This window comes from Streptococcus henryi DSM 19005 (genome assembly GCF_000376985.1).
GTDB lineage: Bacteria > Bacillota > Bacilli > Lactobacillales > Streptococcaceae > Streptococcus > Streptococcus henryi.
Genome location: NZ_AQYA01000032.1, coordinates 1 through 57,671, shown reverse-complemented (window position 1 = coordinate 57,671; position 57,671 = coordinate 1). Strand labels below are relative to the sequence as shown.

Below are 57,671 nucleotides of genomic sequence, written 5' to 3'. Positions count from 1 at the left end.
AAAGTGAAAGGAAGGAACCGTAGCGATCATCCCAACCAACTAAGGCAGTAACTAAGGCCATCAGAGTCCATCCACCAAGGATGATTAAAGCTAGTGTTAATAGTTTAAAGTTTGCCTCGAAACCTAAAAATTGAATGGCAATATAGAGAACAAGAGAGCTGACTGTTGAAATGAGACCATTAATAAAGAGTTTTTGTTTTGCCCATTCCCAACGATTTGTGACAGCTTTTCCAGACAAGGAGTTAGCAAAGATGACGTTTGTTGACAAGGCAATGACCATAAGAGATACTGCAATCATATAAGGTGCCATACCGATACCATTTGTTTTGACACTGTCCTTGTCTTTCTGACTTGTTTTGACAGGACTTGCAACAGCTTTAGCATTAATATCTGATACTGAAACAAGAGATAATTGATCATTAGCTTTAGAAAGGGATGAGGTTAAAGTGGAAATTCCTTTTGACAAGGTTGTCAATCCATCTGTCAAACTTGAACTGCCATCGGCTAATTGACTTGAACCTGAGGCTATTTTCTTAGCACCTGTATCAAGTTGACTAGCACCATCAAGCAATTGACCTGAATTTGTATTGAGTTTTGTAGCTCCAGTTTGTAATTTTGAAACACCATCAGTTAACTGACTGTTATTGTTAGCTAATGTATTGGCTCCATTTGCAAGTTGTGCAACAGCACCAGTATAGGCAGTGACACCAGACAACAATTGCTCTGAGCCACTAGTCAATTTATCATTCAAGCTAGACACTCCCGCAGCCAATTGTGAACTGCCTGGGGCTAATTGACTTGATACTGCGCTGTTTACTTGACTAAGACCACTTGAGAGATCTGTCAAGGCTGTCGCTGAACCTAGCAAAGCGACATTAGACTGACCTGCAATTTGGTTCACGGCAGTTTGCAATTGAACTAATTGGTCACCAGACGCAGTTGATTGTAAACTTTGAAGGGCTGTCTGCATGGTCGCAACATTAGCAAGAATCGTTTGAGCATTTTCACTGACAGAATTTCCTACACTAGACACTGCAGAAGTAATTTCAGCTTGTTGAGTAGAGTCTAAACTTTGGTAAGCACTAGTTGCTTGGATAGCTGCCAATTCATTGGCTTTATCTGTCTGACTAGAAGCTAAAATAGCTTGCGCTTGACCAGCAATATTGGTCAAAGGAGTGGCAATAGAACTTGCATCAATACTTGGCATTGATAAATTTGACACTGACCTGTTAAGTTCTTGAATGGCATTATTAAGCTGAGGTAGACCAGAAATTAGATCTTTTATATTGGTAGACTCTTCCTTTGACAAAGCTGTCGCTGCTGACAGGCTTGCCAAACCTGATGACAAGCCATTGGCACCATCAACAAGTTTCTGTACCTGACTGCTACTTTCTTTAAGCTGAGCAATCCCTGATACCAATTCTTCTGACTTACTATTAAGCTGATTAGCACCATTTGATAAACTAGTAACACCATTTGTATAGGTTGTCAAGCCATTAGAAAAGGTATCTAAACCAGTTGCTAACTGACTGACACCGTCCGTATAGGTTCCAAGACCTGTTGATAATTTAGCTGACCCATCAGCAAGACTTTGGCTACCAGAAGAAAGCGTCCCTAAATTATCAGTAATGGTTTGACTGCCAGATTCCAAGGTCTGACTGCCGTCAAGTAATTGATTACCCCCATCCGTCGCTTGCTGTAAACCATCTTGTAAAGATGACATACTCTTAAATACGGCTTTAGTATAGGTTTGTGTAATGTTTTCAGAAACGGTCTCCTTAAGTTTTGACATGGCAGTATCAGACATTTTCGAAGCCACAACACTTCGACCTGCACTGGTTTGGTAATTGATTGTCAATTTCTTAGGGTTATCTGTCAACAAGCTTGTCGCCTTCTCAGATAAATCTTCTGGCAAAGTAATAACCATATAGTAGTCACCATCTTCCAAACCCTGCTGAGCTTTTTTCTCAGACACAAAATGATAGTCTAAGGCTTTGTTTTTAGACATAGTGTCTATCATATCGTCTCCGATTGAAAGTTCCTTATCGTTGAGACTAGCAGATTTGTCTTCATTGACAACAGCTACGGGCAAGTTATCAATATTACCATAGGGATCCCACATAGACCCTAGAAAAGACAAATTGTAAAGGGCAGGGATCAATGAAACCCCTATCATTGTGATTAGTAACTTTGGACTTTTAATAAGTGCTTTTAATTCATCTAACATATTTTCTCCTATTTGGACACAATGTTCAAAAATTATGATAGAATACATTATACAAGGATAAAATTTTATTGCAAGAAAAAATAAAGAGTTTTTAGACACTCTGTCCAAATTTGTACAAAAGGAGCTCCTAAATGACTACTGATAATCGTCGAAGCAAAACCAGAAAAGCGATTCAAAATGCCATGGTCAGCTTACTTTCTAAAGAGAGTTTTGATGATATTACTACAATCCAATTAGCTAAGACTGCTGGCATAAGTCGGTCAAGTTTTTATACGCATTTCAAAGATAAATATGAAATGATTGATTCCTATCAACAAGCTTTGTTCAATCAGCTCGAATATATTTTTGATAAGCATGAAAACAATAAAGCAGATGCTTTTTTAGAAATCTTTGAATTCTTGAAGCGTGAGCAACTACTTTCATCTCTCATATCAGCTAATGGTACAAAAGAAATCCAGAACTTCATTATTAATAAGGTTCGTATTTTAATCAACACAGATTTACAAGATAAATTTGGTCGAGAAAACCTTAGTCAAACTGAAAAGGAATATAGTAGCATCTATCTTTCCTATGCTTTTTTCGGTCTCTGCCAAGCCTGGATTGCTAAGGGAAAAAAGGAATCTCCTCAACAAATGACTGAATTCATCCTTAGACTCTTACCCGAGTAACAATTTCAATCTAACTCTAGCCAATCTTATTAAGTTTTCAAAAATTTTAAGCTAGTAACTCCTGTTTCACGTTTACAACATTGTCAACTTTTTTGTTTACACATTCAATTTTCTGTAATGATAGGATATATATTGTAAGTCCACAAACGAATGCGAAAAAGTTATCACATCACAAATCACAAAAGTAACTCAATCAGGCATAAAGAAACAAAAGAGGTAAGCCATGCAACGAAAGCAAGTATCTGCTCGAATGGTCAAATCAATAGGCTGGGAAGACGGAACTTTAGAAGTCGAATACATATCAGGTTTAATTCACCAATACCATGATGTAAGTGAAGATGAATTTATAAGAGCCTCTATAGGCTCTATTGATAAGAAAATCCGACTCATCGGAAAATCACATCGTTTCACAAAAACCAGTGATTAACCCCATAGCCTCCATATAAAAATTTATGTGAAATTTTTATAACTGACTTTCAAAGCTGAGTACTCCAAAGAAATCGGTCAAAAACTCTAGAATAAAGTAAAAGGCATAGAATGACGTTATCAAAAAACGTCAATTCTATGCCTTTTTGGAGTACTCAGTTTTCAAAAACATTTAGATTTGTATTTTTCCCTGGCCTCTTATATCTAACTATTCAAGTTTTTGAGCAAAAAAACCAGCTGAGAAGCTGGCTTTGTAAAATGTTAATCTTAAAATTAAAGCATTTTGTTGTAGAATTCAACGACAAGAGCTTCGTTGATTTCTGGGTTGATTTCATCACGTTCTGGAAGACGAGTCAATGAACCTTCAAGTTTTTCAGCATCAAATGATACGAAAGCTGGACGTCCGATTGTTGCTTCAACAGCTTCAAGGATAGCTGGAACTTTAAGTGATTTTTCACGAACTGAGATCACTTGACCTGGAGTTACGCGGTATGATGGGATATCAACGCGTTTTCCGTCAACAAGGATGTGACCGTGGTTTACGAATTGACGAGCTTGACGACGAGTAGTTGCCAAACCAAGACGGTAAACAACGTTGTCAAGACGACGTTCAAGAAGAACCATGAAGTTGAAACCAAGAGTTCCACCTTTGATTTTAGTAGCTTGTACGAACAAGTTACGGAATTGTTTTTCACCCAAACCGTATGAGAAACGAAGTTTTTGTTTCTCAGCCAATTGCAAACCGTACTCAGAAAGTTTTGAGCGGTTGTTTGGACCGTGTTGACCTGGTACGTAGTTACGACGTGCCAATTCTTTACCTGAGCCTGTAAGTGACAAACCAAGGCGACGTGATTGTTTCCATGATGGACCTGTATAACGTGACATGTATAATGTCCTCCTCTAATATTTTTTGGAAATAGCAGAGCTATCTCTCTTATTGAGGAAATAACGTTTTAAGAAACCCTGATTCGTGCAGGTGCCCTTCGCCTAAACAGCCAAGGTTACTTATACCAAGACATCTGTTGACGAGCTTCATGTTTCTCTGCTGTTATTTCACACAAAGGATAGTATAGCATAGTTTTTTAACTTTGTAAAGACATAATATCCAATTCATTCATACGGAGCACATCATTATCCCACAATACTAATTATGACTATAACCAGAATTTGATGCTGAAATTCTATAGATTTTTATAAAAATTTCAAAAAAACTATAGACAAAAGGGAGATATCTGGTATAATAATAAGAGTGTTAAGGAGGACTACTCCTAAAACTTCAGGTCCGTTGGTCAAGGGGTTAAGACACCGCCTTTTCACGGCGGTAACACGGGTTCGAATCCCGTACGGACTATCTATAAACTGCAAGGCAGTTTTTTTCTTTTCCGGCATAGCTCAGTTGGTAGTAGCGCATGACTGTTAATCATGATGTCGCAGGTTCGAGTCCTGCTGCCGGAGTGATAAGACACCATCCTAAGTTTTTCTTGGGATTTTTTAATACCCAAAAAGCCCCTGTTTCAAAAGAAATGGGGGCTGATCCTATTTTATATTATCTTTTAGACTAGGAATAGATGGGGGTCTCCAAGAGTCTGAGGATAGACTCTTGGATCTTGGTATTGAAGAAACTTCTTTCTCTCAACCGAGAGTATGGCAAGACGAAAGTAATGATATAGTAAAGCTAATCAAATGCCTACAGTTTTGATTTCTTTCTAAGATAGCTTATTCTTAAAGCATAACCGATAAAGAGTACTACACCGATTATTGATAGCTTCATTCCCAATGTCAAGCCTACAGGAAGATAGGTTAATATAACTTGACCTGAGCCAGCCTTAACATCTACTTTCATAAATCCCGACTGGGCCTTTGAAATCTTAAGAGCTTTGCCATTGCCCGAAGCAGACCAGCCTTCATCATATGGCAAGGTTAAAAAGAGAGAACTGTCATCATCAGTTTGATAATCTATCAAAACAGTATTCTTATTTGTTGTCACTTTAACATCTCTTTTAGCAATCTCCTTCATTGCTTTCTGATAACTTTCAGCATTTAGTTCATAGAAATTTGGTGAATCAAAACTGACCTGAGAATTATCAGGAAATGTAAGTACCACATTAAGCTTTTCACCTACTGTAAAATATCCTAGATTAAAAAAACTATAGGCGTTATCCGTTGTATAGCGAGCAGCATGTCCATTTACACTAATCTCTACTTCTTTAATTTTGTCGTTTGTAAAATTAATATTTGGTACACTGACATAAACCTGGCCATCATGTAGAAGTTCAACTTGATAACTGACACTTGTTTCAGATAGATCGTTACTATCGACTGTAACACGATTACCAAACTGATTTCCACCAGAAATTAATTTTGAAGCTAATCGATTAAAATAGTGTTCTGAAAGTCCAGTAATCTGGTTAATAAGCTTCGTTTGATTGTCAAGTGTGTTTACAGTAAAGTCAACATCTTTGTAAACACCTTTTGTTAATAGAGCAAGCTGTGCTGCAAATTGATTTTCATATAACTGTGTTTCTCCTGAAGTCTCGACTAATGAGAAACCATACTTATTTACCGGACCATCAGCAATGTTATATTTAATGGCAAAGAGACTGTCCATTAAAATAGTATTATTCTGATAACGAAGGTTGAGATTCGTTCCTGTTGATTTAAATCCTAAACGATCCAAAACACTACTTGAACTAGTATTTCTAATAGAAGAGAACTGAGAAATCCCATTATAATTGTATTTCATACTATCATTACCAGTTTGCGCTAATAATCGCTCTGTACGATAGAAAAAGCTATTTTGTGTCTTTGTATAATTGACAAGCTTGTCAATATCAACTAAGTCTTTCTCATAACCCTCTCGAGTAGGAAAGAACCATTCTCCATTTAATGAACTTATCTGATAATAGGTATTCAATGAAATTTCTGATAAGCTAAAAACTAGTGTAAATATCAGAACTAACTTTGATGGAAGATAGCCTTGCTTCTGACTGACTAGCAAAATAGCATAGGCAAGCAGAAAAATAAAGGTCAAAACAAACTGTGCATCACTCAAAAAGTCATATTTTTCTTTAAATAAGAAAGTTAAGACAAAACCTACTCCGATGAAGGTAAGGACAAAGCCCGCTGTAGTAAGTTTTATTTGCTTTATGTGTGACAATGTCTCGCCAGCCAATAAGATAATAACAGTTGAAAAGACCCAGGCATAGCGATGCAAAAACATGTTTGGGGCATGCATACCTTGCCATAGTAAATCCAGTGGTTGTAAATAGAAACTTGCTATAATAAAAAACAACAACAAAGCATGAGCTAATCTTATTTTCCAATCAATTGAAGCTATAGTGAAATAAAGTAAAGCTAGGATTAATGGTAGTAAGCCAACATAAATCATTGGTATAGAGCCGAATTTAGTTGTATCATATGAGCCTACAATATTCTTAGCAAAAATATCTAAATACCAAGTGTTTTCTGAAACTATTTTTGTAAAGCTGGTAAATTTTTCACCATGTGTTGAAAGGTCTAAATAGGTCGGAAGTAGCATGATGCTACTAGATAATGTGGCTAATATTGATACAATAGTAAAATCAAAAAACTTCCGTTTAACAACTTTCCACTGTAAATCTTGTGTCAACTTAACTAAAAAATAGAGACTGAGGAAAATAGCAGTCATAAAACCAAAATAATAGTTTTGGATAAAAAGGACAGTCAAAGTAACATAGTACAAGACCCCTCGACGGTCTAGCATCAGACAGTTTAACCCTAAAATAATTAAAGGAATCAAAATAAAAACATCTAGCCACATATTGATTTCAATTTGGCTGATTGAAAAACTCATCAGGGCATAGGAGGTTGACAAGACTAAAACAAGGAGCCGATTAACCTTAGGATAAAGCTTTCCTAAACTAAAATGCGTTGACAAACCAAACAAGCCAATTTTAATTAAGGTGAAAAGATAAAGTGCATCGGGCATACTTGTAAGATTGAAAAAGTAAACAAGCGGCGACAAGAAACTACCTAGATAATAACTGATAAGAGCATAAAAATTTAATCCTAAGCCGCTAGTAAAAGTGTAAAAGATGCTATCTGATCCATGCAATATATTTCGTAAAGTCTGAGCAAAAATAACATACTGGTGAAAGCCGTCACTAGCTAACACTGTTCTATCACTTCTCCAAAAAATATTATGTGACAAAAAAACTAAAAAAAGAATAACTACTGGTATCAAAAAACTTAGTAGGTTACATACGATTTTCAATCTTTTTTTCGTCAATTGAGCTGGCATATTTCTCCTCGCTGACTATTAGGTGTATCTAAAAATATAAGTCTGGAACTAATTTGTCCCAGACCTTATTTTTTATTTCCAAAGTTCTTTCACTTTAGCTTGAACTTCTTCATTTTCAAGGAATTCATCGTATGTTTCATCAATACGATCAATCACACCGTTCTTAGAAATAACAACAATGTGGTTAGCAATGGTTTGAATAAACTCATGGTCATGACTGGCAAAGATAACAGATTCTTTGAAATCTTTGATACCATCATTAAGACTTGAAATTGATTCCAAATCCAAGTGATTTGTTGGATCATCAAGGATAAGAACATTGGATTTCAAAAGCATAAGTTTAGAAAGCATCACGCGCACTTTTTCTCCCCCTGAAAGGACGTTGACAGATTTGTTAACCTCGTCACCAGAGAAGAGCATACGTCCCAAGAAACCACGAAGGAAAGTATCGTCATCTTCACCTTTTTCAGCAAATTGGCGCAGCCATTCCAAGATAGATTCACCTGAAGCAAAATCTTTGGTATTATCCTTAGGAAGGTATGAGCGGCTTGTTGTGACACCCCACTTGATTGTACCTTCATATTCAATATCATCCATCAAAGCACGCATAAGAGCAGTAGTTTGAATATCATTTTGACCGATAATGGCAGTCTTATCACCTGGACGAAGAATGAAACTGATGTTATCAATCACTTTTTCACCGTCGATAGCAACAGACAGATTTTCAACCGTTACAAAGTCATTACCCATTTCACGTTCAGCCTTGAAATTGATGAATGGATATTTACGGCTTGAAGGAACAATTTCTTCCAATTCAATCTTATCAAGCATTTTCTTACGTGAAGTGGCTTGTTTGGATTTAGATGCATTGGCAGAGAAGCGGGCAATAAAGTCTTGTAACTCTTTAATTTTTTCTTCTGCTTTAGCATTACGGTCTGATTGCAAGCGCGCAGCCAATTCTGATGACTGTTTCCAGAAATCATAGTTACCCACGTAAAGCTTGATTTTACCGAAATCAAGGTCAGCCATGTGCGTACACACCTTATTAAGGAAGTGACGGTCATGGGATACGACAATAACAGTATTTTCAAAATCAATCAAGAAGTCTTCCAACCATGAAATTGACTGGATATCAAGACCATTGGTCGGCTCGTCAAGAAGGAGCACATCTGGTTTACCAAAAAGCGCTTTGGCAAGGAGAACTTTCACCTTATCCCCATTAGCAAGCTCGCTCATATTTTGGTAGTGGAGCTCTTCAGGGATGTTAAGGTTTTGGAGCAATTGCGAAGCTTCACTCTCAGCTTCCCAGCCACCAAGCTCAGCGAATTCTCCTTCGAGTTCCGCAGCACGAACCCCATCCTCATCAGAAAAATCAGGCTTCATGTAGATAGCATCTTTTTCTTTCATGATATTGTAGAGGCGTTCATTCCCCATGATAACAACATCAATGGCACGCTCATCTTCATAGTCAAAGTGATTTTGACGAAGAACTGATAAACGTTCATCTGGACCAAGCGAAATATGTCCTGTTGATGGCTCAATATCACCTGCCAGGATTTTTAGGAAAGTTGATTTCCCAGCACCGTTGGCACCAATAAGACCATATGTGTTACCTGCTGTAAACTTAATGTTAACCTCATCAAATAATTTTCTGTCACTAAAACGTAGCGACACATCTGAAACTGTAAGCAATTCTAGTACCTCATCTTCTTTATCTATGATTCATTGTACCTAAAAACCCCCCTTTTTTCAATATAAAGAGGCTTATTTTACATAGGAAGAAGAAGATCTTTCTCATCAAGTTGATAATGTTTCGTCAAACTAAAACCTCTTCCCATAACCTGAGTTGCAGGCATGACAACAATGAAAGCTGTCTCATCAATTTTTAAAATATGTTTTTCCATTCTAGGGACTTCTTGAATCGAAACAGTTGTCATTAACATAATCTGTTTCTCACCTGTAAACCCGCCGACAACTGGAATTTCAGTCACTCCACGGTCTGCTTGAGTTGAAATATAAGCCTTAATTTCTTTTGCAGCACTTGAAATAATCATAATATTACGAGACGATGATAGTCCTAATTGCATACTGTTGACAACAGATGTAATCACGACAAGAGCGATAATCGAGTACATCACAGTGTCAACATCAAAAGCAACTAAGCCCATCGAAACACTGATACCATCCACAATTGTCATTGCTACTGCAAGAGGCAAAGGACTGTATTTATGAAGTACTTGGGTAATAATCCCTGTACCACCAGTCGAAGAATTTCCCCAAAAAACCAAACCTAATCCGAAGCCAACTATAATTCCACCAAAAACTGCGGCTAACAAAGGATTTTGTGTAAGTGTCGGTAAATGCTCCGTGAGTTTAATAAAAATAGAATATATCCAGGCTCCATAGACGGTCTTAACAAAAGTAGATCTTCCGAGAAAGACGAGACAAATCAACAATAGAGGAATATTGGAGAACATGACGAAATTTCCTGGATTCCAACCTAATAATTTTTGTAAACTGACAGCTAAACCAGCTACGCCACCTGAAGCGATATTATTACCTAAAAACATGCTGTTAAAACCAACAGCAGTGATAAAAGAGCCTAATGTCACTAGACTCAAATCAATGATTTTCTTTTTCATATTACCTTTCTTTCTAAGCCGCATTCTATTATGACAAAGGTATTTTGATAGGTCAAGATATTTGTTAGTGTTTTCATCTTGACTTGACAAACTTCCTAAAATTTCATAGAATGAAGACAGATTCAGAAGAGTAGTCTTAGGATGTGTCCAGAAATCTAGCGGTTGCTGCGAGCTAGAGACAACCTATCATGAAATGGACTGATGATCAGACACAATTATTATAGCTTTTGTGTCGTTTCACGTGAAACAAATACATAAGTTTCAGGTTTAGTACCCCTTACCGTGCTCCTTCTAAATGAAGATTGAGATGACATGAGTTTAATAACCTGTAAACTACTCTGTCAACTGAGGTGGTACCGCGTATTTTGATATAACGCCCTCACGTAGCTTGCTACGTGGGGGTTTTTATTTTTCGCTCTAAACAATAATCACACAATAAACAGGAGAAAAAAATGACTAAAAAACCTATTATCTTAACTGGAGATCGACCAACTGGAAAATTGCACCTAGGACACTATGTTGGAAGTCTTAAAAATCGTGTTCTTTTACAAAATGAAAACAAGTACGACATGTTCGTCTTCCTAGCTGACCAACAAGCCTTGACTGATCATGCCAAGGAATCAGCCATCATCAAAGAATCTATCGGTAATGTTGCTTTGGACTATTTGTCTGTTGGACTTGATCCAAGTAAATCAACGATTTTCATCCAAAGTCAAATTCCTGAATTGGCTGAACTGACAATGTACTATTTGAATTTGGTATCTGTTGCTCGACTAGAACGCAATCCTACGGTTAAAACTGAAATTGCTCAAAAAGGCTTCGGTGAGTCAATTCCATCAGGTTTCTTGGTTTATCCTGTTTCACAAGCTGCAGATATCACTGCCTTCAAGGCTAACTTTGTACCAGTCGGTAATGACCAAAAACCGATGATTGAGCAGACACGCGAAATCGTGCGCAGCTTTAACCATGCCTATAATTGCGATGTCTTGGTTGAACCTGAAGGCATTTATCCTGAAAATGAAGCTGCCGGTCGCTTGCCTGGTCTTGATGGGAATGCCAAAATGTCTAAATCTCTCGGCAATGGGATTTTCCTATCAGACGATGCCGATACTGTTCGTAAAAAAGTCATGAGCATGTATACTGACCCCAACCACATTCGTGTGGAAGATCCAGGTCAAATTGAAGGCAACATGGTCTTCCATTACCTGGATATCTTCGGTACAGAGGCTGATAAAGCTGAGATTGAAGCTATGAAAGAGCACTACCAACGAGGTGGTTTAGGTGATGTTAAGACTAAACGCTATCTCCTAGAAATTCTAGAACGTGAACTGGCTCCAATCCGTGAGCGTCGCCTAGAGTACGCTAAGGATATGGGTGAAGTCTTCAATATGCTCAAAAAAGGCAGCGAACAGGCTCGAGCTGTCGCAGGTCAAACCCTTGACGAGGTTAAAGTAGCGATGGGGATTAAATATTTTTAAACTTTTTTGAAGTGGGACAAAACTCGACAAGTGTAAAAGAGTTGCCCTCACGTCCTCATTTCTAGGCTTGCGGGGGTGGGAGATAAAGCTGACTTGCTCAGCATCAATATTCAGGCTTTGAAAAAGCGAAGGTTTATCCACTCGGCTGCTGCATCTTGGTCATATTCCGAACTTTATGACAGAGGCTTGGGCTCTTTGCCCAGCCTTTTTTTCGTTAAAAACGAACAAAAAAGACTAAGTTTTATGAATTGTCGGAATACTCTGACCAAAAACTGAACATATTTCTCTTTTTTCTACTATATAATTTTGAAAAAAATTACTTTTATTTGTTGACAAATCATTTTAGCATGATATTATAGTAACAATAAAAAAGCGACTAGTCTAAACTAGCCATTAAAACAATAGAAAAGAGGACTAACTAATGTCAAATTGGGACACTAAATTCTTGAAAAAAGGATACACTTTTGACGATGTACTACTTATTCCTGCTGAAAGCCATGTTCTTCCAAATGAAGTTAACATGCAAACAAAGCTCGCTAAAAATTTGACATTAAATATTCCTATTATTACAGCTGCTATGGATACTGTTACTGACAGTAAAATGGCAATTGCTATCGCACGTGCCGGTGGTCTTGGTGTTATTCATAAAAACATGTCAATCATCGAACAAGCTGAAGAAGTGCGTAAAGTTAAACGTTCAGAAAATGGTGTTATCATTGATCCATTCTTCTTGACTCCAGAACAATCAGTTTCAGAAGCTGAAGAATTGATGCAACGCTATCGTATCAGTGGTGTTCCAATCGTTGAAACTCTTGAAAATCGTAAATTAGTTGGTATTATCACAAACCGTGACATGCGTTTTATCTCTGACTACCACACTCCAATTTCAGAGCATATGACTAGTGAAGAATTGGTTACAGCTCCTGTTGGAACTGATTTGGAAACAGCTGAACGTATTCTTCATGAACACCGTATTGAAAAACTACCATTGGTAGATGAAAATGGTCGTTTGTCTGGTTTGATTACTATCAAAGATATTGAAAAAGTTATTGAATTTCCAAATGCAGCTAAAGATGAATTCGGGCGTCTTCTCGTAGCAGGTGCTGTAGGTGTTACTTCAGATACCTTTGACCGTGCTAAAGCTCTATTTGATGCTGGTGCTGATGCAATCGTTATTGACACTGCACACGGTCACTCTGCTGGTGTTCTTCGTAAAATTGCTGAAATCCGTGCAACTTTCCCTGATAAAACTTTGATTGCAGGAAATATTGCAACAGCTGAAGGTGCTCGTGCCCTTTACGATGCTGGTGTTGATGTTGTTAAAGTTGGTATCGGTCCAGGTTCAATCTGTACAACTCGTGTCGTTGCAGGTGTTGGGGTTCCTCAAATTACTGCTATCTATGACGCAGCTGCTGTAGCTCGAGAATATGGTAAAACAATCATTGCAGATGGTGGAATCAAGTACTCAGGTGATATCGTAAAAGCTCTTGCAGCTGGTGGTAATGCTGTCATGCTTGGTTCAATGTTTGCTGGAACTGATGAAGCTCCTGGTGAAACTGAAATCTACCAAGGTCGTAAATTCAAAACATACCGTGGTATGGGATCAATTGCAGCTATGAAGAAAGGGTCAAGTGATCGTTACTTCCAAGGATCAGTCAACGAAGCAAATAAACTTGTTCCAGAAGGAATTGAAGGTCGCGTAGCTTATAAAGGTGCTGCTGCTGATATCGTCTTCCAAATGCTTGGAGGAATCCGTTCTGGTATGGGTTATGTTGGTGCTGCAACTATCAAAGATTTGCATAACAATGCGCAATTCATCGAAATGTCTGGTGCTGGACTTATTGAAAGTCACCCACATGATGTTCAAATTACAAACGAAGCGCCAAACTACTCTGTGCACTAATTTTGTTTATTAACTTCAAAAAGGAACTGGTTGAAAATCGGCTCCTTTTTTATTCGCAATAATCTGATTTAAAAGACCCTAATTGATTTTGCAGAGCAATAATTTTCTATCTTTACAAGCGCTTTATCATATGTTAAAATATGTACTTGTGTTAAAAATAAGTTTCACACACCTGTCAAATATATTGACAGGCGTGTAAATGTTGTGTAAAGGAGCTATATGCAAGGAATATTGTACGCCTTAGTCCCTATGTTTGCTTGGGGAAGTATAGGTTTTGTAAGTAATAAAATCGGTGGCAAACCAAACCAACAGACCTTTGGTATGACCTTAGGAGCTTTGCTATTTGCCTCAATTGTTTGGCTAGTAGTTAGACCAGAAATGAACGTTTTGCTCTGGGGTGTTGGAATCATCGGTGGGATGCTTTGGTCAATGGGACAAAATGGTCAGTTCCACGCAATGCAATACATGGGAGTATCTGTCGCAAACCCTCTTTCAAGTGGAACTCAACTAGTCTTAGGAAGTTTAATTGGTGCGATTGTTTTTGGTGAATGGACGAAATCAATTCATTTTATCTTAGGAATTACCGCCCTAGTTTTATTGGTTATTGGGTTCTACTTCTCAAGCCGTCAAGATAGTGAAAAAGATCAAGTGGGGCAGAATTTGACAAACTTTTCAAAAGGTTTTAGAGCACTATTCTATTCTACACTAGGTTACATTTCTTATACCGTCTTATTCAATAACATTATGCATTTTGATGCTCTTGCCGTTATCTTACCTATGGCTGTTGGTATGTGTCTTGGTGCCATGATGTTTATGAGATTTAACGTGAGCTTGGAAAAAGTTGTTTTGAAAAATGCTCTTGTTGGAATGATGTGGGGGATTGGAAATATCTTTATGCTTCTGGCAGCTTCTACCGCAGGTCTAGCTATTGCATTCAGTTTCTCTCAACTTGGTGCTATTATTTCTATTATTGGTGGTATTTTCTTCCTTGGTGAAACAAAAACAAAAAAAGAAATGCGCTGGGTTCTCATTGGAATTCTTTGCTTTGTTATTGGTGCAATTCTTTTAGGCATTGTCAAAGCAAATTGATAAAGTTGTAAACTATATTTACAACAATGTAAAAGGGTCTAGAACCAAAGTTCTAGACCCTTTTTTGTATATATGCTACTCGAAAATCTTGGTCACACTCCGCTTTCCTCTATAATTGTTCCTTGTTCTATCGTAAAGATTTTGAGTTGTTCTGGTAACTGTGATAGGTGATCCAAACTAGTTGTTGTTATAAAAGTTTGAACATTTTCCCTAATGCCTTCAAGTAGCTTAGTTTGCCTATAATTGTCTAATTCGCTCATCACGTCATCTAAGAGAAGTATTGGATAATCACCTGTAACTGACTTAATAAGCTCTATTTCAGCTAATTTTAATGATAAGATGAGACTTCGGTGCTGACCTTGACTTCCAAAATTTGCATTCATATCGTTGATATAGAAGGCTAGGTCATCACGATGCGGTCCAACTCCTGTATTTTTTTTGAAAATATCCCTTTGCTGATTTTTTCGTAATAGGATTAGAAAATTTTCCCTAATTTCTGATTTATCATTAAATGGAATAGAAGACAAGTACTGAATTTTAAGGCGCTCAGTCTCATTAGAGATCGTGTTATGATGTTTATCAGCCTCTTCTTCTAGAGCAACAATAAAATCGTGACGGTGCTCCATAACGCGACTGCCATAATCAGCAAGTTGTTCATCTAAAACAGCAAGAAAATCTTTGTCCACTTTTTCAGCTGTTTTGAGATAGGTATTTCTTTGTTTCAAAACGTGATTGTAATTTGACAAATCAGACAAATATATAGGTTTAATTTGTCCTAAATCTATATCAAGAAATTTGCGACGTAAGCTTGGAGAACCCTTGATAAGTTGTAAATCTTCAGGAGCAAATAAGACCACCGTCATGGTGCCAATATAATCTGAAAGTTTTGCCTGTTTGAGATGATTAACTTTTGTAACCCGTCCCTTATCAGATAAATTAATGTCTAGAGTTATATTGCCATTAACACGCTCCAATACTCCTGAAATCTGCACGTCTTTCTCAGAAAAATGAATCAGTTCCTTATCTGCACGTGTGCGATGACTTCTCGTCAAGGATAAGAAATAGATGGCTTCTAAAAAATTCGTTTTACCTTGAGCATTTTTTCCGATGAAAACATTTAAAGCTGGAGAAAACTGAGCTGAAATATTTTTGTAATTACGATAATTTTTCAGTTTGATTTCTTTAATCCACATGATTATGTTCCTGGGAAACGAACAGGTTTACGGTCACGAGATCTTAAATCTCCCTTTTTCTTATTAGAAGATTGACCTTTCCCCTGTCCTTTTTGAGCTTTTTTGTTTTCTTGATTCATACGTTTTACGATGGCAGCAACACGCTCTTTTTCTGCCAAGTGTTCTGCTCTTTCTTGTTTCTCTTCTTCAGTAGGAGCTGTGATATTAATGACTAGACCTTGCTCTGGCAATTCTACCACATCTCCAAGACGAATCTTCTTCCCACGGCGTTTTTCATCCTCGCCGTTAAAAAGAACAGTCGTTTCTGCCAAAAATCCTTTAATTGCCCCTCCGCTCTGTATAATACCAAGCTCTTTTAGAAGAGCTTGAAGGGTGATATATTCATCAAATAATTTATAATCCATCATCTTTTTCTCCGTTTTTTGATTCAAGTAATTATACCATAATCGTGGTATAATTTTAGGGAATAACTCTAGAATAAAGGAAAAATCATGAAAATTGCTCAGAGCGTCCAGCTCCACTTAATAAAAACAAAACAATTCAAAACAAACCAGATTACATTCCGGTTTTCTGGGGATTTTAAACAAAAAACTGTAGCTCGTAGAGTACTTGTTGCACAAATGCTGGCTACAGCAAGTGAAGCCTATCCAACTGCCCAGGCTTTTCGAAAAAAACTAGCAGACTTATATGGTGCTAGTCTATCAACAAAAGTATCAACTAAGGGCTTAGTACATATCGTAGATATTGACATCGTTTTTATTCGAGATGAGTTCACATTCCAAAGCGAAAAACTCCTTGAAGAGATTATTGCATTTTTAAATGAGATTCTCTTTTCTCCACTAGTTGCAATCGCTCAGTACCAAACAAAAGTATTCGATGTTGAAAAAGCAAATTTTATTAACTATCTCGAAGCAGACAAAGAAGACAGTTTCTACAGTAGTGATTTAGCTCTGAAAGCTATTTATTTTGATAATCCAAATCTAAAGATTTCAAAATATGGTCAAGTAGAACTCGTCGAAGCTGAAAATTCTTATACTGCCTACCAAGAGTTTCAACAGATGCTCCATAAAGATCAAATTGATATCTTTGTTTTGGGAGAATATGATGACTACCGAGTCGTGCAATTAATGAATCAACTCCCCTTAGAAAATCGAACAAAATCCTTACGATTCTTCTATCAGCAGCCATACCAAAATGTGACTAAAGAAAGGATTGAACACCGTCCTGTGACACAATCAATCTTACAGTTGGCTTATTCTCATCCAATTTCTTACTATGATTCAGACTATTATGCATTGGTTGTTTTCAATGGTTTAATGGGGGCATTCGCTCACTCAAAGCTCTTTACTGAACTGAGAGAGAAAGAGGGCTTGGCATACACAATTGGAAGTCAGATAGATAGTTTGACAGGTTTACTCAAGGTTTACGCTGGCATTGACAAGAAAAATCGCAATCTCGTCCTTCAATTAATTAATAAGCAGTTCTCAGATATTAGATTGGGTCGCTTCTCTGGTCAGCTCATCAAACAAACTAAAAAGATGCTTATCACAAATGCACTTGCTGCTGCAGACAATCCTAAAGTCTTAATCGAGAAAGCCTATAATGACTACCATTTCAAAAAGAATGTCAGTACTGAACTTTGGGTATCAAACATTGAGAAGGTTTCTAAAGCTGATATCGTAAAAGTTGCTACTAAAGTCAAATTACAAGCACTCTATTTTTTAGAAGGAGAATAAATGTCACAAATTGTAAAGCATCAATTTCCTCGTATTGATGAAGAAATATCTTACATTCATTTAGAAAATGGCTTACGTCTTATAATAATTCCTAAACATGGCTTTAAGGAAACAACTTGTATGTTGACAAGTCATTTCGGCTCTCTTGACACTACGTTTACAGATGCTGACGGACAAGTAAAAAAATATCCTGAAGGTATTGCACATTTTCTTGAGCACAAACTTTTTGAATTAGCCAATAATAAAGATGCAGCCATTTTATTTACAAATCTCGGTGCTGATGCTAATGCCTATACTGGTTTCGATAAAACATCTTTCTTTTTTTCAACAACTGAATCAATCTCAGAAAGTCTTGATTTACTGCAAGAGTTCTTAAGTGAAACACATTTTGACGAAGATTCCATCCAAAAAGAAAAAGAAATCATCGGTCAGGAAATCGATATGTATCAGGATGAGTCTGATTATCGTCTCTATCAGGGTATTCTTAGTAATCTTTATCCTGAAACTCCCCTAGCTGAGGATATTGCTGGTACAAAAGAAAGTATTCAGCAAATCACTGTAGAAGATTTACGAGAAAATCATCGCTATTTTTATCATCCTCGAAATATGACCTTGCTTGTTGTTGGTGATATTGATGAAGATATGATTCCCCAACAAGTAGAGAAAACCCAAAAGCGGTTGAAAACTGACACTGTTGGACCTGTAACAAGAAAAAAACTCAATACTCTTCCTGTTTTGAAAACACAATCTATTCGTATGGATGTTGCTCAACCAAAGCTCGCAGTAGGATATCGTGGAGAAGAACCTACATCTGATATGTCCCTACTTCGACAAAAGATTGCCCTAAGACTTCTATTTGCCATGCTTTTAGGATGGACCTCTGAGACTTATCAGACATGGTACGAGGGTGGTCATATTGATGATTCTTTTGATATTGAAATAGAAGTGCAGCCTAATTTTCAATTTATCATTTTTTCAGCTGATACTCTTGAGCCAATTGCAATGTCTAATAAAATTCGTCAACTAATTAAAAAATTAGACAAATCATCTGATATCAATGAGAAGCACTTTGAATTGGTCAAAAAAGAATTATACGGTGACTTTATGAGAAGTCTAGATTCTGTTAATCATCTAGCTAGCCAATTTATGACTTATTTGACAGACACCGAAAATTATTTTGATATTCCTCAAATTCTTGAACATTTAAGCTTAACAGATACCGTTGAGATAGGAAAACAATTCTTGGCAACTGCTGAAGTGAGTGATTTTACAATCTTCCCAAAATAATCGAAAACTTTGCCCTTTTTTGTTATAATGGAGTGGATTATATTATTTTGAGGAGTCAGCATGAGTGATCTTAGTATTGGTAATCTTTTAAGGGAAGCACGTGTCCAAAAACAGCTAACACTTGAGGACGTTGCGAGCTTAAGTAAAGTTCCTCAACACTACTTGCTTGCTATGGAATTAGATCAATTTGGTATTATTCCTAAAGATAAGGCCGATGTATACTTTTCTGAATACGCCAAGGCAGTCGGTTTAACTGTTGAAGAATTACTTGCCTCTCAGCAACAAGAAGATACTGAGAAAAAACAAAAAGAAGAAGATTTACAACAAACTGCTAAAAGCTCTGCTATTTCCCCTAATGATGAGAAAAAAGCAGAAGTGGAAAGTCTGAAGGTTGAAGAAGATGTTCAATCAGAAGTTCCAGTCTTAGCAAGTCGAAGCAGTCGCTATAATCGACATGAGAAAAGAGATGACCGTACATCATTTTTACCATTATTCGTACTGACTCTTCTGACCATGGCCATTTTAAGCTTTGTTTTCTACATCGTTTGGCAACAAATGAATCTAGAAAAACAAGAAACAAAAACTAGCTATTCACTGGTTTCTCGGCAAAGTAGCCAAGCTGAAAGCAGTCAAGAGTCATCGTCAACATCTTCTGAGACTAACTCTTCAAGCAGTGAACCAACTGCTATGACATTATCATCTGAAGCCAACGGTGATCAACTTCAAGTTACTGTTGAAAATGCACCTGAAACTATTGAAATAACGGTGAGTTTATCTGGTGCTGAGAGCAGCTGGGTCTCTGTCACAAACACTGAGGCTGGGAGTGAAGGCTTACTTCTTTCATCAACCGAGACAAACAGTTACACTACCAAGCTCCTAGCAGATGCTACTTCATCTCTCATTACACTGGGAGTAACCGAAGGAGTTACTGTAACCATCAACAACCAGAAAGTTGATTTATCTGGTTTAACCTCTACTGCTATTAGCTATGTCACAATTACAATAAAGTAGGAAAATAAAATGAATAAAATTGATTTTAAAAAGAAAGAAAATATCCCTAATTTACTAACTCTCGGGCGTATTTTTATGATTCCCCTCTTCATCCTTATCCTTTGTTTCTGGAATAGCCAGACTGGTCATATTGTTGCCTCTCTTATTTTTGCAGCTGCAAGTTTTACAGATTATCTCGATGGCTACTTAGCACGTAAATGGAAAGTTGTAACAAACTTCGGAAAATTTGCTGACCCACTTGCTGATAAGATGCTTGTCATGACCGCTTTTATTATGTTAGTAGAACTTGGTATGGTACCAGCGTGGGTTTCAGCTATTATCATCTGTCGCGAATTGGCTGTCACTGGTCTGCGTCTTCTTCTTGTTGAACAGGGTGGTGAAGTTTTAGCTGCTGCTATGCCTGGAAAAATCAAGACATTTACACAGATGTTTTCAATCATCTTTTTGCTTTTCCACTGGACCCTAATTGGAAATATCCTACTCTATGTAGCCTTAATCTTTACAATTTATTCTGGCTATGATTATTTCAAAGGAGCAAGCTTCCTCTTTAAGGATACATTTAAATGACAAATAGTATTGAAGTTAGAGATTTAAAATTTAAATACGACCAAGAACAAGAGCATTACACTCTAAATGGTGTTTCGTTTCACGTGAAACAAGGTGAATGGTTATCTATTATTGGACATAATGGTTCTGGGAAATCAACGACTGTTCGTTTGATTGACGGGCTCCTAGAAGCCGAATCAGGGAAAATCTATATTGAAGGTCAAGAACTGACAGAAGATAATGTTTGGGATGTTCGTCATAAAATCGGTATGGTTTTCCAAAATCCAGATAATCAATTTGTTGGTGCAACAGTAGAAGATGATGTGGCCTTTGGCTTGGAAAATAAAGGTGTTCCTTTAGAAGAAATGCAAATCCGAGTAAAAGAAGCTTTAGAGCTTGTTGGCATGACCGCTTTTGCAGAACGTGAGCCAGCACGCTTGTCTGGCGGGCAAAAACAACGCATTGCAATTGCTGGCGCTGTAGCCATGCGTCCAAATATCATTATTTTAGATGAAGCAACCAGTATGCTTGATCCTGAAGGTCGTCTTGAACTCATTAAAACAATGAAAGCAATTCGTGATCAATATGGAATGACGGTCATTTCAATCACACATGATTTGGATGAAGTGGCATTGAGTGATCGTGTTCTAGTCATGAAGAATGGTCAAGTAGAATCCAGCTCAACTCCAAGAGAATTATTTGCAAGAGGTGAGGAATTGCTAGCTTTAGGCTTAGACATTCCCTTTACTGCCAACCTCATTAAACTGCTAAGAACGGATGGAATCAACATAAAAGACGACTATCTTACAGAAAAGGAACTAGAAGAACAGTTATGGGAATTACTCTCGAAGGCGTAAATTATACCTACCAAAAAGGCACACCATTTGAAGGCAAGGCCCTATTTGATATTGATTTGACTATTGCAGATGGCTCATATACTGCTTTCATTGGTCATACTGGTTCAGGAAAATCAACTATCATGCAACTACTTAACGGGCTTAACGTGCCAACACAGGGAACTGTTTATGTTGATGATATGGCTATCACAGCAGGTTCCAAAAACAAAGACATCAAATTGGTACGAAAAAAAGTTGGATTGGTTTTTCAATTTCCAGAAAGTCAACTTTTTGAAGAAACAGTATTAAAAGATGTAGCTTTTGGACCTCAAAATTTTGGTGTTTCTAAGGAAAGAGCTGAAGAATTAGCGCGTGAAAAATTAGCAATGGTCGGAATTTCAGAAGAATTTTTTGATAAGAATCCCTTTGAACTTTCTGGTGGACAAATGCGTCGTGTGGCCATTGCCGGTATCCTAGCAATGGAACCAAATATCCTCGTTTTAGATGAACCAACGGCTGGATTAGATCCCAAAGGGCGTCGAGAACTAATGACGCTATTCAAAGAATTACATCAATCAGGCATGACTATTGTTTTAGTAACACATTTAATGGATGATGTGGCTGATTATGCTGATTATGTCAACGTATTAGAGACAGGAAAACTAATTTTATCAGGAAAACCTTCTGATATTTTTCAAAATGTTGACCTGCTTGAAAGTAAGCAGTTAGGAGTTCCAAAAATTACAAAATTTGCTCAAAATCTTCGTAAACGTGGCTTTCAACTGGAGCGTCTCCCTATTACAACTGAGGAATTCGTGGAGGTATTAAAGCATGGATAAACTAATACTTGGCCGATATATTCCAGGAAATTCACTCATACACCGTTTGGATCCACGCAGTAAGTTGCTAGCAATGGTACTTTATATCATTATTATCTTCTGGGCTAATAATTTAGTAACAAATCTATTGATGTTAGCCTTTACTCTAGTAGTAATCTTACTTTCACAAGTAAAATTGAGTTTCTTTATCAACGGTGTTAAACCAATGATTGGAATTATCCTCTTTACAACTATATTCCAGATGCTTTTTACGCAAGGTGGAGAAATTATTTTACAAATTTGGATTATCAGAATTACAAGTTTTGGACTTAGTCAGGCAGCCTTAATTTTCATGCGCTTCCTTCTTATCATTCTATTTTCAACACTTCTCACTTTGACAACAACCCCACTAAGCCTTGCGGATGCTGTTGAATCCTTATTAAAACCTTTTGAAGTATTCAAAGTTCCTGCTCATGAAATTGGACTCATGTTATCACTCAGTCTTCGTTTCGTGCCAACACTAATGGATGATACAACACGTATCATGAATGCTCAAAGAGCTCGGGGGGTAGACTTTGGTGAAGGCAACTTAGTTCAAAAAGTAAAATCAATCATCCCAATTTTGATTCCCCTATTTGCTTCTAGCTTTAAGCGGGCTGATGCTCTAGCAATTGCTATGGAAGCAAGGGGTTATCAAGGTGGAGATGGGCGTACTAAGTACCGCAGACTAAAATGGACACTCAAAGATAACTTAGCACTTTTATCAGTAATTGCTCTTGGAGCTCTGCTATTTTTCTTAAAGAACCCTTAAACGCCTATTCTGTAGGCGTTTTCTTTATTTTATGTCAATCATACTGTAATATTTTTAATCATATTCCAAAATCCGAGTAACATAAAGAGGGTAAGATAAGATATACAAATTTGAAAGAAATGAGGCATATTATGCTTATTGAAACACCAAAAAATAAACAACTCGGATTACTGAAAGCAGGGCTTACCCTAGCGGCTATTGTAACTAGTCTATCTCTTCCTCTTTTTGTTAAGGCTGATTCTTACACAGTTCAGTCAGGAGATACTTTATCTGCTATTGCAAATAAATATCAAACAACTGTTGAACAGGTCGCTTCAGAAAATAAGATTTCAAATATTAATTTGATTAGTGTCGGTCAAGTTCTAAACATTAATAATAGTACAACAGTAAGTACTGAAACTAAGGTAGAGACTGAATCAGTGAAAACAACAGTAACAACATCAACAACATCAACTTCTAGCCTTAGTGCAAGTGATGCTGCAGCAAAAGAAGTCATTGCTCAACGTGAGTCAAGTGGAAGCTATACTGCTCAAAATGGCCAATACTATGGTCGCTACCAATTAACACTTTCTTATTTAAATGGTGACTTATCTCCAGAGAACCAAGAAAGAGTTGCTGACGCTTACGTAACAAATCGTTACGGTTCATGGTCAGCTGCACTAGTTTTCTGGAATGTAAACGGTTGGTATTAAAAATCGCTCAAACCTTGATAACATCAAGGTTTTTATTGTAAACGCATTAACTAAAATACATTTACAATAACTGTCAACAAGTTTACAAAATACCTTAAATCTCAACTTTCTTGTAATATTTTTAATAAAACCTACATATGAAAGTAATAATAAAGAGTTATGATATAGACTGTAAAATAACGTGAGGTAATTTATGAAATTCAGCAGAATTGCAAAATCTAAACGTCAAAAACAAGTCATCACGACTTTGCTAAGTCTTGTTCTAATCTCAAGCCTTATTGCTTCAGTTTTTGTCTTTTCAACAACTAATGTCAATACTGAGTCATTCGAAACTAAATCAGAAGTAAAAGTAACAAAAGAAACATCAACTTCTTCATCGCAAGAAGTTACTAAAGACAGCACTACAGAAAAAGTTGAAACAAGTCATTCAAGTACAGAAAGCTCTGAAGAAGCTACTGAAAATGAGACTATTGAAGAAACTAACATTACTGTTAGTGAAGAACCAACAGTTGTAGCTTACACAGATACAGTCGTTGCTGAGCAACCTGTCTATACAGAAACAACATATTATTATACACAACCAGCTGCAACTACTACAGCATATACACCTGCCCAAGCAAACGTTACACTAAGTAATGGTAATACTGCGGGTGCTATTGGTTCTGATGCAGCGGCACAAATGGCAGCAGCAACCGGTGTTCCTCAGTCAACTTGGGAAAGCATTATTGCTCGTGAATCAAATGGAGATCCATCGGCAGCTAATGCATCTGGTGCTTCAGGGCTTTTCCAAACCATGCCAGGTTGGGGATCAACTGCAACAGTTGAAGATCAAGTGAATGCTGCAATCAATGCATATAATGCTCAAGGTTTGTCCGCTTGGGGTTACTAAGAGTTAGCTTTTAAATATTAAAAATCCTTAAATCACATTATAGTGACTTAAGGATTTTTTTGATGTCTTTAGGAGAATGACAAATAGCATCAGCCCCACTTGCTTGTAAATCATGCTGTAAACCAAATCCCCAGGTTACACCTAGAGTCTTAATTCCAGCAGTTTTTCCACCAATGATGTCAAAGCTCGTATCTCCAATAATCAAAGAATAAGACTGATTTATCTGATTTTCTGTCAAGCAAGTCCTTATTAAATCAGCCTTATGATAACAATTTGGTCTAGCTCCATAGACTGCTTTAAAGTATTTAATAATTCCAAGTTCAGTCAGCATCACAATTGCCATGGGCTCATTCTTGCTGGTAGTTATGTACAGATCATATCCGCTAGCACTTAGATCTCTTAACATCTCTTCTATATCTGGATAAAGGGAAGTTTTATGAACTCCCTCACTGTCATAGGAGTCACGGTAGGTTTGAATGGCATTGGAAATAGCTGAGCTATCCTCAAAATACTTTCCAAAAGTTGTCTCCAATGGAGGACCTATAAAAGTTGACAAGGTGTCATCGTCTGGTAAAGGTAACTGTAAAGATTTAAAAGCATAACGGAAGGCTGCTTTGATACCTGGACTAGAATCAACCAAGGTACCATCAAGATCAAATAGAATAGATTTCAAATCAATCTCCTGTAAATATATTGTATAGATTGTTTTACACCATAATGTAATAATTCAATAATTGGGCTGTTCGTTAACAAGAAATATTCTAGTCAGATACCAAAGTATTTAAATACTAATTGACAAGAATGCCAATTAGTGGAAAAAATCTTGTTTGGAATAGAACTGATAGAGGAAATTCAACTATTCCAAACTAGGCTAGTGACCAAAAATCTCTTGGCTGAGTCGTCGTCCTGTTGGAGTTGCTGCAAGGCCTCCTTCAGCAGTCTCACGAAAAGCCGTAGGTAAGCTTGCACCTACCTGATACATGGCGTCAATAACTTCATCAACTGGAATTTGAGAAGAAATGCCTGCAAGAGCCATATCCGCAGCAACCAAGGCAAAACTTGCACCAAGGGCATTACGCTTAACACAAGGTACCTCAACTAAGCCGGCAACTGGATCACATATTAAACCAAGAAGATTTTTAATAACAAAGGCAACAGCCTGACTAGCTTCAAAGGCTGTCCCACCAGCTGCCTTAACCAAAGCTGCAGCTCCCATAGCAGAAGCTGAACCAACTTCAGCTTGACAACCTCCCTCTGCTCCAGAAATCGAAGCATTATTTCCGATAACTAAACCGAAAGCTCCAGCTGTAAAGAGAAAGTCTACTTGTTCTTTTTCAGATAAATGTAACTTGTCAATGGCCGTTGACAAGACTGCTGGTAAGCAACCCGCACTGCCTGCTGTTGGGGTAGCACAGACTAAGCCCATTTTGGCATTAAGCTCATTTACAGCCATGGCATTACGAACAGCAGTCAGGACTGTTTTATCCGATAAGGTCTTCCCTGACTTTAAATACTGATCCATCTTGACAGCATCACCACCAGTTAGACCACTAATGGATTTACTCTCTGTCAAGCCATTGACAACTGAAGCTTTCATGACTTCTAGATTTCGTGACATAATATAGAGAATTTCTTCTCGACTACGCCCTGTGAGTTCAATCTCTGTCTCAATCATAAGCTCTGCTATGTTACCATCAAAGCGACTATCAGCTTGTTCAACTAATTCTTTAATTGTATAAAACATGCCAATCCTTTCTAATCAAAAAAGTTAACATTGTGGAGATGAGGGATTTCCTTAATTCGGTTGACAGCATCTTGACAATCTCGTGAATCTACCTCGATAATCATAATGGCCTTTTCTCCTGCGCGTTCTCGAGTCACATTCATTTGTGCTATGTTAATGTGATAGTCCGAGAGAATATCTGTGACCTTAGCAATCATTCCAGGGATATCTTGATGGACAATAATCAGGGTGGGTGTGTTCATTTTGAGAGAGACAGAGAAGCCATTAAGCTCTGTGACCTCAATGTTACCACCTCCAATTGACACCCCTGTAATGCTCATACTTTTCTGCCCTTTTTTAACCGTAATCTTGGCCGTATTGGGATGAGGTGCATTGCTGTCTTTTAGAATATCCCAGTAAATACGGATACCTTTTTGGTGGGCAATCTCTAGAGAATCTTTGATATCTGGATTATCCGTATCCATTCCTAAAATCCCTGCTACCAAGGCCTTATCTGTCCCATGTCCCTGATATGTTTTTGCAAAGGAGTTAAAGAGATGGAAGGTCACTTCCTCGGGTATATCTCCAAAAATTGAGTTTACAATTTTACCAATGCGTACAGCACCCGCTGTATGGCTTGAAGAGGGTCCAATCATGACAGGTCCGATGATGTCAAAAACAGATTGGAATTTTAAATGATTCATATGAACTCCTTAAGTGAATTTCTGCATCCCTATTATAGCAAAGAAAACGTAAACAGCGCGTCTTTTTCTTCCATTAATGCAAATTCATGTTATAATAGTTTTCGCGTGGATTCACGCAATCAAATTCGACCTTCAAATCGATATTTGAGAACTAGACTCTTCAAGTCTATGTTAAACAATTGAACTCGGGCTAAATCCTCGAAAAAAAGATAAACCCCTTCAGAAAATCAGGATTTTCTGGTGGTTTCCTATTTTTCTATCGGATTTTTAACGCCCTAAGTATCTTTAATTTGATGGGAGGAGTTATCTATGGTTGATAATTCAAAAACACGTGTTGTCGTTGGTATGAGTGGGGGCGTTGATTCGTCTGTAACAGCTCTGCTTTTAAAGGAGCAAGGTTATGACGTTATTGGCGTCTTCATGAAGAACTGGGATGACACAGACGAATTCGGTGTCTGTACGGCAACCGAAGATTATAAAGATGTAGCTGCAGTAGCTGACCAAATTGGTATCCCTTACTATTCTGTAAACTTCGAAAAAGAGTACTGGGACCGCGTATTTGAGTATTTCTTAGCGGAATACCGTGCGGGACGCACACCAAATCCAGATGTTATGTGTAACAAGGAAATCAAGTTTAAAGCCTTTCTTGACTACGCTATGACTCTTGGTGCTGATTACGTAGCGACAGGTCATTACGCTCAAGTTAAACGTGATGAAGACGGCACTGTACACATGTTGCGTGGTGCCGATAACAATAAAGATCAAACTTATTTCTTGAGCCAATTGTCTCAAGAACAACTGCAAAAAACAATGTTCCCACTTGGCCATTTGCAAAAGCCAGAAGTTAGGGAAATAGCAGAGCGCGCAGGACTTGCAACTGCTAAGAAAAAAGATTCAACTGGCATCTGCTTTATCGGCGAAAAGAATTTCAAAGAATTCCTCAGCCAATACTTGCCTGCTCAAAAAGGACGTATGATGACTGTTGATGGTAAAGATATGGGTGAACACGCAGGTCTCATGTACTATACAATCGGTCAACGTGGTGGTCTCGGTATCGGTGGACAACACGGTGGGGATAACCAACCCTGGTTTGTTGTTGGTAAAGACCTATCACAAAACATTCTTTATGTTGGACAAGGTTTCCACCATGAATCATTGATGTCAACTTCACTTGACGCTTCTGTCATCCACTTCACACATGATATGCCTGAAGAATTCACGCTTAAATGCACTGCTAAATTCCGTTACCGTCAACCAGATAGTAAAGTAACTGTCAAGGTAAAAGGGGATAAAGCTGAAGTCATCTTTGATGAGCCTCAACGCGCTATCACACCTGGACAAGCTGTTGTCTTTTACGACGGTCAAGAATGTCTTGGTGGCGGTATTATCGATATGGCTTACAAAGATGGAGTAGCTTGTCAGTATATCTAATAGCTAGAGGTTAAGTATGGTTTCTTGTATTTTCTGTAATATGCAACCCCCTATATTTGAAAATGATTTAGCTCTGGCCTTTTTTGACAAAAATCCAGTTTCTAAAGGACATGTCTTGCTTGTTCCGAAGCGTCATGCCAAAGATTATTTTGAGCTGACTTCAGAAGAAAAGTTAGCCTTGGATGATTTACTGGGGCTCTGTAAAGGATACTTGGATAATCTTTACAAGCCAGATGCTTACAATATTGGAGCTAATTGTGGCTTAGAAGCTGGTCAAACAGTCTTTCATTGTCACATCCATTTAATTCCAAGATATGCGGGCGATATGGCAAACCCAACTGGCGGTGTTCGCGGGGTTATTCCAGAAAAACAGAACTACAAAGATTGACCTTTAAACCTTAATTTGCTAAACTAATTTTAACAATAATCATGATGGTCAAAGCTCATGAGAATTGTGCGCTTTTTGGCGTGCAATTTTCGAGGGTTTTGGCTGTTTTTTGTGCAGTTATGGAGGTCCCATGGATTTTAGAACTAAAACAAATGAATATAGCTTTGGTGTTAGAGTATCGGCATTAATGATTGAGGATGATAAAATATATTTAGCAAAGTCTCCTAATGATGAATACTACTTGTTAGGAGGTGCTATTTTTGTTAATGAATTAACTAAAGATGCTATAAGGCGTGAAATTAAAGAAGAAGTTGGAGCTGATAGTGAAGTTGGATCCTTAGCTTTTATAGTTGAAAATCAATTTTATTTAGAGGACACAAGCTATCATCAAATTGAATTTCACTACCTAGTCAATCTACTTTCTGAACCTAATGAAAAGATGATAGAAGGTGGGCAAACCCGTCAATGTGAATGGGTTTCAATTGACAACTTAGATCAAATTAATCTGAATCCTGCTTTTCTAAAAACTGCGCTTAAAAATTGGGATGGCCAAATCAAACATTTTGTAAATAAAGATGGAGAAGAATAAAATGACACACAACTTTTCAGAAAGCTATGACGTTATCGTAATCGGTGCCGGACATGCCGGTGTAGAAGCCAGTCTAGCTGCCAGCCGAATGGGCTGTAAAACTTTGTTGGTAACCATTAACTTAGAGATGTTGGCCTTCATGCCTTGTAATCCTTCTATTGGTGGATCTGCTAAGGGAATTGTAGTTCGCGAAATTGATGCTCTGGGTGGGGAGATGGGTAAAAACATTGACAAAACCTACATTCAAATGAAAATGCTCAATACTGGTAAAGGACCTGCAGTTCGTGCCCTTCGTGCTCAAGCAGACAAGGCTCTTTACGCACGCACCATGAAACACACCGTTGAGCAACAAGAAAACTTGACACTTCGCCAATCATTGGTTGAAGAAATCTTAGTTGAAGATGGTAAGGTTATCGGTATTCGTACGGTTACTGACCAAAAATATGCTGCCAAGTCAGTTGTCGTAACAACCGGAACTGCTCTTCGAGGTGAAATCATCTTAGGTGAACTCAAATATTCTTCAGGGCCAAATAATAGCTTAGCTTCTATCGGACTTGCAGATAATTTGAAAGAACTAGGGCTTGAAATTGGTCGTTTCAAGACAGGGACACCTCCTCGTATCAAAGCTAACTCAATCAACTATGAAGCAACTGAGATTCAACCCGGTGATGACAAACCAAATCATTTCTCATTCATGTCTAAAGATAAAGATTACCTTCAAGACCAAATTCCTTGCTGGTTGACCTACACCAATCAATCTAGCCATGATATTATCAATAAAAATCTTCATCGTGCACCAATGTTCTCTGGTATTGTTAAGGGGGTAGGACCTCGTTATTGTCCATCGATTGAAGATAAAATTGTCCGCTTCGCTGACAAAGAACGTCACCAACTCTTCCTTGAACCTGAAGGCCGTGACACTGAAGAAGTTTACGTCCAAGGTTTGTCAACAAGTCTCCCTGAGGACGTTCAAAAAGACCTCATTCATTCAATCAAAGGGCTTGAAAATGCTGAAATGATGAGAACAGGTTATGCTATTGAGTATGATATTGTTCTTCCTCACCAGCTCCGTGCAACCCTTGAAACTAAGAAAATTTCTGGTCTCTTTACAGCAGGACAAACCAATGGTACTTCTGGTTATGAAGAAGCTGCTGGCCAAGGACTTGTTGCTGGTATCAATGCTGCCCTTAAAGTTCAAGGTAAGCCTGAATTAATCTTAAAACGTAGTGATGCCTATATCGGGGTTATGATTGATGACTTGGTAACTAAAGGAACCCTTGAACCTTACCGTCTCTTAACTTCCCGCGCAGAATACCGTCTCATTCTTCGCCATGATAATGCAGATATGAGATTGACTGAGATCGGTCGTAAAGTTGGTCTAGTTGATGATGAACGCTATCTTCATTTCCAAATTCGTAAAAATCAATTTGACAGTGAGTTGACACGCCTTGAAAAAATCAAACTCAAACCTGTTAAAGAAACCAATGACCGAATTGAAGCACTAGGCTTTAAACCACTAACAGATGCCCTTTCAGCCAAAGAGTTCATGCGTCGTCCTGAAATTACTTATGATGTTGCAACTAGTTTTGTAGGTCCTGCAGCTGAAGATTTAGATGCTAAAGTTATTGAACTCCTTGAAACTGAAATTAAGTATGAAGGTTATATCAATAAAGCACTTGATCAAGTCGCAAAAATGAAGCGTATGGAAGAAAAACGTATTCCTTCAACTATCGACTGGGATGATATTGACTCAATTGCTACTGAAGCGCGTCAAAAATTCAAGAAAATTAATCCTGAAACTATCGGCCAAGCTAGTCGTATCTCTGGTGTTAACCCTGCAGATATTAGCATTCTCATGGTCTACTTAGAAGGAAAACAAAAAGCTAGTAAGAAAGCTTTATAAATCACTTTTTAAACAATTAAGAGGTTGTGCTCAATCACAGTCCCTTAATTGTTTTTATTGTCAATAGAGTAAAGACAAATCACTTTTATTAAATAAATAACTGTTCAAATAAGGCATACTTAATCATTTTTAGGTAAAATTTAAGCTCTGTAAAGTCCAAAAACTAAGTCAACTATCTATCTTTGGAAGTGGGTAAATCCTATGTTTTAAAGGTATTTTATGGTATAATGGTTAGCTAAGAGGTTAATCAATGAAAAGATTTCGTTTTGAAACCATACACTTGGTTTTAATTGGTTTAATTTTATTTGGGATATTAGCGATAGCTGTCCGATTATTGGAGTCTCAAACTATACTTATCATGCTCATTTTCTTAGTCTTATCAGCTTTGGTTGCACTGCTTTATTACCAAAAAGAAAACTATGAAATTTCTGAGTTGGAACAAATAGAGCTCTTAAATAATCAAACTGAGCTTAGTTTAAAGCATTTATTGGAAAAAATGCCTGTCGGTGTTATCCAATTTGATGAAGAGAGTAATGATGTTGAATGGTTTAATCCATACGCTGAACTCATTTTCACTAATGAAAATGGGGATTTCGAAGAGAAATTTGTTCAGGAAATTATTCGCTCAAAACGTGATGGTTCTGCCAGTCAAAGCTTCGAAATAGGTGGCAATAAATACTCTTCCTACCTTGATTTATCATCAGGAATTTTTTATTTCTTTGATGGCTTTATGGGAAATCGTGAAAGAGAAGATATCACTTTTCTAAGACCTGTAATCGGTATTATCTCCATTGACAACTACGATGAGGTCACGGATGATTTGTCTGATGCAGAAGTTTCACAAATCAATAGTTTTGTGGCTAGCTTTATGTCAGATTTTGCTCAATCTAAGAATATCTTTTATCGTCGTGTCAACATGGATCGCTACTATTTCTTCACAGATTATGCTGTGCTCAGCGACTTAATTGAGGCTAAGTTTGATATTTTAGAAGTATTCCGTAACAAGTCAAAAGAACGTGAGCTTCCTTTGACAATGAGTATGGGAATTTCCTTTGGAGAAGACAACCATAAACAAATTGGTCAAGTTGCCTTAGAAAACTTGAATATTGCCCTTGTTAGAGGGGGAGATCAAGCTGTTATTCGAGAAAATGAAGAACATAAGAAGACCATGTACTTCGGTGGAGGATCTGCTTCAACCATTAAACGTTCTAGAACTCGTACTCGAGCAATGATGACAGCTATTTCTGACCGCATCAAAACGGTTGATAATGTTTTTGTTATTGGACATCGTAATTTGGATATGGATGCGCTTGGAGCAACCATCGGTATGCAATTTTTTGCTAGCAATTTAATTGATAACGCCTATGCTATCTATAATCCTGATGAAATGAGTCCCGATGTCACAAGAGCTATCGAGCGGATCAAAGCTGATAAAAACACTCGTTTGATTACGGATACAAGAGCCAAAGAACTAGTGACTCCACACTCTTTATTGATTATGGTTGACCACTCAAAAATTGGTTTAACTTTATCTCGTGATCTTTACAGTATGTTTACAGATGTCATTGTTGTCGACCATCATAGACGTGATGAAGATTTTCCTGAAAATGCTGTACTGACCTTTATCGAAAGTGGAGCTAGCAGTGCTAGTGAGCTAGTCACAGAATTGATCCAATTTCAATCTGCTAAAACTAGACTAAGCCGAACACAAGCTAGTATCTTAATGGCCGGTATTATGTTGGACACTAAAAACTTTACAGCTAGCGTTACTAGTCGTACATTTGACGTTGCAAGCTATTTGCGCTCTCTAGGAAGTGATAGCTTAGAGATTCAAAATATCTCAGCAACAGACTTTGATGAATATCGATTAATTAATGAGCTTATCTTGAGGGGGCAAAAGATTTCCGACAAGATCATCGTTGCTTCAGGTGCTGAAAATGCTGTATATAGTAATGTTGTTTCAAGTAAAGCAGCTGACACCATGTTGACAATGGCTGGTATCGAAGCAGCCTTTGTTATTAGTCGCACACCATCTCATACTGTGGCCATTTCTGCACGCAGTCGCAGTAAAATGAATGTTCAGCGTATCATGGAAACCCTAGGTGGCGGTGGTCACTTTAACTTTGCTGCCTGTCAACTTACTGACAAAACTGTGTCAGAAGCACAAGATATATTAGTAAAACAAATAAGAACTGAACTCTCAGAAAAAACGGAGGATGAATCATGAAAGTTATTTTTTTAGCAGATGTTAAAGGAAAAGGAAAAAAAGGGGAAATTAAAGAAGTTCCTACAGGGTATGCCCAAAACTTCCTTATCAAAAAAAATCTTGCTAAAGAAGCTACCAATCAAGCTATTGGTGAGTTGAAAGGAAAACAAAAATCTGAAGAAAAAGCACAAGCAGAATTGCTTGCTGATGCAAAAGCAATTAAAGAAGTACTAGATAAAGAAGAAACACGTGTACAGTTTACAGAGAAAGTTGGGCCAGATGATCGAACTTTCGGATCTATTACTGCTAAGAAAATTGCTGAAGAACTAAATAAACAGTATGGAATCAAGCTAGATAAACGTCACATTGAGATGGCACACCCAATTCGTGCTATTGGCTTGATTGAAGTCCCTGTCAAACTTCATAAAGAAGTTAAAGCTGAAATCAAACTCAATATTAAAGAAGCCTAAGTAAAAAATGATTAGACAGGGGGTGTTCAAGTGGCTGACGTATCTGAGTTAAGAGTTTTGCCTCAAGATGTACTAGCTGAGCAATCTGTATTAGGCTCATTATTCATTTCACCTGATAAATTAATCACTGTCCGTGAATTTATTGAACCTGATGATTTTTACAAGCATTCCCATAAAATCATTTTTAGGGCTATGATCAGCTTAAGTGATCGAAACGAAGCAATTGACGCGACAACAGTTCGATCAATTCTTGCTGACCAAGGTGATTTACAAAATATTGGTGGCTTATCTTACATAGCAGAGCTTGTCAATGCTGTTCCAACCAGTGCCAATGCTGAGTACTATGCTAAAATAGTCTCTGAAAAGGCCATGCTGCGCAATATTATTGCAAGGTTGACAGATAGTGTAAACCAAGCCTATGATGGAGAAACTGATTCTGAAGTCATTTTGGCAGGAGCTGAACAAGCACTAATTCAAATCAATGAAAGCAGTAATCGGACTGGATTCCGTAAAATTTCAGATGTTCTAAAGGTCAACTATGAAAATCTAGAAATCCGTTCCCAACAAAAAGGTGACGTTACAGGTCTCCCTACTGGTTTCCGTGATTTAGATAAGATTACAACTGGTTTACACCCTGATCAACTCATTATTCTAGCTGCCCGACCTGCGGTGGGTAAGACAGCATTTGTTTTGAACATTGCACAAAATGTTGGAACTAAGCAAAATCGTCCTGTAGCCATTTTCTCACTGGAAATGGGGGCCGAAAGCCTAGTTGACCGTATGTTGGCAGCAGAAGGAATGGTAGATTCACATGCCCTTAGGACAGGACAGTTGACTGAGCAGGACTGGAATAATGTTACTATCGCACAAGGAGCACTTGCAGAAGCTCCTATTTATATCGATGATACCCCCGGTATTAAAATCACTGAAATCCGCGCCCGTTCCCGTAAGCTTGCACAAGAGGTTGAAGGTGGTCTAGGATTGATTGTCATTGACTACCTCCAATTGATTACAGGTACTCGACCTGAAAACCGTCAACAAGAAGTCTCTGACATTTCACGCCAATTAAAAATCTTGGCTAAAGAGCTCAAAGTTCCTGTAATTGCTCTTAGTCAGCTCTCTCGTGGTGTGGAACAACGTCAGGATAAGAGACCTGTCCTCTCAGATATCCGTGAATCTGGATCTATTGAACAAGATGCCGATATTGTTGCCTTTCTTTATCGTGATGATTATTACCGTAGAGAAGGTGATGATAGCGAAGAACAAATCGAAGATAATACAATTGAAGTTATTCTTGAAAAAAACCGTGCTGGTGCGCGTGGAACCGTTAAATTAATGTTCCAAAAAGAATATAATAAGTTTTCTAGTATTGCCCAATTCGAAGAACATTAAAATAATAATTTAAAACAAGGAGAAATAAACATGAGTGACGCATTTACAGATGTTGCTAAGATGAAAAAAATTAAAGAAGATATTAAGGCTCATGAAGGTCAACTAGTAGAATTGACATTAGAAAATGGTCGCAAACGCGAAAAAAATAAAATCGGTCGTTTGACAGAAGTTTATCCATCTTTGTTTATCGTTGAATACAATGACAACTCTGATGTTCCAGGTGCCATCAACAATTCTTATGTCGAATCTTACACTTACTCAGATATCTTAACAGAAAAGACCCTAATCCGTTATTTGGACTAAGGTCTACTAAATTACGAAGGACTCTTCAACTGGAGAGCCTCTTTTTTATACCAAAAATGACCTCCCTATTATACTAACTAGAGAGGTCATTTCTACTATAAGTCATTTGAAGAGTTTTGATACATCGTCACTTTCGGCTTGCACTACTTCAGTTGAGAGAAAGAAGTTTCTTCAAGACCAAGATCCAAGAGTATATCCCCAGACTTTTTTGTGAACTGACTGAGTCAGTTTTTATTTCCAACCTCTGTTCCTTATATAAGAACTCTTCATTCGACTCTATTTTCCTACTTCAAGGCATCCTTAACACCATTTTCAACGGCATTTTCGATAACTGGACTACTTGCCTTTACACCAACTAGTGTATTGAGCAACTGTTTGACATCAATACCCACAGAATCATTAAGGCCAGCTTGAACCTGAGTCATTGATTTGGTAATATCTTCCACCATCTTTGCAGAATTCCCCTCACCATACATGGTTATAGAGTCAATCTTAGTCAACGGTTCAGCAACAGCACGCGCCACATCCGGTAAAGCATTGAAATACATTTCAAGGACAGCAGCCTGGTTCATCTTAGCCATGGCTTCGGCTTTCTTTTCAAGACCTTCTGCTTCGGCTCTTAGCTTAGCAGCAATAGCAGCAGCTTCTGCCTCCCCTTTAGCTCGAATACCTTCTGCTTCAGCAAGCATGGCTTCTTTATCAGCTTGAGCCTGTTGAGTACGCTCATAGGCCTCAGCCTCAACTTCTTTTTGACGTTTAAAGAGATTAGCCTGAGCTTGTTGCTCTTGAGCATAGCGTTCAGCATCAGCCTGTGCCTTGATTTCAGCTTCAAGGGCTTGACGACGAACCTTAACTTCTTGTTCTTTAACCAAGGCTTCTTGTTCTTGCTTAACAATATTGGCTTCAGCGGTTTCGCGTTCAATATCCTTACGTTGAATTTGTTGTTGAATAGAGTAAGCGGCGTCCGCTTTGGCTGTTTCTGTATCAGCTTCCGCTTTCAAAGCAGCCTGACGTTTAGCCAACTCAGTTTGTTTCTGAGCAATTTCCAAGTCTGCTGCCACACGTGCATCATTAGCTAGTTTATCTGATTCAGCTTGTTGTTGGGCAATTTCTTGTTGAGCTTTTGCCCTAGCCTTAGCAGCTTCTTTACGGATCTGCTCTGTATTGTCAATACCAAGATTCTCAATAACACCCTTGTCATCAATTAATCCTTGAATATTAAAAGCTACAATTTCCAGCCCCATTTCTTCAAGGTCCTTTGTCGCATTATCCTGTACTTTTTCAGAAAAGGAGACACGGTCAGTAACAATTTGAGCTAGCTTCATTTGTCCGATAATAGCACGTAAGTGACCTTCTAAGGTATCTCTCACCTCGTCAGCAATCTCTTCTGATGATTTATATAGAAAGTTTCGAGTTGCTGCTTGGAATAATTCTGGACGCTCTGTACCAATTTTAACTTTGACAGCAGCATCAACTTTAACATTAATATAGTCATTGGTTGGTACATAGTCAGCAGTACGGGCATCTACAGAAATCATTCCCGCAGTCATAGAGTCCACACGTTCAAGAATTGGAATTTTCCAACCTGTTTTACCATGAAGAACACGCTGACCCCGAGGACCTGAAATAACCTTAATTTCACCTGGTGAAGCAGAAACAAAACCAGCAAAGAAAATACCAAGTGCCAAAATAACCAGCACTATTCCAATAATTATTCCAAAATTAATCATTCTGACATCTCCTTATCATTTTTAAGATAGCCTCAGTTTATCATATTTAGAAACCTCTTACAATTTTTTACTGCAAGAGTTCTAGACACTTTGATTAAAGAATCTAGTGGAAATAATTTATTAATACTTAAATTCAAACACCATCAGTTTTCAACTGCAGTGAAGAAACATTTGACAAAAGGACTACATTAAAAGAGCCTGGATAAAAACTCCTAACATCTATAGTACAGTTTGTAGTAACATCAAAACGAAGAAGCCTTATAAACTATAGGTAACCTATATTTCAAGTCAATCTCATTTTATATTGACATATTAGCTATTATTTTGATAAAATAAATAAGCTGATGGTCTCATAGCTCAGCTGGATAGAGCATTCGCCTTCTAAGCGAACGGTCGCAGGTTCGAATCCTGCTGGGATCAAAAAATAAAGGTAGCGGGGGTCTATCCCCTGCTACCTTTTTTCTTGATTATTGATACTAAATGATTGACTATTTATGATAGGGGCTCCCTTGCTGTATCATAAATGCTCGGTAAATTTGCTCAGCCAAAACTAGTCTCATTAGCTGATGAGGCAAAGTAAGTAGACCAAAACTCATCAGTAGGTTAGCCCTTTTTTTTACTTCCGGTGCCAGACCAAGACTGCCACCAATGATAAAGGTAATATCTGAGTAGCCTTTAAGAGTAGCATCAGACAGAATTTTACTGAATTTTTCAGATGGAAACTGTTCCCCTTCTATTGCTAAGGCAATAACAAATTCTCTGTCTCCAACCTTAGCTAAAATTCGTTCAGCCTCTTTGGACATTATCCGTTGATTTTCAGCTTGACTTGCATTATCTGGTGTTTTTTCATCAGTGAGTTCAATTTGTTCAACCTTGGTAAAACGTCCCATTCGTTTAACATATTCTGCAATACCATCTTTCAAGTATTTTTCTTTTAGTTTTCCAACAGTAATTATTTTGACTTTCATAATGTTATTCTACCATAATATCCACAAATATTACACAACTTATCCACATGTTTATAAAGATAAAAAGCTTTAAAATCCTTATTTTTATTGACTTATTTTCAAATAATACAAAAGTTTTCCACAAGCTGTGGATTTCTTTTTTTATTTTTTTAAGGTATAATTAAGTCACTTTAGATAAGCTAATAGATAGATTTGGAGGTCAAATATGAAAATATTGAAGAAATGGTTCAAACCTTTGCTCGTTCTAGTTGGTGGATTTCTAGCTGGACTTATTGGAGCACTGGTAGCCTTAAACATGGTTAATGTGCAAACTGGAAACAGTACTAATTCATCTGGAGCAGTCACTAGTAATGTTTCATATAAGAATACAACTGACACTACAGAAGCTGTTAGTAAAGTACAGGATGCAGTTGTATCTGTCATTAATTACCGTACTCAATCAAATAATAGCACAGATTTCTATATGCAAATGTTTGGCGGAGGAGAAGACGGACAAGAATCATCTAATGAATTATCTGTTTATAGTGAAGGATCAGGTGTCATTTATAAAGTAGATGGAAAATCAGCCTATCTTGTAACTAATACCCACGTTGTAGATGGAGCTGAACAAATTGAAATTATGATGTCTGATGGCAGTAAGGTGGTAGGAGAACTCGTAGGAGCAGATACTTATTCAGACATTGCAGTTGTTAAAATTTCTTCAGAAAACATTTCTACTGTAGCAGAATTTGCAGACTCTGATAAGCTTACAGTTGGTGAAACCGCAATTGCAATTGGTAGTCCTCTTGGAACAGAATATGCCAATTCTGTAACTCAAGGGATTGTCTCAAGTCTAAGCCGTACTGTGACCCTTACCAATGAGAGCGGAGAAACCATCTCAACAAACGCTATTCAAACAGATGCTGCAATCAATCCTGGTAACTCCGGTGGTGCCCTAATCAATATTGAAGGTCAGGTTATTGGAATCAACTCAAGTAAGATTTCATCTACATCAAGCCAATCAGGTGAATCTGTCGAAGGTATGGGCTTTGCTATTCCAGCAAATGACGTTGTCACTATTATCAATCAACTTGAAACTAATGGTAAAGTCATTCGACCTGCACTTGGTATTTCAATGGTAGCCCTAAGTGACTTATCAACCAATGCTATTGCACAACTTAATATTCCAACAAGTATCACAAGCGGTGTTGTAGTAGCAAGCGTCCAAGAAAGCATGCCAGCTGATGGTAAACTTGAAAAATATGATGTCATCACAGAAATTGATGGTAAAGAGGTAACATCTACATCAGACCTTCAAAGTGTTCTTTACGGTCATGCAGTAGGGGATTCTATCAAAGTAACCTTCTATAGAGGTACAGATAAGAAAACAGCAACAATAGAATTAGCTAAAACGACTCAGGATCTATCAACAAACAATTAATCTTGACTCTGTTCAAGACACTTGCAAACTTGACAAGACCTGTAAAATACCTTTACAATAGTGTAAAGGTATTTTTTTGGAGGACATATGGTCGAAAAATTAGAATTGATTCCACTTAAGGACATTTCTCCCAATCCCTATCAACCAAGATTGGAATTTAATCAAGAAGAATTGGATGAATTAGCCAAATCAATCAAAGAAAATGGTCTCATTCAACCTATTATTGTTAGGCCATCCAGTATTTTCGGCTATGAATTGATTGCAGGCGAGAGACGATTACGAGCTAGTGAACGAGCAGGCTTAGAGCTGATACCTGCTGTTATCAAAGATATCAGCAATCGTGAAAGTATGCAGCAAGCCATCGTAGAAAATCTCCAACGTAGTAATCTTAATCCTATTGAGGAAGCTAAAGCCTATCAGCAACTCTTAGATAAGAATCAAATGACCCATGAAGAATTGGCTACTTATATGGGGAAATCACGCCCTTACATCACCAATTCTTTGCGTCTACTCAATCTCCCTACCTTCTTAATACGATCAATTGAAAATGGAAGTCTATCTCAAGGACACGCGCGTCTTCTTCTTACCATACCAGACGAAGAAAAACAGAATTACTGGTTTCAACGTATCTCAAATGAAAATCTCAGTGTTCGTCAATTGGAAAAACTCCTAAAGGAAAAACCTAAAATAAAATCAAAATCAAAAAAAATAAATATTTTCATCAAAGATAAAGAAAGCGAGCTCTCAAAAGCTTTCGGCTTACCTGTCACCATCTCTCAGAAAAAAGACGGTCAAGGTCAATTGGTTTTTCACTTCTCTGATGATGAAGACTTTAACAGAATTATCAACAAGCTAAAATAGCTTGTTGATTTCTTTTTTTCCTTTTCATGATTGTCCACAAGTTTTGAACCCTTTCAAAGGTCTATTTACTAGGCTTTTTTTGTTTTTCCACACCCTGTGGAAAACTATTTTTAACAGTGTGAATTTTATTTTTAACCTTGTGGAAAACTTTTCTTTTTTATGTTAGAATGTTACTATAATTATCCACAAGAGGACCTTTTATGACTGAAAATGAACAAATTTTTTGGAATAGAATCTTGGAACTCGCCCAAAGTCAATTAACACAAGCTACATATGAATTTTTTGTGCTAGACGCACGTTTAATCAAGGTAGACAATCAAACTGCTACAATCTATCTTGATAAAATGAAAGAATTGTTTTGGGAAAAAAATCTAAAGCCGGTCATCTTAACAGCCGGTTTTGAAGTTTTCAATGCTGAGATTGCTGTAGTCTACGTTTTCGATGATGAACAAGTCGCAGCTGCAGAATCTATTGAAAATCCGAGTATTCCTAATCAAACTATTCCATCTGCACCAAACTTACCGCCCGTTAATTCTGACTTGAATCCTAAGTATCGTTTTGATAATTTTATTCAGGGTAAAGGAAATCAATGGGCTTTTGCGGCCGCTTTGGCGGTAGCAAATGATCCTGGCGGCATTTACAATCCTTTCTTTATCTGGGGAGGACCTGGGCTCGGTAAAACTCACATTTTGAATGCTATCGGTAATACTGTTCTTGAGAATAATCCTACAGCGCGTGTCAAATACATTACAACAGAGAACTTTATCAATCAATTTATCACACATATTCGCTTAAAAGATATGGACTCTCTAAAAGAAGAATTCCGTAATTTGGATGTACTCTTGATTGATGATATCCAATTCTTAGCTAAACAAAGTATGTCTGGGACACAAGAGGAGTTTTTCAATACCTTTGATGCGCTTTACAAAGCAGGTAAACAAATTGTACTGACAAGTGACCGCACACCAGATCAACTTAACGATTTGGAAAAGCGTCTTGTCACGCGCTTTGGCTGGGGACTCATCCAAGATATTACACCACCTGATTTCGAAACCCGTGTGGCCATTCTAGAAGATAAAATTCAAGAATATCCCTATGTTTTCCCAGCAGATACAGTTAGCTATTTGGCTGGACAATTCAATAGTAATGTTCGAGAGCTGGAAGGTGCGCTCAAAGATATCAGTCTTGTAGCCAATTTCAAGCAAGTTGGAACCATTACTGTCGACATTGCAGCTGAAGCTATTCGTGCTAGAAAACAAGATGGTCCTAAGATGACTGTTATTCCAATTGAAGAGATTCAAAGCCAAGTTGGTAAATTCTATGGGGTAACTGTCAAAGAAATAAAGGCAACCAAACGAACACAGAATATCGTTTTAGCACGTCAAGTTGCCATGTTTTTAACTCGTGAAATGACCGACAACAGCCTTCCAAAAATTGGTAAAGAATTTGGTGGTCGAGATCATTCAACTGTTCTGCATGCCTATAATAAGATTAAAAATATGATTGCTCAGGATGATAGCCTGCGTATTGAAATTGACACGATTAGAAATAATATAAAATAGCACCCTGTGGATAAAAGGCTAGATTTTAATAGAGTTATCCACAACTTGTGAACAACTCTTATCCCGTATCAATACTGTTTTTAGCTTACTTTTCCACCTTATCCACAAGACCTACTACTACTACTATTTTTATAATTACTAAATAAAGGAGTTCTCATGATAAAATTCTCAATAAATAAAGCTTTATTCTTACAAGCATTAACAGCCACTAAACGTGCTATTGCAAGTAAGAATGCTATTCCGGTATTATCTACAATCAAAATTGTAGTTTTGGATAAAGCTATCACTCTAACTGGTTCAAATGGACAAATCTCAATTGAAAATACTATCCCAGTTTCTAATGAAAATGCTGGCTTGTTGATAACTTCAACTGGTTCAATTTTGCTAGAAGCTAATTTCTTTATCAATATTGTTTCCAGTCTTCCAGATGTTACTCTTGATTTTGAAGAAATTGCTCACCATCAAGTTGTCTTAACAAGTGGTAAATCTGAAATTACACTAAAAGGAAAAGACGTTGATCTCTATCCTCGATTGCAAGAAGTAGCAACTGAGAGTCCTTTAGTTCTTGAAACAAAATTATTGAAATCAATCATTGCTGAAACAGCTTTTGCTGCTAGTTTACAAGAAAGTCGTCCGATTTTGACAGGTGTTCATATGGTTCTCAGCAACCATAAAGAATACAAAGCTGTTGCAACAGACTCACACCGTATGAGTCAGCGTAAGATTACTTTAGAAAATGTTGCAAGTGATTTTGATGTTGTTATTCCAAGTAAGTCCCTGCGCGAATTTTCAGCCGTTTTTACGGACGATGTTGAAAAGGTGGAGGTTTTCTTCTCTGCTAGCCAAATTCTCTTTAGAAGTGAGCATATTAGCTTCTATACACGTCTTTTGGAAGGAAACTACCCAGACACAGATCGTCTTTTGACAAGTAATTTTGAAACTGAAGTTGTTTTCACAACAGCTTCTCTGCGCTCTGCCATGGAACGTGCTCATTTAATTTCAAATGCAACACAAAATGGAACTGTAAAATTAGAAATCCTTGGCAATTCTGTCTCAGCTCACGTTAACTCTCCAGAAGTCGGTAAGGTAAACGAAGAATTAGACACACTTAGCATTTCAGGAAACGATTTAACAATTAGCTTTAATCCAACTTACTTGATTGAAGCCTTGAAGGCCCTGAAGAGCGAAACAGTGGTCGTTCGCTTTATTTCACCTGTAAGACCATTCACCCTTACACCAGGTGATGATAGTGAAAACTTTATCCAATTAATCACACCAGTTCGTACAAACTAAAACTATAAAAAGGTAAGAATCAGCACAGTGAAGATTGTAAGTCCATTTTCATTGTGCTTTTTGTGTGTTAGAGAATCAAAAACTTTCATTTTCATGGATTTATGCCATATCGGAATGTGGTATAATAAAGAAAAAGTATCAGGAGGTTAGCCATGTACGATTTAGGTTCTTTAGTAGAAATGAAAAAGCCACATGCCTGTACCATTAAAGCAACTGGAAAAAAAGCTAATGAATGGGAAGTAACTCGTCTAGGAGCAGATATAAAAATTCGTTGTACCAATTGCGACCACGTAGTTATGATGAGTCGTCATGACTTTGAGCGTAAGATGAAAAAGGTAATAGGCAAAAAAGACTAATACTCAAATAAAATCAAAATCAGACGAGGAAGTGAGACGGTACTAGGTTACGGTAAGTCGAAACTGACATCTATCATTTTGATTTTAAAAGATTATAAAGAGTTATTAATAAAACCTAGCTTATACCCTTATATTTTGGAATTTGCTTGTCGCTTGGCAAGCTTTTTCTTGTATTTTCTGCTATAATAGTCATGATTGAATAAAATATATGGAGAAAATAAAGAATGGCTTTAACAGCAGGTATTGTAGGTTTGCCAAACGTTGGTAAATCAACTCTTTTTAATGCAATTACAAAAGCAGGAGCGGAAGCGGCTAACTATCCTTTCGCAACTATCGACCCTAACGTTGGTATGGTAGAAGTACCAGATGAGCGTCTGCAAAAATTGACTGAGCTTATCACACCTAAAAAGACTGTTCCAACAACTTTTGAATTTACAGATATCGCAGGTATCGTTAAAGGGGCTTCAAAAGGTGAAGGCCTTGGTAACAAATTCCTTGCCAACATCCGAGAAGTGGATGCCATCGTTCATGTGGTTCGTGCCTTTGATGATGAAAATGTTATGCGTGAGCAAGGGCGTGAAGATGCCTTTGTTGATCCGCTTGCTGACATTGACACCATCAATTTGGAATTAATTTTGGCAGACCTTGAGTCAATCAATAAACGCTATGCGCGTGTTGAAAAGATGGCTCGTACCCAAAAAGACAAGGATTCTATGGCAGAATTCGCTGTTTTGGAAAAAATCAAACCAGTCTTGGAAGATGGAAAATCAGCTCGTACCGTAGAATTCACACCAGAAGAAGAAAAAATTGTTAAACAACTCTTCCTTTTGACAACAAAACCAGTTCTTTACGTGGCTAACGTTGATGAGGACAAGGTTGCCGATCCAGACGATATCGACTACGTCAAACAAATCCGTGAATTTGCAGCTACTGAAAATGCAGAGGTTGTCGTTATCTCTGCGCGTGCCGAAGAAGAAATCTCAGAATTGGATGATGAAGACAAGCAAGAATTCTTAGAAGCTATTGGCTTGACTGAATCAGGTGTTGATAAATTGACGCGAGCAGCCTATCATCTTCTTGGTCTTGGGACTTACTTTACAGCAGGTGAGAAAGAAGTACGTGCCTGGACCTTCAAACGTGGTATCAAGGCTCCTCAAGCAGCTGGTATCATCCACTCAGACTTCGAGCGAGGCTTTATCCGTGCGGTGACCATGTCTTATGAAGATTTGGTTCAATACGGTTCAGAAAAAGCTGTAAAAGAAGCAGGACGTCTTCGTGAAGAAGGTAAAGAATATGTGGTTCAAGATGGTGATATCATGGAGTTCCGCTTTAATGTCTAATTGAAATGAAATAAAGAAAGTGGTTGGAAAGTATTTTCCAGCCTCTTTGGTGTTTAAGAAAAAGTAAAACTAGAGAGGAATGAAACAAGGGACTGAGATTAAGGAGTAAAATCTCCCTAGAATGTTTTTAGCTCGCGAGCAAGAAAATATGAGTAAAGAGAAATAAAAACTCTGGATGTCATATTTTAGAGCTCAAACCTCAAACAGCTAATCGAACTGATTGGAGTTTCTATAAAAAATCCACAATCGAAAAGTCCCTTTATAAGGTAATTATGGTAAAAATGATTGTTGGTCTGGGAAATCCAGGCTCAAAATACACAGAAACACGTCACAATGTTGGTTTTATGGCAGTTGACAATATTGTAAAGAGTCTTGACGTTAAGTTTACAGAAGATAAGAATTTTAAAGCCGAGGTTGGTTCTTGTTTTATCAATGGTGAAAAAATCTATTTCGTCAAACCAACTACTTTTATGAACAATTCAGGAATTGCCGTTAAAGCTTTGCTGACTTATTTCAACATTGATAGAGAAGATTTGCTTGTCATTTATGATGATTTAGACATGGAAGTTGGCAAGATTCGTTTCCGCCAAAAGGGTTCTGCCGGTGGTCATAATGGTATCAAGTCTATTATTGCTCATCTTGGAACACAAGAGTTTGATCGTATTAAGATTGGCGTAGGTCGTCCTCAGCAGGGAATGACTGTAGTCAACCATGTTTTAGGCAAATTCTCAACTGATGAAAAGATTATTATTTTAAACACTTTAGATAAAGTTGACAGTGCTGTAAACTTCTATTTACAAGAGTCTGATTTTGAAAAAGTGATGCGAAAGTTTAATGGGTAAGCTATGAATATTATCGATCTATTTAGTCAGAGCAAAGCCATTCAAAACTGGCACTCAGGTTTATCGACTTTGGGCCGTCAGCTGGTCATGGGCTTCTCAGGTTCAAGTCGGGCAGTAGCCATGGCTTCTGCCTATCAGGTTAATGAAGAGAAAATTGTCATCATGACCTCAACACAGAATGAGGCCGAGAAACTGGCGAGTGATTTATCTGCCCTAATCGGTGAAGATAAAGTTTATCAGTTTTTTGCAGATGATGTAGCCGCAGCAGAATTTATCTTTGCCTCTCTTGATAAATCCTTATCACGTCTAGAGGCTTTAAATTTTTTATTGGATGACCAAAAGACAGGAATTTTAATCACAAGTTTAGTTGGCAGTCGCGTGCTCTTACCAAGCCCTGAAACCTATAAGTCTAGCCAGTTACGTCTTGAAATTGGAATGGAATATGATTTGGACCAACTGCTCAAGCTTTTAACGAGCTTGGGTTATGAGAAGGTTTCTCAAGTAGCCAGTCCAGGTCAATTCAGTAAACGTGGAGACATTTTAGATATCTACGAAATTACGGAAGAGTTGCCTTTCCGTCTTGAATTTTTTGGTGATGAGATTGATGGCATCCGTCAATTTGAAGTTGAGAGTCAAAAATCATTAGGCAACATAGACGGCTTTAAGGTCTCACCAGCTGACGATATGATTTTGACTCAAGAAGATTTTACGAGAGCAGAGTCTAAATTAGAACACCATGTTGAACTGGCTAAGGAAGATTTAAAAGCCTATCTTGAAGAAGTCTTGTCTGCCACTCGCAATGGCTATAAGCACCAAGATGTGAGAAGTTTTGCCTCATTCTTTTATGAAAAAGAGTGGACTTTGCTGGATTATATTCCAAAGGGAACCCCTCTTATCTTTGATGATTTTCAAAAAATTGTGGACAGAAATGCCAAGTTTGATTTAGAGGTTGCTAACCTCTTGACAGAAGATTTACAAAGATGTAAAGCAGTGTCAAGCCTCAATTACTTTGCTGATGTCTATAAAACTCTGAGAAATTATCAACCTGCTAGCTTCTTTTCAAATTTCCACAAAGGATTGGGAAATCTCAAATTTGACAAGTTACACAATGTCACTCAATATCCCATGCAGGAGTTTTTCAACCAATTCCCGCTATTAATTGATGAAATTCATCGTTACCAGAAATCAAAAGCAACGATTTTAGTGCAAGCGGATTCCAAACATGGTCTGGAACGTCTCCAAGAAACCTTACAAGAGTATGGTCTAGAATTACCCGTCAGTGAGGCAGATTCTCTAAAAGCAAAAGAAGCGCAGCTGATTGTTGGCAATTTGGCTCAGGGCTTCTATTTTGCGGATGAGAAATTGGTTCTCATCACCGAGCATGAAATTTACCATAAGAAAATCAAGCGTAAAATTCGTCGTTCAAATATTTCTAATGCTGAGCGCCTCAAAGATTACAATGAGCTGTCAAAAGGTGATTATGTGGTCCACCATGTCCATGGTATTGGTAAATTTTTGGGTATTGAAACCATTAAAATTAAGGGTGTTCACCGTGACTATTTGACCATCCAGTATCAGGATGCCGCCTCCATTTCACTTCCGGTTGAGCAAATTGAGAGCTTGTCCAAATACGTATCAGCTGACGGTAAAGAACCTAAAATCAATAAACTCAACGATGGCCGTTTCCAAAAGACTAAACAAAAAGTCAGCAAACAAGTGGAAGACATCGCTGATGATCTCCTGAAATTGTATGCAGAACGCAGTCAGCTTAAGGGCTTTGCCTTTTCACCTGACGATGACTTGCAAAATGACTTTGACAATGACTTTGCCTATGTCGAAACAGAAGATCAACTCCGATCTATCAAGGAAATCAAACTAGATATGGAACAGGAAAAACCGATGGACCGCCTTTTAGTTGGTGACGTTGGTTTTGGTAAGACAGAGGTGGCCATGCGGGCTGCTTTCAAGGCTGTCAATGACCATAAACAGGTTGCTGTCCTCGTCCCAACTACTGTTTTGGCTCAGCAGCATTACGCAAACTTTGCCGAGCGCTTTGACAACTATCCTGTCAACGTGGATGTTCTCAGCCGCTTCCGCAGCAAGAAGGAACAAACTGAGACCCTGGAAAAACTAAAAAATGGTCAGGTTGATATTATCATCGGAACCCATCGTCTCCTATCAAAAGACGTTGAATTTTCTGATTTAGGTCTTATCGTTATCGATGAGGAACAACGTTTCGGGGTTAAGCACAAGGAAAAACTCAAAGAGCTCAAGACCAAGGTAGATGTCTTAACCTTGACAGCCACACCTATTCCAAGAACCCTCCACATGTCTATGCTGGGAATCCGTGATTTGTCTGTCATTGAGACCCCACCTACCAATCGTTATCCTGTCCAAACCTATGTTTTAGAAACCAATCCTGGTCTGGTTCGCGAAGCTATTATCCGTGAAATGGACCGTGGCGGTCAGGTTTTCTATGTTTACAACCGCGTTGACACCATTGACCAGAAGGTAGCCGAACTGCAAGAGTTGGTTCCAGAAGCTTCCATTGGTTTTGTCCATGGACAGATGAGCGAGATCCAACTGGAAAACACCCTTATGGACTTTATTGACGGGGCTTACGACGTCTTGGTTGCGACAACCATTATTGAAACTGGGGTAGATATTTCCAATGTTAACACCCTCTTTATTGAGAATGCTGACTACATGGGACTGTCAACTCTCTATCAACTTCGCGGTCGCGTTGGCCGTTCTAACCGCATCGCCTATGCTTACCTCATGTACCGTCCTGATAAGGTTCTGACCGAAGTTTCCGAAAAGCGTCTGGATGCCATCAAGGGCTTTACAGAGCTAGGTTCTGGCTTTAAGATTGCCATGCGCGACCTGTCTATCCGTGGGGCAGGTAATATTTTGGGAGCATCGCAGAGCGGTTTCATTGACTCCGTTGGATTTGAGATGTACTCTCAGTTGCTTGAAGAAGCCATTGCTAAGAAGCAGGGCATTTCCCAAGCAAGACGTAAGGGCAATGCAGAAATCAACCTACAAATTGATGCCTATCTGCCTAATGACTACATCAATGATGAACGTCAAAAAATCGATATTTACAAACGCATTCGTTCTATTGAAAATCGCCAAGATTATCAAAATCTGCAAGATGAGCTTATCGACCGTTTTGGTGACTATCCAGATCAGGTAGCCTATCTCATCGAAATTGGATTGCTCAAGCATTATATGGACGCTGCCTTTGCTGAATTAGTTGAGCGTAAACAGGATGCCATAGCTATCCGTTTTGAAAAAGCTTCGCTGCAATACTATCTAACCCAAGATTACTTTGAAGCCATTTCTAAGACAAATCTCAAGGCTAGAATTGGTGAAAATAAAGGCAAAATCGAAATTGTCTTCGATGTCCGTCGAAAGAAGGACTACGAAATTTTAGAAGAACTCATGAATTTTGCTGCCATGCTAACTGAAATAAAGGCAAGAAAAGCTGAAGAAAACTAGTTGTCAAAGACTTTTGACAAAGAAAAAGCGCTCATGACAAAGAGATTTTATGGTAAACTTTTTTTAAAAGAATAGACTGGCATTATCAAGGAGAATAAAAATGGAACTTGAAAAGAGATTAGTTGAATTGAGAAAGGAAAAAAATCTTTCTCAGGAAGAGTTGGCAGAAAAACTCTATGTTTCACGTCAAACCATCTCCTGCACAGTAGCTGATTGAACTTTCTTGTGTCCTTTCGGCCACAGCGAAAATTCTAATCACCCTTGCGGGGGTGCATCGACGAAATCGGAGATTTCTGACTTACCGCCTTGGAACGTGGAAAAACCTATCCGGACATCAATTCACTCTTGTTGATAGCCACCTATTTTGATATCTCCTTAGATAATCTAATAAATTGAATCCAGCCTAAAACGCTGAATGAAAAAGATAGCCTGCCTAGTGTCTGGCAACACTGCGTTAGGCTCCTATTTTCATTTGGCGTTTTTTCGGCTTTGATATCTTGATAAAGGAGATGTTGATATTATGAAACATCAGGTTGACCAGTCACAGTTTAAGAAATGGCTTATTTTTGGTGGTATTTCTTTCTTTATTTTCTCAGTTGTCATCCCGACACGCTATTTATTTGATGTGGAAAATGTATCTGTGGTGCTATCTATACTTGCCATTCCAGTAGCATATTCTACCCGTGGTGCTAGTTGATAAAATACCCTAAATCATAGAGTAATATAGCTCTTTCAATCTTAGTTTGAGTAACTATTTGATGGGAGTTTAGTATCAAATTCTGAACCTCGTACAGAGAATCTTGATTCTTAGGATAATCAGGAAGGTTGATAAGATCAACTAGCACCACGGGTATATTCTATTTTTCAAGTACTCTATATAGTGAAAAACAGAAATCTACAGACTTTTACAGACATCCTTAACTTTTTCAATCCAGTGAAGAAATTCAAGTCAAGCTTTTTTAAAGAGATGGGGATTGTTTTCAGTTTATTTATTGTCGCTTGGCTCATTTTCTTTGCTGGAGCTCTTGTATCTGCTCTGTTATTTTTTAATAAGTGATTTTAGTCTGTTTATTAATTATAATCATGTTATCAAGAGAGCCTTGCTCTCTTTTTTAACATTTTGGTGACAAAATTACTTAGCTCTGCTATTTTTCAAAAAAAGTGATAAAATGAAAATGATTGACAGTTTTGAAGGGAGTCCATATGCGATTAGATAAATATCTTAAAGTATCACGAATTATCAAACGACGTCCAGTTGCTAAAGAAGTAGCTGATAAAGGACGCATCAAAGTTAACGGTATTTTGGCAAAATCTTCTACCGATTTGAAAATCAATGACCAAGTAGAGGTCCGCTTTGGTAATAAATTGCTGACAGTGCGTGTTTTGGAAATGAAAGACAGCACTAAAAAAGAAGATGCCGCCAAAATGTATGAAATTATAAGCGAAACAAGGATTGAAGCAAATGGAGAAGCCTAACGTCGTCCAATTGAATAATCAATATATTAATGACGAAAACATGCGAAAACGTTATGAAGAGGAAGAAAATCGTAAGAAAAACCGCTTCATGGGGACTGTCTTGATTTTTGTTATGTTATTGTTTATTTTGCCAGCCTATAACTTAGTAAATAGTTACATGACTTTACAAGAACGTAAGGAACAAGTTGTGAAATTGACTAGTGACTATAAAGATCTAGAAGACCAAACGACCTCAACTAAACAATTAGCAGAGCGTTTAAAGAATGAAGAATATGTCGAAAAATATGCTCGAGGCAAATTCTACCTAGCAAGGTCAGGTGAAACTATCTACCCTGTACCAAATTTATTACCGAAATAACATGGATAATTTAATTGAAACCATTGAAAAATTTCTAGCCTATTCTGATGATAAATTGGAAGAGTTAGCTGAGAAAAATCAAAAATTAAGAGAAGAAAATCATCAAATTAATGTGGATTAAAGAAAGGAGGAGATTATGAAAAAGTTATTTGCTATCTTGCTAATACCTTTTTTCTTGTCTCCTCTTTCTGTTATTAGTACTGAAAAGACAATCAGCCTTTCAAATGAAGCAAAGTATCAATTAACAGCAAGTGTGGTGACTAATACAACCTATTTTGATACCATTCCCTCAAATCCCAACTTATATTCAGATAGTAATAGCTATTCAGATCAAGCCTTGACAGTTATAGCAAAGACCCATACAGCTAATGTCCCACTGGATATTGTTGCTTTGAAAATAAATGATCAGGCCATTCCAATTTTCCAATTAGAAGATGGAAGCTATATTGAAGCCAGTCGTCAAATCATTTATGATGACATTATTATGAGTCAGCAAGAACTCCCAGTGGCTGAGTTTTGGCTTAAGGATGGCTTTAAATTCTATGACAGTCCTTATATTATGGGAACAAAGGAAGTAAAAACTAAGCTGGTTGCTTATACGAAAGTCTCTGTCAGTGAAGAAGCACAAACTTATCATGGCACTTACTATAAAGTAGATGGTCAGGGATGGATTAGCGCAGATGATATATCTGAAACTGATAATCGTATGGAAAAAGTCCAAAAAACGTTGACTCAAAAATACAACAAACCAAATTATGGTATTTATATTAAGCAACTTGGTACAAATAACTCAGCATCGCTTAATGGAGATGTAACCATGTACTCAGCTAGTGTTGCAAAATTAGCGACTCTTTATTATGTGGAGGAGCAATTGCAGAGCCAAACGATTAAACTTGATGATAAACTTAAATATACCTCTGATGTTAATAGTTTTGCTAAAGCATACGATCCATCAGGAAGTGGTAAAATTAGTAAAACTGCTGATAATAAGGACTACACAATAGAAAACTTACTAAAAGCAGTCGCTCAGAATTCTGACAATGTCGCCACTAATGTCTTAGGTTATTACATCGCTAATCAATACGATAATGATTTTCAATCAACAATCTCTAGTTTGATAGGGACTGACTTTGACATGAAGGAAAGGAAACTGTCCGCTAAATCAGCTGCTAATCTTATGGAAGCAATTTATTATCAAAATGGAGATATCATTAACTATCTTTCAAATACAGACTTTGATAATACCCGCATCTCTAAAGATATTTCAGTTCAAGTTGCTCATAAAATAGGCGATGCATATGATTTTAAACACGATGTGGCAATAGTTTATGCAGATGAACCATTTATCATCTCTGTTTTCACAAACAATGCTTCTTACACTGATATTACTAACATCGCTAATGATGTCTACGCCATTTTAAAATAACATGTACACAACAATTTTTAAACACATTCAAAAATTAGCTTATTTTGAGAAACATCAAAAAGTTTTAATAGCAGTATCCAGTGGAGTAGATTCAATGAATTTACTGCACTTTTTGCATTTATATCAGGAAAAATTAAATATTCACCTTGGAATTGCTCACATTAATCATAAACAGAGACCGGAATCTGAAGAAGAGGAATCCTATCTACGTGAATGGGCTAAATTACAGAATATTCCAATCTATATTTCTCATTTTTCAGGCATTTTTTCGGAAAAGGCTGCGCGTGATTTTCGTTATCAATTTTTTAAGAAGATAATGGCAGAGCATCATTATACTGCTTTAGTAACAGCACATCATGCAGATGATCAAGCTGAGACAATCTTTATGCGCTTATTGAGAGGGAGCCGTCTGAGACATCTAGCGGGAATACAAGCGGTGCAAGATTTTGGAGATGGTCAGCTTATTAGACCGTTTCTTGAAATTCCTAAAAGAGACTTACCAGATATTTTTCATTTTGAAGATGATTCCAATAAGAGTCTGGATTACTTGAGAAATAGAATTCGAAATCACTATTTTCCTGAGTTAGAATTGGAAAATCCACAGATAAAAAGTGCTATGAGGGATCTATCGCAAGAAAGCCAGTTAGTCTTTCAAGCATTGAGAGATTTGACCGCAAAAATAGATAAAACAAATTGCCTAGAATTTCTTAGTCAGACTGAAGCAGTTCAGGACTTTTTACTTCAAGAGTATCTAGAACAATTTTCAGATTTACAAATCTCTCGCAAACAATTTCAAGAACTATTACACATCATTAGGACTAAAGAAAACTTTAACTACAAAATTAAAGGAAACTATCATCTAATAAAAACAAAAACTGACATTCAGATTAAAAAAATCAGTCTCGAGACCGATAGGGAGAAAAGCCCAAAAGTGCTAGAATATGACAATGTTGTTGAATACAAGCAATACCGTTTTAGTTTTCAAGAACTTTCTACTCAATCTAATTCTCTTCTATTATATAGTGATAGTCCCATTACGCTTAGGGGACGTCAAGAAGGAGATAGCATTGATTTCGGAACATTTTCAAAAAAAATTCGTAGACTTTTTATAGATGAAAAGATTTCATTAGAAAATCGAGAAAAAGCTATTATTGGCCAACAAGATGGCGAAATTATTTTTGTACTAGTCAATGATAAAACTTATTTGAGAAAAGCCCCCAAAGATGGTATAATGAAAGCCAAACTGTATATTGAAAAATTAGAATAGGTGATGCTATGCTTGAACAAGATATTAAAAAAGTTCTTTACACTGAAGAAGATATTATTGCTAAAACTAAGGAGCTTGGAGCTCAGTTAACTAAGGATTATGCAGGAAAGAATCCTTTACTAGTTGGTGTCCTCAAAGGTTCAGTACCATTCATGGCTGAATTAATGAAACATATTGATGCTCATGTTGAAATTGACTTTATGGTTGTTTCTAGCTACCATGGCGGAACAACAAGCAGCGGTGAGGTTAAAATCCTTAAAGACGTTGACACAAACGTAGAAGGTCGTGATGTTGTATTTATAGAAGACATCATTGATACAGGACGCACTCTTAAATACCTACGTGATATGTTTAAGTACCGTCAGGCAAATTCAGTTAAAATTGCAACACTCTTTGACAAACCAGAGGGGCGTGTTGTTGAAATTGATGCGGATTATGTTTGTTATGATGTACCAAATGAATTTATCGTAGGATTTGGTCTGGATTATGCTGAGAACTACCGTAATTTGCCATATGTAGGCGTCCTAAAAGAAGAAGTCTATTCAAAATAGAAAGTCGTTTATTACTATATGAAAAATAATAGAAATAATGGTTTTGTAAAAAATTCCTTTCTATATATCTTGGTGATTGTTGCACTGGTAACATCATTCCAATATTATTTAAGAGGAACAGGTACACAAAGCCAACAAATTAGTTACTCTACTTTGGTGAAACAAATCAAAGATGGAGATATTAAATCAATCACTTATCAACCAAGTGGTAGTATTATTGAGATTAGTGGCGAATACGAAAAAGCTAAGGAAATTGAGACACAACCAAGTCTTTCATTTTTCGAGAGTTCGAATAAAGCAACTGTAACGCATTTTACGTCAATTATTCTACCAAGTGATTCTTCTATCGAAAAAATTACTAGTGCAGCCGAGGATGCTGATGTAAAAGTAACCGTTAAACAAGAAAGCTCAAGCGGAACTTGGATTAGCTATATTGTAAGCTTCCTCCCATTAATGATTTTTGCAATCTTCATGATGATGATGATGAATCAAGGTGGAGGCGGTGCACGAGGAGCTATGAGTTTTGGTAAAAATCGTGCCAAGACACAAAGCAAGGGTGACATTAAAGTCCGTTTCTCTGATGTAGCCGGTGCAGAAGAAGAAAAACAAGAACTTGTTGAAGTTGTTGACTTCTTGAAAAATCCTAAAAAATATAAAGCACTAGGTGCCCGTATTCCAGCAGGAGTCCTTCTTGAGGGACCTCCAGGAACAGGTAAAACTCTATTGGCAAAAGCTGTCGCAGGTGAAGCGGGAGTCCCATTCTTTAGCATCTCAGGTTCTGATTTTGTCGAAATGTTTGTTGGTGTTGGTGCAAGCCGTGTCCGTTCACTCTTTGAAGATGCTAAAAAGGCAGAGCGTGCAATCATTTTCATTGATGAAATTGATGCTGTCGGACGCCGTCGTGGTGCCGGAATGGGTGGCGGAAATGACGAACGTGAACAAACTCTTAACCAACTTTTGATTGAGATGGATGGTTTTGAAGGTAATGAAAGCATTATTGTCATTGCTGCGACAAACCGTAGTGACGTTCTTGATCCAGCCCTTCTTCGTCCAGGACGTTTTGACCGTAAAGTTCTCGTTGGAAGTCCAGATGTTAAAGGCCGTGAAGCTATCCTTCGTGTTCATGCTAAAAACAAACCATTGGCAGATGATGTTGATTTGAAAGTTGTTGCACAACAAACACCAGGCTTTGTCGGTGCTGACCTTGAAAATGTTTTGAACGAAGCTGCTCTTGTTGCAGCACGTCGTAACAAAAAACTTATTGATGCTTCTGATATTGACGAAGCAGAAGACCGCGTCATCGCAGGACCATCTAAGAAAGATAAAACAGTTTCTAAGAGGGATCGTGAAATTGTTGCCTACCATGAAGCTGGTCACACAATCGTAGGTCTCGTACTTTCTAATGCTCGTGTTGTGCATAAAGTAACTATCGTTCCGCGTGGTCGTGCGGGAGGTTATATGATTGCCCTACCTAAAGAAGATCAAATGCTCCTATCTAAAGATGATATGAAGGAGCAATTGGCAGGACTTATGGGTGGTCGTGTTGCTGAAGAGATTATCTTTAACGTTCAGACAACAGGTGCCTCAAATGACTTTGAACAGGCTAGTGCTATGGCTCGTGCTATGGTAACAGAATATGGTATGAGTGAAAAACTTGGACCAGTTCAATATGCAGGAAGCCATGCCATGATGGCAGGACAAATTAGCCCAGAGAAGACTTATTCTGAAGAAACAGCGAAGATGATTGATGACGAAGTACGAGAACTACTCAATGATGCTCGTAATAAAGCTGCTGATATTATCCAAGGTAATCGCGAAGCACATAAACTAATTGCAGAAGCTCTTCTTAAATATGAGACGCTCGATGCTGCTCAAATTAAATCAATCTATGAGACAGGTAAAATGCCTAATGAATTAGAAAATGACAACGAGGAAGCACATGCACTTTCTTATGAAGAAGTAAAAGAAAAAATGGCTGAAGAAAACAGTAATAATCAGTAATAAGGAAACTGTTTCAATAAATTACATATAATAACACATTGAGAGAAGTACAAACTTCTCTCTTTTTATATAGAGGAAATTTCTAAAATAATCAAACTTTTACCACAAGAATAAAACTCTTTGAAAATCAAAATGATACATCGTTGAGGCTCCTCTCCCACCTCCATGTATGTATGTAGGTATTTGTCAGTTTGCCTTCTCTGACAAGGTTACAAAGGAGACAATAAGCCATGAAAAAGTTGTATTAGGAAATATATCATGATCAATGGAGCAGTCAAGGTCACAAGAAAACGACTGATATCACTTCTAAGTTCAAGATTACCAATATTAAGAACATTACTAGTTCAGTAAGAGTGATTATTTTATATTTTAAATGAATTGTATATACTTGAAATACTCAATATACTCATTATCAATTTTGAAATCATCTTCCATAGATAAAAAATATAAAGATATTAAGAATTAACAAAAATTAACGGTAATATTCTCAAATAATCAGAAATATAAACAGGTAAGGAGCTAGGTTCTGATTTATCGAGCATATTTCATTTGATATAACAGGATAGATATATTTGATTCCTTTACACCTGAACTAGGAAAGATATCATTACTAGTAAAGAGGGTTAAGTACTAATTCTTAGTCTTGTATTTTCATATATAACTTCACGAATCGAGTCAAAATGATGCAACAATATTTAAAGAGACTTTAGAAAGAATGAAACTTTCTATGATAAAGGAGTCAAAAGAAAAAGAAAATGAAAAAAAGAAATTGAAAACTTTCAAAAAAATATTTCAAATCTGTTGACATGAAACTCTGACTTTGGTATACTAAGTAAGTTGTCAAAAGCCAGACGGTTAAGAGAGTTGAGCAAAAAAAATCTCACAAAGTTCTTGACAGAGCGTCTAGGATTTGATAGAATAATAAAGCTGTCAAACGAGAGCGGTAAAGCATTTGTCAAAACTTTTTTTAAAAAAAGAGTTGACAAACTTGCTAGAGTTTGATAGACTATAGAAGTTGTCTTAAAGAAGACAAAGACCTTTGAGAACTGAACAAGAAGACGAACCAAACGTGCGGGTTA

Annotated in this window: 50 protein-coding genes, 3 tRNA genes and 1 pseudogene (1 of these 54 running past the window's edge); 42 read left to right on the top strand and 12 right to left on the bottom strand. The window is 37.5% G+C overall.

Annotated elements, in window-relative coordinates; translation table 11 throughout:
• On the bottom strand, nt 1–2,227 hold the 5' portion of the coding sequence (locus F601_RS0105935; protein WP_018164751.1) for a YhgE/Pip domain-containing protein. Its footprint begins 233 nt before the window's first position; the window shows 2,227 of its 2,460 coding nt (coding positions 1–2,227); its start codon is at nt 2,225–2,227; its stop codon lies beyond the left edge, outside the window.
• 131 nt (nt 2,228–2,358) lie between these two features.
• On the opposite strand from F601_RS0105935, the gene F601_RS0105930 reads away from it, so the two are divergent.
• Nucleotides 2,359–2,895, top strand: coding sequence for a TetR/AcrR family transcriptional regulator (locus F601_RS0105930; protein ID WP_018164750.1), 537 nt, complete (start codon nt 2,359–2,361; stop codon nt 2,893–2,895).
• 223 nt (nt 2,896–3,118) lie between these two features.
• Nucleotides 3,119–3,322 carry a KTSC domain-containing protein gene (locus F601_RS0105925; RefSeq protein WP_018164749.1) on the top strand — a complete coding sequence of 68 codons (204 nt, stop codon included), beginning with the start codon at nt 3,119–3,121 and terminating at the stop codon, nt 3,320–3,322.
• 272 nt (nt 3,323–3,594) lie between these two features.
• Here F601_RS0105925 and rpsD read toward each other — a convergent pair whose 3' ends face one another.
• Nucleotides 3,595–4,206, bottom strand: a complete 612-nt coding sequence (gene rpsD / locus F601_RS0105920) for a 30S ribosomal protein S4 (RefSeq protein WP_018164748.1) — start codon at nt 4,204–4,206, stop codon at nt 3,595–3,597.
• A gap of 394 nt (nt 4,207–4,600) precedes the next feature.
• Here rpsD and F601_RS0105915 point away from each other — a divergent pair.
• Nucleotides 4,601–4,672 (top strand) — tRNA-Glu (locus F601_RS0105915).
• A gap of 30 nt (nt 4,673–4,702) precedes the next feature.
• Nucleotides 4,703–4,776: transfer RNA gene (locus F601_RS0105910), tRNA-Asn, on the top strand.
• 232 nt (nt 4,777–5,008) lie between these two features.
• Here F601_RS0105910 and F601_RS0105905 read toward each other — a convergent pair.
• From F601_RS0105905 to F601_RS0105895, 3 genes are all read right to left on the bottom strand, one after another.
• Nucleotides 5,009–7,600: a YfhO family protein gene (locus tag F601_RS0105905; protein ID WP_018164747.1), complete on the bottom strand. Its 2,592-nt coding sequence runs from the start codon at nt 7,598–7,600 to the stop codon at nt 5,009–5,011.
• 72 nt (nt 7,601–7,672) lie between these two features.
• Nucleotides 7,673–9,292 (bottom strand): ATP-binding cassette domain-containing protein, encoded by a 1,620-nt coding sequence (locus tag F601_RS0105900; RefSeq protein ID WP_018164746.1) that lies wholly within the window; start codon nt 9,290–9,292, stop codon nt 7,673–7,675.
• Between the two features lie 77 nt (nt 9,293–9,369).
• Nucleotides 9,370–10,242 carry a YitT family protein gene (locus F601_RS0105895; RefSeq protein WP_018164745.1) on the bottom strand — a complete coding sequence of 291 codons (873 nt, stop codon included), beginning with the start codon at nt 10,240–10,242 and terminating at the stop codon, nt 9,370–9,372.
• A gap of 452 nt (nt 10,243–10,694) precedes the next feature.
• Between F601_RS0105895 and trpS the strand changes: the two genes are divergently transcribed.
• The 3 genes from trpS to F601_RS0105880 all read left to right on the top strand — a co-directional run bounded on the left by trpS (nt 10,695) and on the right by F601_RS0105880 (nt 14,712).
• The gene (trpS, locus tag F601_RS0105890) at nt 10,695–11,720 is read left to right on the top strand and encodes a tryptophan--tRNA ligase (protein ID WP_018164744.1); all 1,026 of its coding nucleotides are present in this window, start codon (nt 10,695–10,697) and stop codon (nt 11,718–11,720) included.
• 421 nt (nt 11,721–12,141) lie between these two features.
• Entirely contained in the window at nt 12,142–13,623 is a 1,482-nt protein-coding gene (guaB, locus tag F601_RS0105885) for an IMP dehydrogenase (protein WP_018164743.1), read from the top strand.
• A 219-nt stretch (nt 13,624–13,842) separates the two neighbouring features.
• Nucleotides 13,843–14,712: a GRP family sugar transporter gene (locus F601_RS0105880; protein WP_018164742.1), complete on the top strand. Its 870-nt coding sequence runs from the start codon at nt 13,843–13,845 to the stop codon at nt 14,710–14,712.
• Nucleotides 14,713–14,804: 92 nt separating this feature from the next.
• On the opposite strand, the gene recF is transcribed toward F601_RS0105880, so the two are convergent.
• Entirely contained in the window at nt 14,805–15,905 is a 1,101-nt protein-coding gene (gene recF / locus F601_RS0105875; protein ID WP_018164741.1) for a DNA replication/repair protein RecF, read from the bottom strand.
• A 2-nt stretch (nt 15,906–15,907) separates the two neighbouring features.
• The gene (yaaA, locus tag F601_RS0105870; protein WP_026183128.1) at nt 15,908–16,309 is read right to left on the bottom strand and encodes a S4 domain-containing protein YaaA; all 402 of its coding nucleotides are present in this window, start codon (nt 16,307–16,309) and stop codon (nt 15,908–15,910) included.
• An 87-nt stretch (nt 16,310–16,396) separates the two neighbouring features.
• Here yaaA and yfmF point away from each other — a divergent pair, with 87 nt between their 5' ends.
• The 9 genes from yfmF to F601_RS0105825 all read left to right on the top strand — a co-directional run bounded on the left by yfmF (nt 16,397) and on the right by F601_RS0105825 (nt 24,531).
• Nucleotides 16,397–17,641 carry an EF-P 5-aminopentanol modification-associated protein YfmF gene (gene yfmF / locus F601_RS0105865; RefSeq protein WP_018164739.1) on the top strand — a complete coding sequence of 415 codons (1,245 nt, stop codon included), beginning with the start codon at nt 16,397–16,399 and terminating at the stop codon, nt 17,639–17,641.
• Nucleotides 17,642–18,928 carry an EF-P 5-aminopentanol modification-associated protein YfmH gene (gene yfmH / locus F601_RS0105860; RefSeq protein WP_018164738.1) on the top strand — a complete coding sequence of 429 codons (1,287 nt, stop codon included), beginning with the start codon at nt 17,642–17,644 and terminating at the stop codon, nt 18,926–18,928. It abuts the gene before it with no gap.
• 60 nt (nt 18,929–18,988) lie between these two features.
• Nucleotides 18,989–19,939: a helix-turn-helix domain-containing protein gene (locus F601_RS0105855; RefSeq protein WP_018164737.1), complete on the top strand. Its 951-nt coding sequence runs from the start codon at nt 18,989–18,991 to the stop codon at nt 19,937–19,939.
• A gap of 9 nt (nt 19,940–19,948) precedes the next feature.
• Nucleotides 19,949–20,506 (top strand): CDP-diacylglycerol--glycerol-3-phosphate 3-phosphatidyltransferase, encoded by a 558-nt coding sequence (pgsA, locus tag F601_RS0105850; protein ID WP_018164736.1) that lies wholly within the window; start codon nt 19,949–19,951, stop codon nt 20,504–20,506.
• Nucleotides 20,503–21,342, top strand: a complete 840-nt coding sequence (locus F601_RS0105845) for an energy-coupling factor ABC transporter ATP-binding protein (RefSeq protein ID WP_018164735.1) — start codon at nt 20,503–20,505, stop codon at nt 21,340–21,342. Before pgsA ends, F601_RS0105845 begins: the two co-directional genes overlap by 4 nt.
• Complete coding sequence (locus tag F601_RS0105840) at nt 21,318–22,160, top strand: energy-coupling factor transporter ATPase (protein WP_018164734.1); 843 nt, start codon at nt 21,318–21,320, stop codon at nt 22,158–22,160. The genes F601_RS0105845 and F601_RS0105840 overlap by 25 nt, the downstream gene beginning before the upstream one ends.
• A complete protein-coding gene (locus tag F601_RS0105835; RefSeq protein ID WP_018164733.1) occupies nt 22,153–22,950 on the top strand; it encodes an energy-coupling factor transporter transmembrane component T family protein in 798 nt (265 codons plus the stop codon). Before F601_RS0105840 ends, F601_RS0105835 begins: the two co-directional genes overlap by 8 nt.
• A gap of 131 nt (nt 22,951–23,081) precedes the next feature.
• Entirely contained in the window at nt 23,082–23,642 is a 561-nt protein-coding gene (gene apf / locus F601_RS0105830) for an aggregation-promoting factor (RefSeq protein WP_018164732.1), read from the top strand.
• Nucleotides 23,643–23,835: 193 nt separating this feature from the next.
• Nucleotides 23,836–24,531: a transglycosylase SLT domain-containing protein gene (locus tag F601_RS0105825; protein ID WP_018164731.1), complete on the top strand. Its 696-nt coding sequence runs from the start codon at nt 23,836–23,838 to the stop codon at nt 24,529–24,531.
• Between the two features lie 37 nt (nt 24,532–24,568).
• Here F601_RS0105825 and F601_RS0105820 read toward each other — a convergent pair whose 3' ends face one another.
• The 3 genes from F601_RS0105820 to sdaAB form a co-directional block, all read right to left on the bottom strand.
• On the bottom strand, nt 24,569–25,204 hold the full coding sequence (locus F601_RS0105820) for an HAD hydrolase-like protein (protein ID WP_018164730.1): 636 nt from the start codon (nt 25,202–25,204) through the stop codon (nt 24,569–24,571).
• A gap of 198 nt (nt 25,205–25,402) precedes the next feature.
• Nucleotides 25,403–26,275, bottom strand: coding sequence for an L-serine ammonia-lyase, iron-sulfur-dependent, subunit alpha (gene sdaAA / locus F601_RS0105815; RefSeq protein ID WP_018164729.1), 873 nt, complete (start codon nt 26,273–26,275; stop codon nt 25,403–25,405).
• An 11-nt stretch (nt 26,276–26,286) separates the two neighbouring features.
• Nucleotides 26,287–26,958 carry an L-serine ammonia-lyase, iron-sulfur-dependent subunit beta gene (gene sdaAB, locus F601_RS0105810; protein ID WP_018164728.1) on the bottom strand — a complete coding sequence of 224 codons (672 nt, stop codon included), beginning with the start codon at nt 26,956–26,958 and terminating at the stop codon, nt 26,287–26,289.
• Between the two features lie 309 nt (nt 26,959–27,267).
• On the opposite strand from sdaAB, the gene mnmA reads away from it, so the two are divergent.
• The 8 genes from mnmA to F601_RS0105770 all read left to right on the top strand — a co-directional run bounded on the left by mnmA (nt 27,268) and on the right by F601_RS0105770 (nt 35,640).
• Nucleotides 27,268–28,389, top strand: coding sequence for a tRNA 2-thiouridine(34) synthase MnmA (gene mnmA / locus F601_RS0105805; protein WP_018164727.1), 1,122 nt, complete (start codon nt 27,268–27,270; stop codon nt 28,387–28,389).
• A 16-nt stretch (nt 28,390–28,405) separates the two neighbouring features.
• The gene (locus F601_RS0105800) at nt 28,406–28,777 is read left to right on the top strand and encodes an HIT family protein (protein ID WP_018164726.1); all 372 of its coding nucleotides are present in this window, start codon (nt 28,406–28,408) and stop codon (nt 28,775–28,777) included.
• Nucleotides 28,778–28,907: 130 nt separating this feature from the next.
• Entirely contained in the window at nt 28,908–29,366 is a 459-nt protein-coding gene (locus F601_RS0105795) for an NUDIX hydrolase (protein ID WP_018164725.1), read from the top strand.
• 1 nt (nt 29,367) lies between these two features.
• Entirely contained in the window at nt 29,368–31,269 is a 1,902-nt protein-coding gene (gene mnmG / locus F601_RS0105790; RefSeq protein ID WP_018164724.1) for a tRNA uridine-5-carboxymethylaminomethyl(34) synthesis enzyme MnmG, read from the top strand.
• Between the two features lie 250 nt (nt 31,270–31,519).
• Nucleotides 31,520–33,496, top strand: a complete 1,977-nt coding sequence (locus F601_RS0105785; RefSeq protein ID WP_018164723.1) for a DHH family phosphoesterase — start codon at nt 31,520–31,522, stop codon at nt 33,494–33,496.
• Entirely contained in the window at nt 33,493–33,945 is a 453-nt protein-coding gene (gene rplI, locus F601_RS0105780) for a 50S ribosomal protein L9 (RefSeq protein ID WP_018164722.1), read from the top strand. The genes F601_RS0105785 and rplI overlap by 4 nt, the downstream gene beginning before the upstream one ends.
• Before the next feature lie 30 nt (nt 33,946–33,975).
• A complete protein-coding gene (gene dnaB, locus F601_RS0105775) occupies nt 33,976–35,337 on the top strand; it encodes a replicative DNA helicase (RefSeq protein WP_018164721.1) in 1,362 nt (453 codons plus the stop codon).
• A 30-nt stretch (nt 35,338–35,367) separates the two neighbouring features.
• The gene (locus F601_RS0105770) at nt 35,368–35,640 is read left to right on the top strand and encodes a Veg family protein (protein ID WP_018164720.1); all 273 of its coding nucleotides are present in this window, start codon (nt 35,368–35,370) and stop codon (nt 35,638–35,640) included.
• A 284-nt stretch (nt 35,641–35,924) separates the two neighbouring features.
• Here F601_RS0105770 and F601_RS0105765 read toward each other — a convergent pair whose 3' ends face one another.
• Nucleotides 35,925–37,370 (bottom strand): flotillin family protein, encoded by a 1,446-nt coding sequence (locus F601_RS0105765; protein WP_018164719.1) that lies wholly within the window; start codon nt 37,368–37,370, stop codon nt 35,925–35,927.
• A 346-nt stretch (nt 37,371–37,716) separates the two neighbouring features.
• Here F601_RS0105765 and F601_RS0105760 point away from each other — a divergent pair.
• Nucleotides 37,717–37,790, top strand: a tRNA-Arg gene (locus tag F601_RS0105760).
• A 68-nt stretch (nt 37,791–37,858) separates the two neighbouring features.
• Here F601_RS0105760 and rlmH read toward each other — a convergent pair.
• A complete protein-coding gene (rlmH, locus tag F601_RS0105755; protein WP_018164718.1) occupies nt 37,859–38,338 on the bottom strand; it encodes a 23S rRNA (pseudouridine(1915)-N(3))-methyltransferase RlmH in 480 nt (159 codons plus the stop codon).
• Nucleotides 38,339–38,543: 205 nt separating this feature from the next.
• On the opposite strand from rlmH, the gene F601_RS0105750 reads away from it, so the two are divergent.
• The 17 genes and pseudogenes from F601_RS0105750 to ftsH all read left to right on the top strand — a co-directional run bounded on the left by F601_RS0105750 (nt 38,544) and on the right by ftsH (nt 56,592).
• A complete protein-coding gene (locus F601_RS0105750; RefSeq protein ID WP_018164717.1) occupies nt 38,544–39,758 on the top strand; it encodes a S1C family serine protease in 1,215 nt (404 codons plus the stop codon).
• Between the two features lie 87 nt (nt 39,759–39,845).
• Nucleotides 39,846–40,619, top strand: a complete 774-nt coding sequence (locus tag F601_RS0105745; RefSeq protein WP_018164716.1) for a ParB/RepB/Spo0J family partition protein — start codon at nt 39,846–39,848, stop codon at nt 40,617–40,619.
• A 200-nt stretch (nt 40,620–40,819) separates the two neighbouring features.
• Nucleotides 40,820–42,181 (top strand): chromosomal replication initiator protein DnaA, encoded by a 1,362-nt coding sequence (gene dnaA / locus F601_RS0105740; protein WP_018164715.1) that lies wholly within the window; start codon nt 40,820–40,822, stop codon nt 42,179–42,181.
• Between the two features lie 156 nt (nt 42,182–42,337).
• Nucleotides 42,338–43,474, top strand: a complete 1,137-nt coding sequence (dnaN, locus tag F601_RS0105735; RefSeq protein ID WP_018164714.1) for a DNA polymerase III subunit beta — start codon at nt 42,338–42,340, stop codon at nt 43,472–43,474.
• 152 nt (nt 43,475–43,626) lie between these two features.
• The gene (locus tag F601_RS0105730; protein WP_018164713.1) at nt 43,627–43,830 is read left to right on the top strand and encodes a DUF951 domain-containing protein; all 204 of its coding nucleotides are present in this window, start codon (nt 43,627–43,629) and stop codon (nt 43,828–43,830) included.
• Nucleotides 43,831–44,054: 224 nt separating this feature from the next.
• The gene (ychF, locus tag F601_RS0105725; RefSeq protein WP_018164712.1) at nt 44,055–45,170 is read left to right on the top strand and encodes a redox-regulated ATPase YchF; all 1,116 of its coding nucleotides are present in this window, start codon (nt 44,055–44,057) and stop codon (nt 45,168–45,170) included.
• A gap of 272 nt (nt 45,171–45,442) precedes the next feature.
• Complete coding sequence (gene pth, locus F601_RS0105720; RefSeq protein WP_018164711.1) at nt 45,443–46,012, top strand: aminoacyl-tRNA hydrolase; 570 nt, start codon at nt 45,443–45,445, stop codon at nt 46,010–46,012.
• A 3-nt stretch (nt 46,013–46,015) separates the two neighbouring features.
• A complete protein-coding gene (gene mfd, locus F601_RS0105715; RefSeq protein WP_018164710.1) occupies nt 46,016–49,513 on the top strand; it encodes a transcription-repair coupling factor in 3,498 nt (1,165 codons plus the stop codon).
• A gap of 100 nt (nt 49,514–49,613) precedes the next feature.
• Nucleotides 49,614–49,712 (top strand): annotated as a pseudogene (locus F601_RS12900) (helix-turn-helix transcriptional regulator); the annotation flags it as partial.
• A gap of 321 nt (nt 49,713–50,033) precedes the next feature.
• Nucleotides 50,034–50,210 (top strand): ABC-2 transporter permease, encoded by a 177-nt coding sequence (locus F601_RS13095; RefSeq protein WP_018164708.1) that lies wholly within the window; start codon nt 50,034–50,036, stop codon nt 50,208–50,210.
• Nucleotides 50,211–50,716: 506 nt separating this feature from the next.
• Nucleotides 50,717–50,989 (top strand): RNA-binding S4 domain-containing protein, encoded by a 273-nt coding sequence (locus F601_RS0105700; RefSeq protein ID WP_018164707.1) that lies wholly within the window; start codon nt 50,717–50,719, stop codon nt 50,987–50,989.
• Entirely contained in the window at nt 50,976–51,347 is a 372-nt protein-coding gene (locus F601_RS0105695) for an FtsB family cell division protein (RefSeq protein WP_018164706.1), read from the top strand. The genes F601_RS0105700 and F601_RS0105695 overlap by 14 nt, the downstream gene beginning before the upstream one ends.
• Before the next feature lies 1 nt (nt 51,348).
• Nucleotides 51,349–51,468: an SP_0009 family protein gene (locus F601_RS12380; protein WP_018164705.1), complete on the top strand. Its 120-nt coding sequence runs from the start codon at nt 51,349–51,351 to the stop codon at nt 51,466–51,468.
• A 15-nt stretch (nt 51,469–51,483) separates the two neighbouring features.
• Nucleotides 51,484–52,773, top strand: coding sequence for a serine hydrolase (locus tag F601_RS0105685; protein WP_018164704.1), 1,290 nt, complete (start codon nt 51,484–51,486; stop codon nt 52,771–52,773).
• Between the two features lies 1 nt (nt 52,774).
• Nucleotides 52,775–54,040, top strand: coding sequence for a tRNA lysidine(34) synthetase TilS (gene tilS / locus F601_RS0105680; RefSeq protein WP_026183127.1), 1,266 nt, complete (start codon nt 52,775–52,777; stop codon nt 54,038–54,040).
• 8 nt (nt 54,041–54,048) lie between these two features.
• Complete coding sequence (gene hpt / locus F601_RS0105675; RefSeq protein ID WP_018164702.1) at nt 54,049–54,591, top strand: hypoxanthine phosphoribosyltransferase; 543 nt, start codon at nt 54,049–54,051, stop codon at nt 54,589–54,591.
• 18 nt (nt 54,592–54,609) lie between these two features.
• A complete protein-coding gene (gene ftsH, locus F601_RS0105670) occupies nt 54,610–56,592 on the top strand; it encodes an ATP-dependent zinc metalloprotease FtsH (protein WP_018164701.1) in 1,983 nt (660 codons plus the stop codon).
• Nucleotides 56,593–57,671: the final 1,079 nt, after the last annotated feature.

Coding starts and splice junctions, on each gene's coding strand:
- F601_RS0105700 (WP_018164707.1), top strand. CDS start 50,717: ATGCGATTAGATAAATATCTTAAAGTATCACGAATTATCAAACGACGT.
- rlmH (WP_018164718.1), bottom strand. CDS start 38,338: ATGAAAGTCAAAATAATTACTGTTGGAAAACTAAAAGAAAAATACTTG.
- sdaAB (WP_018164728.1), bottom strand. CDS start 26,958: ATGAATCATTTAAAATTCCAATCTGTTTTTGACATCATCGGACCTGTC.
- F601_RS0105930 (WP_018164750.1), top strand. CDS start 2,359: ATGACTACTGATAATCGTCGAAGCAAAACCAGAAAAGCGATTCAAAAT.
- ychF (WP_018164712.1), top strand. CDS start 44,055: ATGGCTTTAACAGCAGGTATTGTAGGTTTGCCAAACGTTGGTAAATCA.
- tilS (WP_026183127.1), top strand. CDS start 52,775: ATGTACACAACAATTTTTAAACACATTCAAAAATTAGCTTATTTTGAG.
- mnmG (WP_018164724.1), top strand. CDS start 29,368: ATGACACACAACTTTTCAGAAAGCTATGACGTTATCGTAATCGGTGCC.
- F601_RS0105745 (WP_018164716.1), top strand. CDS start 39,846: ATGGTCGAAAAATTAGAATTGATTCCACTTAAGGACATTTCTCCCAAT.
- ftsH (WP_018164701.1), top strand. CDS start 54,610: ATGAAAAATAATAGAAATAATGGTTTTGTAAAAAATTCCTTTCTATAT.
- mfd (WP_018164710.1), top strand. CDS start 46,016: ATGAATATTATCGATCTATTTAGTCAGAGCAAAGCCATTCAAAACTGG.
- F601_RS0105785 (WP_018164723.1), top strand. CDS start 31,520: ATGAAAAGATTTCGTTTTGAAACCATACACTTGGTTTTAATTGGTTTA.
- F601_RS0105925 (WP_018164749.1), top strand. CDS start 3,119: ATGCAACGAAAGCAAGTATCTGCTCGAATGGTCAAATCAATAGGCTGG.
- F601_RS0105695 (WP_018164706.1), top strand. CDS start 50,976: ATGGAGAAGCCTAACGTCGTCCAATTGAATAATCAATATATTAATGAC.
- F601_RS0105825 (WP_018164731.1), top strand. CDS start 23,836: ATGAAATTCAGCAGAATTGCAAAATCTAAACGTCAAAAACAAGTCATC.
- F601_RS0105795 (WP_018164725.1), top strand. CDS start 28,908: ATGGATTTTAGAACTAAAACAAATGAATATAGCTTTGGTGTTAGAGTA.
- F601_RS0105855 (WP_018164737.1), top strand. CDS start 18,989: ATGAGTGATCTTAGTATTGGTAATCTTTTAAGGGAAGCACGTGTCCAA.
- mnmA (WP_018164727.1), top strand. CDS start 27,268: ATGGTTGATAATTCAAAAACACGTGTTGTCGTTGGTATGAGTGGGGGC.
- F601_RS0105750 (WP_018164717.1), top strand. CDS start 38,544: ATGAAAATATTGAAGAAATGGTTCAAACCTTTGCTCGTTCTAGTTGGT.
- dnaA (WP_018164715.1), top strand. CDS start 40,820: ATGACTGAAAATGAACAAATTTTTTGGAATAGAATCTTGGAACTCGCC.
- F601_RS0105770 (WP_018164720.1), top strand. CDS start 35,368: ATGAGTGACGCATTTACAGATGTTGCTAAGATGAAAAAAATTAAAGAA.
- F601_RS0105905 (WP_018164747.1), bottom strand. CDS start 7,600: ATGCCAGCTCAATTGACGAAAAAAAGATTGAAAATCGTATGTAACCTA.
- F601_RS0105685 (WP_018164704.1), top strand. CDS start 51,484: ATGAAAAAGTTATTTGCTATCTTGCTAATACCTTTTTTCTTGTCTCCT.
- yfmF (WP_018164739.1), top strand. CDS start 16,397: ATGAAAATTGCTCAGAGCGTCCAGCTCCACTTAATAAAAACAAAACAA.
- F601_RS0105895 (WP_018164745.1), bottom strand. CDS start 10,242: ATGAAAAAGAAAATCATTGATTTGAGTCTAGTGACATTAGGCTCTTTT.
- sdaAA (WP_018164729.1), bottom strand. CDS start 26,275: ATGTTTTATACAATTAAAGAATTAGTTGAACAAGCTGATAGTCGCTTT.
- F601_RS0105840 (WP_018164734.1), top strand. CDS start 21,318: ATGGGAATTACTCTCGAAGGCGTAAATTATACCTACCAAAAAGGCACA.
- recF (WP_018164741.1), bottom strand. CDS start 15,905: ATGTGGATTAAAGAAATCAAACTGAAAAATTATCGTAATTACAAAAAT.
- apf (WP_018164732.1), top strand. CDS start 23,082: ATGCTTATTGAAACACCAAAAAATAAACAACTCGGATTACTGAAAGCA.
- F601_RS13095 (WP_018164708.1), top strand. CDS start 50,034: ATGAAACATCAGGTTGACCAGTCACAGTTTAAGAAATGGCTTATTTTT.
- F601_RS0105765 (WP_018164719.1), bottom strand. CDS start 37,370: ATGATTAATTTTGGAATAATTATTGGAATAGTGCTGGTTATTTTGGCA.
- hpt (WP_018164702.1), top strand. CDS start 54,049: ATGCTTGAACAAGATATTAAAAAAGTTCTTTACACTGAAGAAGATATT.
- pth (WP_018164711.1), top strand. CDS start 45,443: ATGGTAAAAATGATTGTTGGTCTGGGAAATCCAGGCTCAAAATACACA.
- F601_RS0105800 (WP_018164726.1), top strand. CDS start 28,406: ATGGTTTCTTGTATTTTCTGTAATATGCAACCCCCTATATTTGAAAAT.
- F601_RS0105845 (WP_018164735.1), top strand. CDS start 20,503: ATGACAAATAGTATTGAAGTTAGAGATTTAAAATTTAAATACGACCAA.
- F601_RS0105835 (WP_018164733.1), top strand. CDS start 22,153: ATGGATAAACTAATACTTGGCCGATATATTCCAGGAAATTCACTCATA.
- yaaA (WP_026183128.1), bottom strand. CDS start 16,309: ATGGATTATAAATTATTTGATGAATATATCACCCTTCAAGCTCTTCTA.
- F601_RS0105880 (WP_018164742.1), top strand. CDS start 13,843: ATGCAAGGAATATTGTACGCCTTAGTCCCTATGTTTGCTTGGGGAAGT.
- yfmH (WP_018164738.1), top strand. CDS start 17,642: ATGTCACAAATTGTAAAGCATCAATTTCCTCGTATTGATGAAGAAATA.
- pgsA (WP_018164736.1), top strand. CDS start 19,949: ATGAATAAAATTGATTTTAAAAAGAAAGAAAATATCCCTAATTTACTA.
- rpsD (WP_018164748.1), bottom strand. CDS start 4,206: ATGTCACGTTATACAGGTCCATCATGGAAACAATCACGTCGCCTTGGT.
- rplI (WP_018164722.1), top strand. CDS start 33,493: ATGAAAGTTATTTTTTTAGCAGATGTTAAAGGAAAAGGAAAAAAAGGG.
- F601_RS12380 (WP_018164705.1), top strand. CDS start 51,349: ATGGATAATTTAATTGAAACCATTGAAAAATTTCTAGCCTATTCTGAT.
- trpS (WP_018164744.1), top strand. CDS start 10,695: ATGACTAAAAAACCTATTATCTTAACTGGAGATCGACCAACTGGAAAA.
- dnaN (WP_018164714.1), top strand. CDS start 42,338: ATGATAAAATTCTCAATAAATAAAGCTTTATTCTTACAAGCATTAACA.
- guaB (WP_018164743.1), top strand. CDS start 12,142: ATGTCAAATTGGGACACTAAATTCTTGAAAAAAGGATACACTTTTGAC.
- F601_RS0105730 (WP_018164713.1), top strand. CDS start 43,627: ATGTACGATTTAGGTTCTTTAGTAGAAATGAAAAAGCCACATGCCTGT.